Consider the following 57671-nt stretch of genomic DNA (forward strand, 5'->3'; position numbering starts at 1 on the left):
AGGTCGCCTTCGAGGCGTTTGTCGGCCCAGCGGATGATCGCCCGTTCCAGGGTCGATTGCACCAGGTCGTCAGCGCTGCTGGTGTTACGGGTCAGGGACACGGCAAAACGCCGCAACCTGGGGATGAGTTCACGTAACTGTTCGTCGAGTTCATGCATGGTCGGCTGGCTGATCACTACGCTGGGACTGGAGAGACGTCCGGCGTTGAAGGTTATTCCCCGCTCCTAAAAATAAATCCGGGGCCAGGGAATAGAGCAGATCGGCGTTCGTCTTAATGCTCCGACCTTATGTTCCACCCCTAAGGCCTTTGGCCCTGGAGTTTCTTCATGGTAGATCACTCATCACCGCCTCGTCCTCCGTTGAGCACGGCGAGCCTGATCGCACGGCTCATCGGTATCGGCGCCGTGGTTGCGGTTGTTGCCGGGGCATTTGCCTACGTCAACGGCACACTTGACCCACAGCGCCTGCGGCCCAAGACCCTGGTCAATGCCCTGGAAACCAATAACGGTATCCACCCGGGCTTCCGGCGCAACCATGCCAAGGGTGTGTGTGTGGCAGGTTACTTCGAGAGCAGCCCAGAGGCGCGTGCGTACTCCAGCGCCCAGGTGTTCAGCGAGGCCAAGACCCCGGTGATCGGTCGGTTTGCCTTGCCCAGCGGTAACCCTTATGCACCGGACAGCAGCGTGCCGATCCGCAGCTTTGCGTTGCAATTCAGCCAGGCCAACGGCCAGCAGTGGCGGACCGGGATGAACAGCATGCCGGTGTTCCCGGTGGGCACGCCGCAGACGTTCTACCAGATGCTGCAAGCGGGCGCGCCCGACCCGGCCACCGGCAAGCCGAACCCGGCGAACATGCCGGCGTTCTTTGCCGCGCACCCTGAGACCGCGCCGTTTTTGGCGTGGGTCAAGACGGCCAAGCCGTCCGCCAGCTATGCAACGGAAACCTATAACGGGATCAACGCGTTTTTCCTGGTGGGCGCCGATGGCAAGCGCCAGGCGGTACGTTGGGGCGTCGTGCCCCAGAGCCTGGACGCGCCGGGTGATGTAGCACCGGCGGGCAGCGACTTCCTGGAAAAAGACCTGGTGCAGCGCCTGGCCTCGGGGCCGTTGCGCTGGCAGTTGAACATGACGCTGGCCAACCCTGGCGACCCACTGGACGATGCCAGCAAAGCCTGGAGCGGCGAACACAAGGTGTTGAACGCCGGCACCCTGGTACTGCAGAGCAGCCAACCCCAAGCGGACGGCGATTGCCGTGATATCAACTTTGATCCACTGGTTTTGCCCAGTGGCATCGAAGCCTCCAACGACCCGCTGCTGGCCGCACGCTCGGCGGCGTATGCCAGCTCGTACGTGCGCCGCGCCGGTGAAGTCAGCCCCTTGCACAGTGCCCCTCAGGAGTCGAAACCATGAATGGTCAACCGCGGTTTTTCGCCCCTCTGGCGCGCCTGCTGCATTGGCTGATGGCGTTGATGATCATCGCGATGTTGTTTATCGGCGCGGGCATGGTGGCATCGGTGTCGGAGCGCCATGAGTGGCTGATCCACCTGCACAAACCGCTGGGGATCGCGATCCTGGCTCTGGTGATCGTGCGGTTGGTGGTGCGCTTTTCGACGCGTCAGCCGCCGTTGCCGACGGACTTGCCCCTGTGGCAAGTGCTGGCAGCCAAGGCGTCCCACTTAGTGCTGTATGCGTTGATGCTGGTGTTGCCGGTGCTGGGCTGGGCGATGATCTCGGCGGCGGGCGACCCAGTGATGCTCAGCAGTTCGGTGCAATTGCCTGCGTTGGTGGGGGCCAATGCGCCGTTGTTTGCGGTGTTGCGCAAGGCTCATGGCTTTCTCGCCTACCTGTTGTTCCTGACGGTGTTGTTGCACCTGGCGGCGGCGTTGTTCCACGGGCTGATTCGACGCGACGGTGTGTTGCAAAGCATGACCGGCAGCAAACGCTGACCGTGTAGGCGCCGGCTTGCCGGCGATGGCGTCCTTGAAATTTCTGCCGTTATCAAGGACCGCATCGCCGGCAAGCCGGCTCCTACAAGGGGTTAGCGCAGGGTGGTCACGATGTCGGCGACGGTGCTCAATACGTCCTTGCCCAACTGCTTGGATCGTTCACCGGACCAGCCGGTTTTCGGGTTGGGAGCGTCGTCGTTGTCCTTGAAGGGCATTTCCAGGGTCAGGGACAAGCAGTCGTACTTCTCGCCAACGGCGTTGCAGGCCAGGGTCATGTTGGCTTCACCCGGCAGGTCGCGGGTGTAGCCGTGGGTGGTCTGGAAGTCGCGGGTGAGGGCGCTCAAGTGGCTGCGAAAGTGTTTTTCCAGCGCCTCGATGCGCGGGGTGTAGCCGGGGTTGCCTTCGCAGCCTGCGGTGAAGACGTAGGGGATTTCTTCGTCACCGTGGATATCGAGGAAAAGGTCCACGCCGTACTTGTCCATTTGCTCCTGGGCGAACAGCACTTCCGGGCTGATTGCCTGGCTGGCGCTCTGCCAGGCGCGGTTGAGGTCCTGGCCCATGGCGTTGGTGCGCAAGTGGCCGTGGAAGGCGCCGTCCGGGTTCATGTTGGGAATCAGGTACAGGTCGGCCACGGACAGGAGTTTTTTCAGCTCGGCGTCACCGTCCTGTTGCAGGCGCTCGATGATGCCTTCCATGAACCACTCGGCCATGTGCTCGCCGGGGTGTTGCTGGGCGATGATCCACACGTTACGGCGGCCTTCGCCGCCTTTGCCTCGGCGCAGCAGTGGGATGTCACGGCCTTCGGCACTTTTGCCGGTGGCCAGCAACTGGGTGCCGGCACGGTTCAGGGCCTGCTCGATCAGCCAGTCATGACGCTCGCGGCTGTAGGGCTCGAAGTAGGCGAACCAGGCACGCTTTTCACGGGTTTCCAGGCTGATGTGCAGGGTCTCGCCATCAAAGCGCGTGGGCACACGGAACCAATTGATGTGGTCGTAGGACGCCACTGCGTTGTAGCCACTCCACGCGTGCTTATAGGAAGACTGGCCCGCATTGCTCAAGCGGAAGGTGTGGGTGTGGCCCACGTGCATGCCTTCGGCCTTGAAGTGGAACCATTGGAAATGCGGGCTGCGGGTGTCAGGTTTGATCGCCAGCAGCAATTGATAGGCGTCGCTGGCATCCAGGACCTGGATGTTGCCGCTGTCAAAGTCGGTGCTGATCTTGATGGAGGTCAAGGCCACGGTCATGGTCGGTTCGCCTGGGTAGCTGTGTTGTGGCAGATATCTTACACAGGAGTCAGGCGAAATCTTGATGCAAAATTGTTGCACGGGGGAGGGGGGCGTCGTCCTTGACGCGACAGCAGCTTAGAATCTATGAGATTGATTCTCAAGCGCTATTTCTTAAAGATCCGGGCTAGAGCGCTCGTTCGGCTTTCTTTTGGCGATGGTCTTTTGCTACCATGCGCGCCATCAAGCAACACACAGTCTTCATTAGCCTGAAGCCACGCCAGGGAAACTGGCAAAAAAAAGACCCGGCCAAAGAGCCGGGTCAAAAACCGTGATTAGCCTGATGAGGAGATATTCCAAGAGTCCGACCTAAGGTCCCTTGGTCTATCGACTGATCTCGCGATCAGCTGCGTCCAATAATAATCATTATCATTTGCAAGTCAAATGTTTTTATCCGTGGGATAGAAATATTTTTCTTTCGCGCCCGTTACACGTTTGCCGGTGCCTGCTGCGCCTGCAACGACCGCTCCACCATCGCCTTCGCCATATCGATCAAATACACCACTGAAAATGCCAGGTCGCGTTGATTGCCGTGATGGTTGCTCGCGGACTCATAGGCCGTGGCCGCTGCACTGCGCAGCAGGTCGGAGGCATGCACCAAGGCTTCCTCCTGACTGATGCCGGGCTTGATGGCAAACAAGGTGTCGTCTGGTATGGGCGCCGACATGTCTTCTTTCAGGTAATAGTTCAGTGCGCGTTGGGCGGCACCGCTGTTGCGCATGTCGTGCAACTCATCGTTTCCAGCGGTTTCAGGCAATAGGTACGGGCTTGTCGTCATAAGGATCGGTACTCCGGTGGGGTGTCGAAAACCATATGACCGATGATAGTACGTATCGTATTTATGTCGTTTTGTGGATTACTACAAACTGTTTATTGCCCTGAAAAATACGCGACGTATTGTCAGGCCCCATGGATAACTGGATAGCGTTGGTCAAGGCCAACATGAAAGACCGCAAGGTCACGCAGGATCAACTGGCTGAACGCCTGGGCATGTCCCAGGGCGGTGTCGGCCACTGGTTGAACAAGCGCCGCGTGCCGAGCCTGGAAGACATGAACCGGCTGTTGCAGGCCTTGGGGCTTGGTGACCTGGAAGTGGCGCTGGAGATCCGCGAACGAAGCGCCCCGCACGAGCCGTCACCGGCGAAACACTACAACCCGTATTTCCGTTACCCGGTCAGCGACTGGAAAAGCCTGTGCGAAACCCGTGAAGAGCGCGCCACCTATGACACCCGGCGCTTCGAACTGACGGATCAGCGCTGCGCCGGCGCGGCGTTCTGGCTGCCCGTCACCGGCGACGCCATGGCTGCCCCCAGCGGCTTGAGCATCGGCGCCGGCATGATGATCCTGGTGGACCCGGCCGTCGAAGCCGAGCCCGGTAAGCTGGTGGTTGCGCAATGGGCCAACAGCACCCGCGCTACTTTCCGCCAGTTGAGGGAAGAGAGCGGCCAGCTTTACCTGATGCCACTCAATCCAACGTATCCCAAGCAGCTGTTCACCGACGACTGCCGTATCCTCGGCGTCGTCGTGCAAGCCATGGCCAAGTTCTAGCCCGCCGTTTCCAGCTCCACCAGTGCGCTGCCTTCGGCGACCATTTCGCCTTCCTGGCAAAACAGTGCCTTGACCACCCCGGCCTCGGGCGCGCGAATGCTGTGCTCCATCTTCATCGCCTCCAGCACCACCAGTTGCGCGCCGGCTTCCACGGTTTGCCCCACTTCAACCAACACGCGCACGATGCTGCCGTTCATGGGCGCTGTGAGGCCGCCCTGGTGAGACTGGTTGGCCTCGACCGCGGCAATCGGGTCGAACAGGCTGATGGCGTGCATCTCGCCGTCCCAGCGCAGGAACACGCTGCCCTCGCTGCGCACGGCCAGAAGGTCGCGACGCACGCCTTGGCGCTCGAACGACAATTGCTCGCCGCTCAAGGCGAAGGCATCCCCCTGCAACGTCACCAACCGATCCTGCCCATTGCAGCTCAGGTGCAGGGAAACCTCCGTGAGTAGCCCCGCCCGGAACCCTCGGGTATCCGCCCAAGGCCCATCACCGGCCGGTAGGCTCTGCATAAACGCGGCGCCCGCCGCCTGCCAGAACTCATCGCTCAAGGCACCAACGGCCGGCAGCAATTGGTCCTGGTAACGCGGAATAAACCCGGTATCCAGCTCGGCGCTCGCAAAGGCCGGATGGCCGATGATCCGACGTAGAAAGCCCAGGTTGGTCTTGAGCCCGCCCACGGCAAATTCATCAAGCATGCTCAGTAACCGCAGGCGCGCCTGTTCACGGTCCTGGCCCCAGGCGATCAACTTGCCGAGCATTGGGTCGTAGAACGGCGACACGTCGTCCCCCTGCGCCACACCGCTGTCCACACGCCGCCCGGGGCCTGGGGCAGATTCGCGGTACAGCGCCAGGTGGCCGGTGGCTGGCAGGAAATCATTCGTCGGGTCTTCAGCGTACAAGCGCACTTCAATCGCATGGCCGATCAGCGGCACCTGCTCCTGGGTGATCGGCAGCGCCTCGCCCTGTGCGACACGGATTTGCCAGGCCACCAGGTCCAACCCGGTAATCGCCTCGGTCACCGGGTGTTCCACTTGCAAGCGTGTATTCATCTCCATGAAGAAGAATTCGCCACGGGCATCCAGCAAGAACTCCACGGTGCCGGCGCCCACATAGCCGATGGCCTGGGCGGCGCGCACGGCGGCCTCACCCATGGCTTTGCGCTGCTCGACGCTCAGGCCCGGCGCCGGGGCTTCTTCCACCACTTTTTGGTGGCGACGCTGAATCGAACAGTCGCGCTCGTTGAGGTACAGGCAGTGTCCGTGCTGATCGGCAAACACCTGGATCTCCACGTGGCGCGGCTTGAGCAGGTATTTCTCCACCAGCATTTGCCCGTTGCCGAAGGACGACAGCGCCTCACGCTGGGCGGAGGCCAGGGCTTCGGCCAGTTGGCTGACCTCCTCGACCACCTTCATGCCCTTGCCACCGCCACCGGCCGTGGCCTTGAGCAATACCGGGTAGCCAATGCGTTCGCAGGCGGCACGGAAGGTGTCCAGGTCCTGGGCTTGCCCGTGATAACCCGGCACCAGCGGCACACCCGCGGTTTCCATCAGCGCCTTGGCGGCCGATTTGCTGCCCATGGCATCGATGGCCGAGGCGGGCGGGCCGAGAAAGATCAGGCCCGCCGCTTCAATGGCGCGGGCGAAGCCGGCGTTTTCCGACAAGAAACCGTAGCCCGGGTGGATCGCCTGGGCGCCACTGGCGTGTGCGGCAGCGATCAGTTTGTCGATTTGCAGGTAGCTTTCAGTGGCTTTGCTGCCGCCCAGGTCCACGTGAATATCCGCTTCGCGGCTATGGCGCGCGTCGCGGTCGATGGCGCTGTGCACGGCCACGGTGGTCAGGCCCATGGCTTTGGCGGTGCGCATCACGCGGCAGGCAATCTCGCCACGGTTGGCCACCAGCAGGGTGGTCAGTGTGCTCATGAGCGTGGCTCCTGTGCTTGCCAGCTGGGCGGGCGTTTTTGCAGGAACGCGCGCAAGCCTTCCTGGCCCTCGGCGCTGACGCGAATCCGCGCAATGGCGTTTTCGCAATAGCGGCGCAGGGCGGGTGTGAGCGCGCCGTTCCCGACTTCACGCAACAGGTCCTTGCTGGCACGCATGGCGGCCGGGCTGTTCTGCAACAGGTTGGCGACCCACAGCTGCACCTGCAGGTCCAGCTCGCTGGCGGGGTAGCTGTCGGCCAACAAGCCGATTTCCCGCGCGCGTTGGCCGTCGAAACGTTCGGCGGTCAGGGCATAACGCCGCGCCGCGCGTTCGCCGATGGCCTGCACCACGAACGGGCTGATCACCGCCGGTGCCAGGCCGATGCGTACCTCTGACAAACAGAACTGCGCGTCATCGGCGCCAATCGCCATGTCGCAGCAACTGATCAGGCCCAGCGCACCGCCGTAGGCCGCGCCTTGTACCACCGCCAGCGTAGGGATCTTCAACTTGGCCAGGTTGTACATCAGCTCCGCCAGTTCGCGGGCGTCATCCAGGTTGGTGTGGTAATCCAGCTCGGCCGATTGCTGCATCCAGGCCAGGTCGGCCCCGGCGCTGAAATGCTTGCCGCGCCCGCGCAGCACCAGAAAGCGCAGGGACGGATCGCCCTGCACCTGGTCGAGGGCGATGATCAGTTCGCGGATCATCTCGGCATTGAACGCGTTGTTCTTGGCTTCGCGACTGAGCCACAGGGTGGCAAAGCCACGGCTGTCGGTGATCAGTTCGAGGGTGTTGAAATCGCTCATGGGGTACAGCTCCATTTACATGCGGAACACGCCGAAGCGGCTCGGCTCGATGGGGGCATTCAGCGAAGCGGACAGGGCCAGGGCCAGCACGTCACGGGTCTGCAGCGGGTCGATCACGCCGTCATCCCACAGGCGGGCACTGGAGTAGTAGGGGTGACCCTGGGTTTCGTACTGGTCGAGGATCGGCTGCTTGATCGCCGCTTCTTCCTCGGCACTGAACCCGTTGCCGGCCCGTTCAGCCTGTTCACGCTTGACCTGCACCAGCACGCCGGCGGCCTGTTCGGCGCCCATCACGCCAATGCGTGCATTCGGCCACATCCACAAGAAACGCGGGTCATAGGCGCGGCCGCACATGCCGTAGTTGCCGGCCCCGAAGCTGCCACCGATGATCACGGTGAACTTCGGCACTTTGGCGCAGGCCACGGCGGTGACCAGCTTGGCGCCATGTTTGGCAATGCCTCCGGCCTCGTACTTCTGGCCAACCATGAAGCCGGTGATGTTCTGCAGGAACAGCAGGGGAATCCCGCGCTGGCAGGCCAGTTCGATAAAGTGCGCGCCTTTCTGCGCAGCTTCGGCAAACAGGATCCCGTTGTTGGCAAGGATCGCAATCGGGTAGCCGTGCAGGTGCGCAAAACCACACACCAACGTGGTGCCGAACAACGCTTTGAATTCATCGAACACCGAACCGTCCACCAGCCGCGCGATCACTTCGCGCACGTCGAACGGCTGCTTGGCATCGGCCGGGATTACCCCGTACAACTCGTCGCTGCTGTACAGCGGCGCCACCGGCGTGCGTTGCAGCAGTTCGCCCTGTTTGCGCCAGTTGAGGTTGGCCACACTGCGTCGCGCCAGGGCCAGGGCGTGTTCGTCGCTGTCGGCATAGTGGTCGGCCACGCCGGAGATCTTGCAGTGCACATCGGCACCGCCGAGGTCTTCGGCGCTGACCACTTCACCCGTGGCTGCCTTCACCAAAGGTGGGCCGGCGAGGAAGATGGTGGCTTGCTGGCGCACCATGATCGCTTCATCTGCCATGGCCGGCACGTAGGCACCACCGGCCGTGCAGGAGCCCATGACCACCGCGATCTGCGGGATGCCCTGGGCGCTCATGTTGGCCTGGTTGAAGAAGATCCGCCCGAAGTGCTCACGGTCCGGGAACACTTCGTCCTGGCGTGGCAGGTTGGCGCCGCCGGAGTCCACCAGGTAGATGCACGGCAAGCGGTTCTGCTCGGCGATGGTCTGGGCGCGCAGGTGTTTTTTCACGGTGAGCGGGTAATAGGAGCCGCCTTTGACCGTGGCGTCGTTGGCAACGATCATGCATTCGACGCCTTCCACACGGCCGATCCCGGCGATCACCCCGGCTGCCGGTACGTCTTCGCCATACACCTGATGGGCGGCCAGTTGGCTCAGTTCCAGGAACGGCGAGCCCGGGTCCAGCAGGCGGTTGATACGTTCGCGCGGCAGCAGTTTGCCCCGCGAGGTGTGCCGCTCCTGGGCCTTGGCGCCGCCCCCTTGCTGCACGTGGGCGAGCAGGGTGTGCAGGGCATCGACCTGCTGGCGCATGGCGGCGCTGTTGGTGGCGAACTCCGCCGAGCGTGGGTTGAGCTGGGTGTGCAGGGTGGCCATGGCGCGCTCCTTCAGCGGGTTTCGTTGAAGAGTTCGCGGCCGATCAGCATCCGGCGAATCTCACTGGTGCCGGCGCCGATTTCGTACAACTTGGCGTCGCGCAGCAGGCGGCCGGCGGGAAACTCGTTGATGTAACCGTTGCCGCCGAGAATCTGGATGGCGTCTAGGGCCATTTGCGTGGCGCGTTCGGCGCTGTACAGGATCACCCCGGCGGCGTCCTTGCGTGTGGTTTCACCGCGCTCGCACGCCTGGGCCACGGCGTAGAGGTAGGCACGGCTGGCGTTAAGCTGGGTGTACATGTCGGCGACCTTGCCCTGGATCAGCTGGAATTCGCCGATGCTCTGGCCGAACTGCTTGCGGTCGTGGATGTAGGGCACGATCAGGTCCATGCACGCCTGCATGATCCCGGTGGGGCCACCGGAGAGCACCACGCGTTCGTAGTCCAGGCCGCTCATCAACACTTTCACGCCGCCGTTGAGGGTGCCGAGGATGTTTTCTTCGGGCACTTCCACGTCATCGAAGAACAGCTCACAGGTGTTGGAACCGCGCATGCCCAGCTTGTCGAACTTGTTGCTGCGGCTGAAGCCCTTCCAGTCGCGCTCGACGATGAACGCCGTGATGCCGTGGGCGCCTTTCTCCAGGTCGGTCTTGGCGTAGATCACATAGGTGTTGGCGTCGGGGCCGTTGGTGATCCAGGTCTTGCTGCCGTTGAGCACGAAGCGGTCGCCGCGTTTGTCGGCGCGCAGTTTCATCGACACCACATCGGAGCCGGCATTCGGCTCGCTCATGGCCAGGGCGCCGACGTGTTCGCCGCTGATCAGTTTGGGCAGGTACTTGAGTTTCTGTGCGTGATTGCCGTTGCGGTTGATCTGGTTCACGCACAGGTTGGAGTGGGCACCGTAGGACAACGCCACCGAGGCCGATCCCCGGCTGATCTCTTCCATGGCCACCACGTGGGCCAGGTAACCCAGGCCCGCGCCGCCGTATTCTTCCGGCACGGTGATGCCCAACAGGCCCATGTCACCGAACTTGCGCCACAGGTCGGCGGGGAACAGGTTGTCGCTGTCGATCTGTGCCGCGCGAGGTGCGATTTCCTTGGCTACGAAGTGCTGCACCTGTTCGCGCAGCATGTCGATGGTTTCACCGAGGGCGAAGTTCAGGGACGGGTAACTCATGGACAGGCACCTTAATGTGGGCGTTGTTTTTGTGTGGGTGGCGCGCCAGGGGAGGGCGCTCACCTTTACGTTAACGTAAGCTTGCGTTACGGCGCTGTCAATCGTAGTTTACGTTTACGTCAACCTACAAAAAAGACAACAGGGGTCGTTATGGATCAACCGAATCAGAGCTACAGCCGTGGCTCTCAGGACAAGACCTTGCTGGCCATGACGATTGGCCAGGCGTTCGATCGCACCGTTGCGCAATTTCCCGAGGGCGAGGCCCTGGTAGTGCGCCATCAACAATGTCGCTACACCTGGCGGCAACTGGCCGACGCCGTTGACCTGCACGCCCGTGCCTTCCTGGCCCTGGGTATGCAGACCGGTGATCGGCTGGGCATCTGGGCGCCCAACTGCGCCGAGTGGTGCATCAGCCAGATCGCCAGCGCCAAGCTCGGGGTGATTCTGGTCAACATCAACCCGGCGTACCGTAGCACTGAACTGGACTACGTGCTCAAGCAGTCGGGCTGCCGGTGGCTGGTGTGCGCCGGTTCGTTCAAGACCTCCGACTACCACGCCATGCTGCAGGCACTGAAACCGGACCTGCTTGGCATCATCAGCCTGGACCCCAACCCGCCCGAAGGCTTCATGCCCTGGTCGCAGTTGGCGGCGCTCGGGGCAGGCGTCCCGCCCCAGCAACTGCACACGCGCCAGGCCAGCCTGCACTTCGATCAGCCCGTCAACATCCAGTACACCTCCGGCACCACCGGCTTTCCCAAGGGTGCCACCCTCAGCCATCACAACATCCTCAACAACGGCTACATGGTCGGTGAAAGCCTGGGCCTGACCGCCCAGGATCGCCTGGTGATCCCGGTGCCGCTGTATCACTGCTTCGGCATGGTGATGGGTAACCTGGGCTGCATCACCCACGGCACTACCATGATCTACCCCAATGACGGCTTCGACCCATTGCTCACGCTCACCGCCGTCGCCGAAGAGCGCGCCACCGGCCTGTACGGCGTGCCCACCATGTTCATCGCGATGCTCGACCACCCGCGCCGGGGCGAGCTGGACCTGGCCACCCTGCGTACCGGCATCATGGCCGGCGCCACCTGCCCCATCGAGGTGATGCGCCGGGTCATCAGCGAGTTGCACATGGCTGAGGTGCAGATCGCCTACGGCATGACCGAAACCAGCCCGGTGTCCCTGCAGACCGGTGCCAACGACGACGTGGAGCGACGCGTCACCACCGTCGGCCGCACACAGCCCCAACTGGAAAACAAAATCATCGACGCACAGGGCAACACGGTTGCGCGCGGTGAAATCGGCGAATTGTGCACCCGTGGCTACAGCGTAATGCTCGGCTACTGGAACAACCCCGACGGCACGCGTGAGGCCATCGACGCGGCCGGCTGGATGCACACCGGCGACCTGGCGACCATGGACGAGCACGGCTACGTGTGCATCGCCGGGCGCAACAAGGACATGATCATCCGGGGCGGCGAGAACGTGTACCCGCGTGAGCTAGAGGAGTTTTTCTTCACTCACCCTGCGGTGGCGGATGTGCAGGTCATCGGCATTCCGGATGAGCGTTATGGCGAAGAGATCGTCGCCTGGATCAAGTTCCACCCTGGCCATGTGGCCAACGAACTGGAATTGCAGACCTGGTGCAAGGGCCGCATCGCGCACTTCAAGACGCCCAGGCATTTCAAGTTCGTGGATGAGTTCCCCATGACGGTCACGGGCAAGATCCAGAAATTCCGCATGCGCGAGATTTCGATTGAGGAGCTGCGTGACGACTGCTGAATCGCGGTACATGTCTACTGCTGCGTGATGAAGGGCAGTGCCTAAAGTGGCGCATTCTTTCGCCACTTGAAGGCCATGGCTATGACCAGTACCCCTATTGACCCTCCCACGCGTCCGGTTGCAAGCGAGACCAGCCCTCACGGCCGCGTGATACAGGACAACACCCCCGCCTGGTACACGGACGCGCTGGATGAGCGCAAAACCGAATTGGCCTCATTGCAGTTGAGCATCCCGGACTGGTACACAAATGCCTCAACGGATGCGAAAGACCGTATGAGGGTGATCCATCAGCGCAGCCGGTACTCCTTGAATCAACTCGACCAGATGTTCAGGCCATTGAAAGGGCCGGCCGAGTATGCCGAACCGTTGTTGGTGGCTGCGATTGAAAAGAAATTCGGGGAGCGCCTGGACGTCAGACAAGTATTTTTCGCCCGCAAGATGGAGCAGAAAGTATGCGAAACCGATCCCCGAGAGGTCTCGACCCGCCGGGTCAGCGAGTTGGCACCGCAATTCTATTTCTACCGGGGGATCAGCTTGCTGGGGGCTGCGCTGAACAATTTCACCCAAGAGGAAGCGAGTGAGCCGGTCTGTGCAGATTGTCACCTGGTCACCCTTTACGACTTTTCCAGCGCTTCACGCATCCGGCTTCCTGCTCCAGGCAACGTCCAATCGGTCAGGCTGAGTATCAAGGCGTATGAATTCGCCACACTGTGCAGGGAACTGGATCTGGGCAGCTCGTACAGCGAGTATGTACGAAGCTTCATCAATAGCCGGATACGTATCACCAGCACGGAAGCGGGCATCGGCAAGCTGTACAGCACGTTGATCCTCAGCCACCGGCATCAGTTGGAGTTGGCGGCAGAGATTGCCTTGATGAAAGGTGATATCCAGCCCGATGGCCACCAATTGATCATCGATCTTCTGCGAAGCCAGTCACAGGTGAAATGGGCGGGTGAGGAGGTCAAGTTTTCACCGTTTCGGTTATTCGCGTTCGACATCGAAAACATCCTGATCATCGGTCCGGTTGCATGGCGGGCGAACCTGAGGAATGCCGAATTGGTCTCCCGGCCGTGTATTGTCTACATCCCGGGGGACCCCCAGCATCCCCTCAAGTCATATGACAATATTGCCGCGTTTACCGACCACCTGACGACGCGTCTGTGTCGGGTCCAATACCGCACTTTCTTCAGCCAGTTCGTGCCGCTTTCCAGCCAGGATGCATTCTTCACTCGGCTCAAGGCCTTTCTGGATCCGGAGGCCCGTCACGCCGACGATGGGGACTTTGCGCCCGCCCAAAAGGGGCGGGTCAACCGGCATGGTAGCTACGCCTCTTCATGGCGTGATGTGTGGGCAGATTGCGCGGTAAGGCGCATGCAACTGACCGTGGAAAATGCTCGCGCCAGTGTGGTGCCTACCCGGGATGTGGATGAGCGTGTCTACAACGCCTGGTTGTGGTCGTTCGGCAGTCGTGCGCTGGACATTCTCAATCTTGCCTCGTTCGTGGTGCCTTTCCTGGGGGAGGCGATGCTGATCGTCGCCGCCGTGCAGATGACCTACGAGCTAGGCGAAGGCATTGAAGCCTGGTCACAAGACGAAACCAAAACCGCCTGGGCACACTTTTCGGCGGTGGCGCTCAACCTGGCGGGGCTGGCCGTGCCACACGGGCTGATGGCAGCCAAAGATGCCCCTTTCATCAAGCGCCTGGTGCATGTGGAATTCGGTGGACGCAAGCGCTTGTATGCATTCGACCCCGCACACTACCTGCACCGGATAACGCTGCCTGAGGGGCAACGACCCGATACCCAGGGCCTGTATCGTCATGAAGGCGAGCTGTATTTGTCAGCAGGCGGGGGCAATCATTACAAGATCCGGCCCAGCGGCGAGCCCAATGAATTCAGACTTCTGCACCCCGATGGCGATTCACGTTATGCACCACGCGCTCGACACAACGGGGAAGGGGCCTGGGTGCACGAGTTCGAGCAGCCTTTGACATGGGATCGCAAGACTCTGTTACGGCGCATTGGCCATTCGGTCGATCACTTGAGCGATAACCAATTGGAACTCGCCAGGGCGTTCAGTGGTGTGTCGGATGATGAGTTGCGAAGTGTGTTCATCGATCATCACGCGCCCGCGCCTCTGTTCAAAGACATGCTTCGACGATTTGAGTGCGACAACAAATACCAAAGGGTTATCGACCAGCTAAAGCACCCGGACCCTGTGGTTTTTGGTCGGATCGACTGGCGGATGCAAGTGCAGTTCTTGATGGAAGGCGGCCTGTGGCCCGAGTCGCGGGTATTGGTAGCGTTGGACGCAGAGGGGCATCAGGTATGGCGCTCAGCCGTCCCGAAGGACTCCACTCAAGTTGTTGAGCTGACGCACGAACAACTCGACAGTGGTCTGCTGTTCCGGTCCTTTGTCCAGCAATTGACGGAGCCTGAAATGCGTCAGTTGTTGGGTGAGGATCTGATGACAGAGCGAGAAGTTAGCGAACTTTACCTGCGTACCCGAGACGTTTCAGATGATGATTCGGTTGCGCGTTCCCAGACGCGGGAAGATGAAAGCGCCGACCCGTTGAGGCAGCACTTACGCAGGCCGCATGCAAGGTTCGTGAGGTATCGAGACCGTTTGCTGAGCGCGGCCAATAGCAACAGAAGCCGGCTGGTCAAGCGCGAGTTATCAGGGGGTGATGTGTCTAACGACGCCAACATTCAACTGATACAGCGCGACTTTCCTGGCTTGCCTAAATGGGTAGCCGAAGAAATTGTGGCCCACGCCAACGTTCGGGAGCTGGCTCGCATGAAGTCTGCGTCGCGCTTGCCGCAGCGGTTGGCCGAGGAGGCGCGCGTGTACCTGCAGAAGGCGCGGGTCATGCGGGCGCAGGCTGATCTTCTATTCGACAATCAACTCACATTGGACGGTGTGCACTTGGCATTGCACAAGATGGCCTCTATTCCCGGGCTGCTCAAAGAGACGTGCATCGAGCTTCGCGCGGGCACCTACGATGGCGCTTTGCTGGACAAAGTGGGTGATGTCGGCGGCGCTCGACAGCTTCGTCTTATTCATACCGATTTGACGGAATGGAAGCTCTGCAGCAGCCCGGAAAAAGTCGAGTACTGGCGCCGCGATAAGGACGCCTTCTTCAACGCCCTGTGGATGGCGAGCAGTGGCGAGTTCACCGGTTGGTCGGTCTTCAACGCGGCTGCTCAACGGTTGAAGAGGCAACTGGCGGAACAGCCTCTGAGTGAGTTGCAAAGCCGGCAAGCGCTTGGCATGCAAGTGATCAAGCCCGGTTTCAAATCACCCATGCGCCTGGCTGACGGACGCCTGGGCTATCCGCTCAGCCCATTGGGCGGCGCTACTGAGCGTCCCCGGGTGTGCTGGATGAAAGCGATGTCGCTCTATCCGTCAAGGTCCATGCAAGAGATCGAGACGATGCTCGGCCTTGAGGGGGTTGATGACAGTATGCTCCTGGCGAAGCTGACCCAACTTGAAGAAGAGTTTGCCGCATTGGATCAAGCGCTGGTCAGTTGGCAGCAAGAAGGAGGGGCGGGCTACGCAAGCGCCAGGCGCAGAGTGACGGGGACCATCAAGGCAGCCTGGCGCAGAACGGGTGCACAGGCATTGGCAGGGGACCAGACACCGATCGGCTATGTGCTGGATCTTTCGGATGAAAGCGTGGGCGAGTTGCCGGCGCTCAACGCCAACATGGATCACGTGGGGCACCTGGTTCTGCGTCGAATGGCGCTATCGGATGCCTCACAGCCGTTCCTGCGTGCCTTCGGCGGTTTGCGCTGGCTGAACATGAGTGATAACAACCTGACGCAACTGCCGGAGTTCGCCAATGCAGGTGCCGGGCTGACAAAGCTCAATCTGAGCAGCAATGACATTCAGCTGACCGAACACAGCCGCCTGCGCCTGGAAGGGATGCAGAGCCTGAAGATTCTCAAGCTTGGCGGCAATCGCCGCTTGGGCTGGCGGGCGGATTTGCGCAGGCTGCGAAACCTCAACCAGCTTTATCTGCCAGACACCGGCACCACTGCATTTCCTGCAGGCGCCGAACAATTGCCTAACCTGGCCCGCATTGATCTGCATTCAAACCAGATCACCACGTTGCCTGAATACGCGTACCAGCATCTGGAACGTATCAATGTGCATGACAATCCCTTGTCGGCGGCCACGCTCGCCCGGCTGGATCAGCGTTTTAACCCGGTGCAGTGGGATGAGCACATCTCCGTGGACGAAGCACGGGGCTTATGGCTGGAGGGGGTGTCTGCGGACCAACGGGCACGGCGCGGTGAAGTGTGGGATGAACTGCGGGGTAGCCCCGAATCGGCCGCTTTTTTTGCAGTGGTGGCTGACATCACCCGCAGCGCCGAGTACGTCAGCGAAGTGACTCGCCCAGTACTGGCTGAGCGGGTGTGGGACATGCTGACGGCGACCAGTGAAAATCAGGCTATTCGCGAAGCGTTATTTACCGCCGCCGATGATCGGGTGACCTGTGGTGATGGCAGTTCGGTCGAGTTCATGAACCTTGAAAGTGAGCTGATGGGGGCGAGGGCCGTTGAACTGGCAGAAACGGACAATGCCGAAGGCGCGCTGATCGCCACCGCCAGGCAGCTGTTTCGTTTAGCGCTGGTCGACGCCATTGCCCTACGCGATGTTGCGGCAAGAGGGCCGGGGTTTACCGAGCAGGTTGAAGTCGTATTGGCTTATCGAACGCGGCTTGCCGCCCCTCTGGAACTGCCGGTCAAATCCCAGGGTATGTTGTTTCCCCAACAGGCCAACGTGGCCCAGGCGACGCTCGATGCGGCGTGTGAGCAGGTACTCCGGGATGAGCGCAACCCTGAGCTTGAGGAAGAATTTTTTGTCGGGCGCACGTTCTGGGAGAAGCACCTGCGTACCCGTTACTCGCAAGCGCTGAGCGCGCTGATGGCACCTGAACTTGGTGTGATTGATGAGAAAAGTGCGGCTTTGTTCGAACTCTCGGACTTGCAAGGTCAGCCGGACGCAGGAGAGGGGAAGGAATGGCAGGCTAGGCACGGTGCGGCCGCGGACCACCTGGCGGGACTGTTGGGTAAACGCAGGGATGAAATCCTGGTGAACGGCTCGATGCAAAGCGCATTTTATGAGCGAGAGCTCAACAGCTTGGGCGCTGAGCGCCACCTGTTGGAGCAGCGAGCCTTGAAAACCTTGACGCGCAGGGTACTGAACAACTCCGCAGCCACGACCGGGACATCCCTCTGAATCAAAGGGCCAGACAGCACAAAGGGGACCCGAAGGTCCCCTTTAATTTGTCGTTGCGTGCTCTTTTTTTATTATTGAGGGGCGGCCTATTGTTGTTTTTGGCAGCCGTGACCCTTTACCACTGTTTTGGGCGACCCCCATCCGGGGTCAAGAGCAAACGTATTTTTTTGAGCGCTGATCTGCTTCTTCGCACGCGATCCAACCAGTGGGTAGCTACCTTGAGGTAGTTTTGTTCTTCTCTAACCGGTTGCGGGTTTCGGCACGCCGTACCCTGCGAAGCACATCTTCTCCAAAAAAATCTGTTAGCTGCGTCTCTGCCGTGTTGTTCTTGTTATGTCAGAGTCGTTTCGTCTTATTTTTATTAGGTTTGGCGCTTTTTATTCTTGTTATGCCATAGAGATAGCAGAAGCCGTGCCAACTTTTAAAAGTCCTTTAAAATCAATGGTTTGATTTTTGTGTAAGGTTTGGCCTACGGCAAATACGACAAAATATGTTCCCGTGTTACTCGTTATGTAAGCCGGCGGTAACACATTGTCACGGCTAAGGGACTCAACTGGCGTTACGCGCCTTGGCCACGCGTGACCCCGTCGGCCGGCCCAGCACAGTGCTGATCTGTTGGCCCGCGTCAATCAAGGCCTGCAGGTCGATACCCGTCTCGATACCCAGGCCGTCGAGCAGGTACACCACGTCTTCGGTGGCGACGTTACCGCTGGCGCCCTTGGCGTAGGGGCAGCCGCCGAGGCCTGCAATAGAGCTGTCGAACACGCTGATGCCTTCCAGCAGGCTGGCGTAGATATTGGCGATGGCCTGGCCATAGGTGTCATGGAAGTGACCGGCCAGCTTGTCCCTGGGCACCTGTGCACCCACCGCCTCGAACAGGCTGCGCGTGGCGCCCGCCGTGCCGGTGCCGATGGTGTCGCCCAGTGAAACCTCATAGCAGCCCATGGCGTACAGCTCACGGGCGACCGCCGCCACTTGCTGCGGCGCGACCTGGCCTTCGTAAGGGCAACCCAACACACAGGACACATACCCACGCACGCTGATGCCGTGCTGTTTGGCGGCCGCCATGATTGGCGCAAAGCGCTCCAGGCTTTCACTGATGGAACAGTTGATGTTGCGCTGGGAAAACGCCTCGGAGGCTGCCGCAAACACGGCCACTTCCTTGACTCCAGCCGCCAGCGCATCTTCAAAGCCGCGCAGGTTCGGTGCGAGGGCGCCGTAGGTCACCCCGGGCTTGCGCTGGATCCGTGCAAACACCTCGGCGGAGCCGGCCATCTGCGGCACCCACTTGGGCGATACAAAGCTGCCGACTTCGATGTAACCCAGGCCCGCCGCGCTGAGGGCGTCCACCAGCCGGACCTTGTCGGCCACGCTGATGGGCTGGGATTCGTTCTGCAAACCGTCGCGCGGGCCGACTTCAATCAGGCGCACATGGGAGGGGAGGGACATGGCAGTTACCTTTTGATCAATGGCCAACCTGGCTCATGGTGTGGGCCAGGGCCTGGGTGCAGCGCTCTTCGGCGGTGTCCAGTTCCAGCTTCATCTGTTCGATGTCCAGCAGCTGTTGCTCCAGTTGTTCACGGCGCTCGGCGATCTTGGCCAGCATGCTGTTGAGCTGGATGTGGTTGCCGCTGGTGGGGTCGTAGAGTTCGATCAGCTCGCGGCACTCGGCCAGCGAGAACCCGATGCGCTTGCCGCGCAGGATCAGCTTGAGGGTGACCTTGTCCCGCGCCGAGTAGATGCGCTCCTGGCCCCGGCGCTCGGGGCTCAGCAGGCCTTGTTCTTCATAGAAGCGGATGGCGCGGGTGGTGATGTCGAGCTCGCGGGCGAGGTCGGAGATGCTGTAGGTGGTGCTCATGGCGGCGCTCAAGAAGGTCTTGAGCGCTAGGCTAGTGTCTGCTTGACGTTAACGTCAAGCAAATCACTTTTGGATCAATTCACCTGTGGCGAGGGAGCTTGCTCCCGCTGGCCTGCGCAGCAGGCCTGTCTTTTGGGGTCGCTTCGCGCCCCAGCGTGAGCAAGCGCCCTCGCCACGAAAACGGTCAGGGTTGTTTGCCATCGAGTTTCTTTTCATGGGCCGTCACCTGCTGGCACAGCTCGATCATTTGCTCGCGCATCCAGCGGTTTGCCGGGTCCTGGTCGGTGCTTTCGTGCCAGTACAGGTGGGTTTCCACCGGTGGCACGTCATTGACCGGCAAGTTGAACCAGTGCAATTCATGGCGGCGGGCGAAGCGCTCGGGCACGGTCATCACCATGTCGGTCTGCTGCAGCACCTGCGAGGCCATCAGGTAATGCTGGGAGCGCAGGGCAATCTTGCGTTGCAGGCCCATCTTGCCCAGCGCCAGGTCGACATGGCCCAGGCCGTTGCGGCGGCTGGAAATATGGATGTGGGTCAGCCCTAAATAATCATCGAGGGACAGTTTGTCCTTGCTCGCCAGCGGATGGCCCTTGCGCATGGCGCACACGTAGCGGTCCTCCATCAGCTTGACGTGACGCACCTGCGGGTCGGTGTTGAGCGGCGCATCCACGGCAAAGTCCAGGCGCCCGGCCGCCAGTTCCTTGGTGGTTTCGCGGCGTTTGGACAAAAAGCTCTCGATCACCACCGTCGGCGCCAGGCGGCGCAGGCGCTGAAACAGCAACGGCAGGATCACCGCCTCGGTCAGGTCGGTCATGCTGATGCGGTAGGTCTTGGCCGCCTGCTGCGGGTTGAAGATGCGGCTTTCCTGCACCGACACTCGCAGCAACGACAACGCGTTGCGCACCGGGCCGATGATGTTCTGCGCCATGGGCGTGGGCACCATGCCTTGGGCGGTGCGCACGAACAGCGGGTCGTTGAAGGTCTCGCGCAGGCGGGCCAGAGCGTTGGACACCGCCGGCTGGGTGATGCCGACGATCTGCCCGGCGCGGGTCAGGTTGGCTTCGGTGTAGATCGCGTCAAAGACGATGAAGAGGTTCAGGTCGACCTTGCTCAGATTCATTTCGTTGCGCTCTTATTGTTAGGTGTCCATACGCCGATCATATATCGGTGATGAATGTTAATACACGCCGAGAATAGGCTAGGTAAATTATGAGCGCTGTTCTAGCATCGATTGCATGACCTAAACAACCTCTCAGAGAAGGGAGCTGCTCATGGATTTCGCCTATTCGCCCAAGGTTCAGGAACTGCGTGAACGCGTCACCGCGTTCATGGATGCTTACGTTTACCCGGCCGAGCCGGTGTTTGAACGCCAGGTCAGCGAAGGTGACCGCTGGCAGCCCACCGCAATCATGGAAGAGCTGAAAGCCAAGGCCAAAGCCGAAGGCCTGTGGAACCTGTTCCTGCCCGAATCCGAACTGGGCGCTGGCCTGACCAACCTTGAATACGCACCGCTGGCCGAGATCATGGGCCGTTCGCTGCTGGGCCCGGAGCCGTTCAACTGCTCCGCCCCCGACACCGGCAATATGGAAGTGCTGGTGCGCTACGCCAATGAAGAACAGAAACAACGCTGGCTGGAGCCACTGCTGCGCGGCGAGATTCGCTCGGCCTTCGCCATGACCGAGCCGGACGTGGCTTCCTCAGACGCCACCAACATGGCCGCCCGCGCCGAACGCCAGGGCGACGAGTGGGTGATCAACGGCAAAAAGTGGTGGACCTCCGGCGCCTGCGACCCGCGCTGCAAGATCCTGATCTTCATGGGCCTGAGCAACCCGGATGCGCCGCGCCACCAGCAGCACTCGATGATCCTGGTGCCGGTGGACACCCCCGGCGTGAAGATCGTGCGCCCGCTGCCGGTATTCGGTTACGACGACGCGCCCCACGGCCACGCCGAAGTGCTGTTCGACAATGTGCGCGTGCCTTACGAAAACGTGCTGCTGGGCGAAGGTCGGGGCTTTGAAATCGCCCAGGGCCGCCTTGGCCCGGGCCGCATCCACCACTGCATGCGCTCCATCGGCATGGCCGAGCGTGCGCTGGAACTGATGTGCAAACGCTCCGTCAGCCGTACCGCGTTCGGCAAGCCCTTGGCACGCCTGGGCGGCAATATCGACAAGATCGCCGACTCGCGCATGGAAATCGACATGGCCCGCCTGCTCACCCTGAAAGCGGCATACATGATGGACACCGTGGGCAACAAAGTGGCGAAAAGCGAAATCGCCCAGATCAAGGTGGTCGCCCCGAACGTGGCCTTGAAGGTGATCGACCGTGCGATCCAGATCCATGGCGGCGCCGGGGTGTCCAACGACTTCCCGCTGGCCTATATGTACGCCATGCAACGCACCTTGCGCCTGGCCGACGGTCCGGACGAAGTGCACCGTGCGGCGATCGGCAAGTTCGAGATTGGCAAATATGTACCTAAAGAGCTGATGCGCAGCGGCCAGTAAGTTAGACCGAGCCGCCTGCATTCGCGAGCAAGCCCGCTCCCACAGTTGACCGCATTCCAATGTGGAAACACGGTCAGAATGTGGGAGCGGGCTTGCTCGCGAAGAGGCCAGTCTGAACAACCTATAAGCCCTGGGTTCAGTAAACCCACACCTCCACCCGCCGATTCTTGATCCGCCCCTCATCCGCCGTATTCGCCGCCACCGGCATCTGCGCGCCAAACCCCTGGATATCGCGCAGCACCACACCGTTCTTCACCAGCTCACGGCGCACGGCCATCCCACGCAATTTCGAAAGCAACGCCGCGCGCTGCGGGTCATTCTTGGCATCGCCAAACCCCACCAGCGTGACCTGCTTGTCGAGCTTGCCGTGGGTTTTCAGGTAGGCCACCACCCGCTGCAGGTCCTGGCGCGCCTTGTTGTCCAGGCTCGCGCTGCCTTCTTCGAAACGGAAATTCACGCTCAGGCGCTGGGCCTCACGGGCGATCGCCTGGTATTCCACCGGCATCGAGGCGCGCGGTTCCACGCCCATGGCTTGTACCTGCTGCGCGATAAACCCATTGGCGGCCACGATCGCCTGGCCCTTGCTGCTCTGGGCGAAGTTCACCAGCGCCTTGGCCCACGGGTTATGGCTCGACGGTGGCAGGTAAAAGAACAAACGGCGCGACAGCGGGTAGTCTTCGGTGGCGATCAGGCTGTTGAGCGGCAGCATCGGTTGTGAATCACCGTCGACAATGGCCACCGCCTTGGCCTGGCGCACGTAGGGCAGGCCGATAAAACCGATGCCCTGAGGGTCCTGGCTGACCGCGTCGGACAACTGCTCGCTGGATTCAAAGCGCTTTGCCGACGGCGCAAGGGGTTTGCCACGCAGGCGCAAGACCAGGTCCTTGAAGGTGTCGTAGGTGCCGGACTGATCATCCCGCGCATACAGATGAATGGCCCCGCCGACGCCGCCGAGGGCTTCCCAGGTGCTGATTTCACCGTTGAAGATTTGCGCCAGTTGCTCGGTGTTCAGGGTGTTCAAGGGGTTTTGCGGGTTCAGAATGATCGCCAGGCCGTCGATCGCGATCACTTGCTCGGCCTCGGGGCTTTTCAGGTCGCCCAGGGGTTCAAGATCGACCAGTTCGCTGTCCTTGATCGGGCGGGACGAGGCCGCGAGGTCCGCCGCGGCTTTTTTCAGCGAGCTGAAACCAGTGCTGGAACCGTGGGCGGCCACCTCGATGGTCACCGTCTTGCCCGCGCGGGTCTTGCCGACTACCCGTTGTTCATTGGCGCCTTCGGCCGGTTCGCTGTGTACGCCTTGCAGGCCCTGATGCTCCATCAACCCCTTGACCAGGGCCGGCCCCAGCGCTGCGCCAATGGTATTGGAGCCCTGCACACGTAGCGCGGGGCCTTGATCGGGAACGGGAAGGGGGGCAGACACGGCAAACAGGGGATACAGCACCAGCAGGAACAGAACGCGCAGCCTCATGCCGGCACCTTCTCAAGCCAAAGGGAGTGCCGCGAGAATAAGTCAGGCAGGTTGCAAAGATATGACGGCTGCACTGGGGAACACATTGTGGGAGCGGGCTTGCTCGCGAATGCACTGGATCAGTCAATAAACCCTTGACTGACACACCGCTTTCGCGAGCAAACCCGCTCCCACATTTAAACCAAGGACAGCCAGAAATCAGCTCAGTTCAAGCCAGATCGGCGCATGGTCCGACGGTTTTTCCAGCCCGCGTAGTTCGTAGTCCACCCCCGCATCCTTGACCCGCGACACCAGGCCGTTGGACGCCAGGATCACGTCAATGCGCAGCCCACGCTTGGGCTCGTCCTCGAAACCACGGCTGCGGTAGTCGAACCAGCTGAAGCGGTCGGCCACTTCCGGGTTGAGGTGACGGAAGCTGTCCACCAGGCCCCAATTTTTCAGGCGGGCCATCCACTCGCGCTCTTCGGGCAGGAAGCTGCACTTGCCGGTCTTGAGCCACCGCTTGGCATTGTCGGCGCCGATGCCGATGTCGATGTCTTCGGGGGAGATGTTGATGTCGCCCATCACCACCAGTGCCTGCTCATTGCTGAACTGGCTTTCCAGCAATTGCTGCAGGTCTTCGTAGAAGCGCTGCTTGGCCGGGAACTTGGTGGGGTGGTCGCGGCTTTCACCCTGGGGGAAGTAGCCGTTCATGATGGTGATCGGGTGGCCGTTTTCATCGGCGAACGTGCCCCAGATAAACCGACGCTGGGCGTCTTCTTCATCGCTGGCAAAGCCTTTGTGCAGGCTCAATGCAGGCTGACGCGACAGCAACGCCACGCCGTAGTGGCCTTTCTGGCCGTGGTAATACACGTGATAGCCCAGCGCCTGTACTTCGGCCAGGGGGAACTGGTCGTCATGCACCTTGGTTTCCTGCAGGCCGATGACGTCCGGTTGGTGTTTTTCGATCAGCGCCGCCAGCTGATGAGGGCGGGCACGCAGCCCGTTGATATTGAAAGAGACGATTTTCATGGTCGGCAGTCCAGTCTGGCAAAAGGGCGATGCTAGCCGACAAGTCGGACGGGAGCCAGCGTGGCGGTAGGGCAGATGCGCTGCTAATGTCTGGGAACGACTCGTACCGTGCAGGTTCGTACCCATAAGAACGCCATCTTTTTCAGTGGCGCCCAGGGAGATTGACCGTATGCCTGAAACCTCGACTGCCGTTGCCGAAATCCGCCTGCTCAACAGCGATTATTCCCGTGAAGCGCGCTCCTTGCTGTATCAGGCTTACCGGCATGAACCGACCTTTGCTTATATCTTCGAAGCCGAGCGGCGCGGCTATGAACAACGGGTGCGTGCCACGGTGCGCGAGTTGGTCAAACAACACTTTTTCCAGAAGCTGCCCGCCATTGGCCTGTTCGTCAATGATCGCCTGATCGGCATCGCCCTGATCGCGCCACCGCAACGACGCCTGGGCATCACCGAAAGCTGGGCCTGGCAGATTCGCATGTGGCTGAGCACCGGCGTGCGTGGCACGCGGCGTTACCTCGACTACCATCACGCGGTGCTGGCCTGCCTGCCCGGCGAGTCGGTGCATGTGCTGCCGTTGCTGGGCATTCACCCGCAATTCCAGGGCAAGCATTACGGCGAGCAGTTGTTGGAGGCGGTGCACAACTGGTGTGCCGAAGACCCGCATTCCTCAGGCGTGGTGCTCGATACCGGCAACTCGCGCTACCTGGAGTTCTACAAACGCCAGGGCTACCAGGAAATTGGAGAAGTGGCTGTAGGGCCGGTGCTTGAGCACGTGTTTTTTCATCCCAATCCCCAGTCGTTACATGCTGCAACGGCTTAGGACAGAATTATTCAGACAATTCCCAATTCAAAGAAACTCCCTAGCTCGTGTAGCATCCGTGCCTATGAAGTTTCCAGGAAGATATACCAGCGGCTTGATTCTGCTGTTCACAAGCTGCAGCGTTTTTGCGCAAAGCGAGTTGGACGTGCGCATCAAACCCTCAAACGACGCGTTGAAAGCCAACATCGAAGGCTACATCGGCGGGGTTGGCGATCGTGATGAAGAAGCCTTGCTGCGGTTCAGCCGTGGCGCAGAGGAGCAGGCGCGCAAGGCGGCCCAGGCCCTGGGCTTCTATCAACCGCAGATCGAGAGTGACGTGAAGGGCGGCAAGAACCCGCGCCTGATCCTCACCATCGACCCCGGCGAACCGGTGCATTTGCGCAACGTGACCATTCGGGTCGATGGCCAGGCCGCGAACCTCAAGGGGTTTCGCGTGCCCGCCAGCGACGACCTCAAATCCGGCGCCGTGCTCAACCACGGCCACTATGAAGACGCCAAGCGTCTGATCCAGAACCAGGCCTCGCGCTACGGCTTTTTCAGCGGGCGCTTCACCAGCCAGAAGTTATCCGTCGACCCCCAGGCGGGCGTGGCTGACATCGAACTCATTTACGACAGCGGCCCGCGCTACACCATGGGCAACGTCAGCTTTACCGGCGACACCCCTTTTGATGAGGACCTGCTGCAACGCATGGTGCCGTTCAAAAGCGGCACTCCCTATGACTCTGAACTGATCGCCGAACTCAACCAGAACCTGCAAGGCAGTGGCTTTTTCGAAGGCGTGCGCGTGGACGCCGCGCCTGCTGCTGCGTCCAACGATGTGATCCCGGTGACCGTGCAACTGGAAACCCGCAAGCCGCGCACCATGGGCCTGGGCCTGGGGTTCTCGACTGACGTGGGCCCGCGCGGCAAGGCAAACTGGACGCGCCACTGGGTCAACCCCCAGGGCCACAGTTACGGCTGGGAGGCCGAGCTGTCGGCGCCGCGCCAGAACGTTGGCCTGTGGTACGACGTTCCCCTGGACCCGCCGCTCACCGACAAATTGCGTTTCGCCGGTGGCTACCAGAACGAAGAACTGGCGGGCACCGACACCTTGAGCAAACTGCTCACCGTCGGCCCCGAATGGCACAGCAAGTTGCCCAGTGGCTGGACCCGGGTGATCTCCCTCAAGTACCAGCGCGAAGAATATCGCCTGGGCAATGACTCGGGTCTCAGCAACCTGGTGATGCCCGGTGTCAGCTATTCCTACCTGCGCAGTGACAACCGCATCGACCCGCACAATGGCTATCGCCTGATGTTCGACACCAAGGTGGCCAAGGAAGGGCTGGGCTCCGACACCAACTTGCTTTACGGCACCGCCACCCTCAAGGGCTTGACCACCTTGTGGGACAACCATCGCTTCCTCGCCCGGGCACAGGTGGGCGGCAGCGCCACCAACGGCTACAAGTCGGTGCCGCCGTCGCTGCGTTTCTTTGCCGGTGGTGACCAGAGCGTGCGCGGCTACGAGTACCAGACGCTGTCCCCGGAGAACGATCGCGGTGACCGTATCGGCGGCCGCTACATGATGGCCCTGAGTGCCGAGTATCAATATTCCATCGCCGATAAATGGCGGATCGCCACGTTCATCGACCAGGGCAACTCCTTCAACACCCTGGAGATGCCCAGCCTGAAAACCGGCGTCGGCGTCGGCATACGCTGGGTTTCGCCCGTCGGCCCGATTCGCCTTGACCTGGCCCATGCCCTCGAAGATCCGGGCGGCATTCGTTTGCACTTTTCCATGGGGCCTGAGCTGTGATGCGTGGTTTGAAAATAGCGGGGCTGGCCGTGTTGGCGGTCCTGGCGTTGGTGCTGTTGGCGTTGTGGAGCGTGCTCGGTACCCAGGCAGGCAGTCGCTGGGCTCTGGGCCAGGTGCCGGGTATGACCGTGGAGAATTTCCAGGGTCGCCTGGGCGGCCAATGGCGTGCTGACCACCTGGTGTGGCAGCAGGACGGCAGTCGTGTGGAACTCACCACGCCGACGTTCGATTGGTCGCCCGCGTGCCTGTTGCGCATGACCCTGTGCATCAACACGCTCGACGTTGAGCAGGTCAGCCTGCAATTTCCGCCAGGCACCGAGGAGAGCAGTGGGCCGATTCAGCTGCCTGAATTGAAACTGCCGGTTGCGATCCAGTTGGGCGACGTTCGCGTCGGTAGCCTGCTGTTTAACGGCAGCGAAGAACTCAAGGGCTTGCAACTGGTGGCGCACTGGACGGTCGCCGGCCTGCAGATCGACTCGGTGCACCTGCAACGTGACGGCCTGGTGCTGGACCTGGCCGGGCTGCTGCAACCCACCGGCAACTGGCCGCTCACTGCCAGCGGTAACCTGAGCCTGCCCTATGCACCGGGCGGCGCACCTTGGACAGTGGCCCTCAAGGTCGAGGGCGACCTACTCAAGACCCTCACGCTCGACGCCGACAGCAGCGGCTACTTGCCCGCCAAGCTCAGCGGCGAGCTGCAACCCCTGGTGGAAAACCTGCCCGCCCAGGTGCACATCACCGCCGATGGCTTCAAGGCCAGCGCGGACCTGCCCGACACCCTGCAACTCAATGGGCTGGACCTCACCGCCAAAGGCGACCTGAACAGCGGCTACCAACTGCTCGGCAAAGCCGTGCTGCCCGCCGAAAAAGGCCCGGTGGATCTGCTGCTGCAAGGCAAGGTCGACGCCAAGGGCGCGCAGATCGCCGGCCTGGACCTGACGGCCGGTGACAAGCAAAGCCTCAAGCTCTCGGCCCAGCTGGATTGGCAGCAAGGTTTCAGCGCCGACGCCAAGATCGACTGGCTGGATTTCCCCTGGCACCGCCTCTACCCGTTGATCGACGAACCGCAGGTTGCATTGCGCACCTTCAATGGTGAGATCTCCTACAAGGATGGCAACTACCTGGGCAACCTCAAGGCCGATCTCGACGGCCCGGCGGGCAAATTCAATGTAGTCACACCGTTCAGTGGCGACCTCAAGCAAATCTTCCTGCCCGAGCTGAAACTCACCGCGGGCCAAGGCAAGGCCGAAGGTCACCTCAACGTGCAGTTCGCCGATGGTATCGCCTGGGACACCGCGCTGGACCTGTCGGCCCTCAACCCGGCGTACTGGGTCGCGGAATTGCCGGGCACCCTGGCCGGCCCGCTGCGCAGCAAAGGCGAGTTCAAGAACGAGCAACTCAAGCTGAACGCCGACCTCGACCTCAAGGGTCGCCTGCGCGGGCAAACGGCCGTGCTGGCCGCCAAGGCCGAAGGCGCGGGTGAGCAATGGACCCTGGCCAACCTGGATATCCGCCTGGGTGACAACCGCATCAATGGCAGCGGCAGCCTGCAACAGCGCCTGGCCGGGCAGATCGATATCAAGCTGGCGCGCCTGGCCCAGTTGTGGCCGCAGTTGCGTGGGCAAATCAACGGCCGACTCGACGTGGCCGGCAGCCTGAAAGCCCCGCAAGGCAAGCTCGACCTCAAGGGCCAGCAGCTGGCGTTTGCCGACAACCGCCTGCAAACCCTCACGCTCGACGCCAGCCTCGACAACGCTCAGCGCGCCAAGCTCGACCTGAAGGGCAGCGGTATCCAGTCCGGTGACACGCAGGTCGGCACCCTTACCGCCAGCGCCCAAGGCGACATCAAGCGCCAAGAGGTCCAACTGGGCCTGACTGGACCGCTGGTCAAGCTGGCCCTGGCGCTGGACGGCAACCTCGACAAGGGCAACTGGCGCGGGCGCCTGGCCAGTGGCGATGTGCAAGCCGGTGGCCAGGACTGGAAGCTGCAAGCCCCGGCGAAGATCGAACGCCTGGCCGACGGTAAGCTGACCTTCGCCGCGCATTGCTGGGTGTCCGGCCCGGCCAGCCTGTGCGGTGAAGACCAGCGCCTGATGCCGGAGCCCAAGCTGCGTTATCACCTCAAGCAGTTCCCCATCGACAGCCTCGCGGCGTTCTTGCCCAAGGACTTCGCCTGGCAGGGCAAGCTCAACGCCGACGTGCAGCTCGACTTGCCCAACAGCGGCCCCAAAGGTGTGGTGTCGGTGGACGCCAGCGGTGGCACCTTGCGAGTCAAAGACAAGGACCAGTGGCTGGATTTCCCGTATGACACGCTGAAGCTGGAAACCACCCTGAACCCCAAGCGCATCGACACCCAGTTGAATTTCCAGGGTGGCAAGCTCGGCGAGCTGCTGTTGCAGGCGCAGATCAACCCGTTGCCGAAGAACAAGCCGATCACCGGCACCTTCAACCTGACCGGCCTGGACCTGGCCGTGGCGCGGCCGTTTGTGCCAATGGTGGAAAAGCTCAACGGCAAGCTCAACGGCAGCGGGCGCATATCCGGAGGCCTGCTGGCACCGCAGGTCAACGGCAACGTGAACCTGATCGGCGGCGAGATCTCCGGGCCGGAACTGCCGGTCAGCCTCGAAGGCTTGAACGTGCAGGCGCTGATCGCCGGCGAAAGCGTGCAACTCAATGGCGGCTGGCGCAGTGGCAAGGCCGGGCAGGGCAACCTCAATGGTCATATTGGCTGGGGCCAGGCCCTGGTGGTCGATCTGGCGTTAAAAGGCTCGCAACTGCCGGTGACGGTAGAGCCTTACGCCGTATTGGAAGTCGCGCCGGACCTGAAGATCAGCCTCAAGGACGACAAGCTGGCCATCGCCGGCAAGGTGCAGATTCCGCGCGGTGACATCACCGTGCGCGAGTTGCCACCGTCGACGGTCAAGGTGTCGGATGACACGGTGATCGTCGGCAGCCAGACCGAGGAAGGCAAACCACCGATGGCCATGGCGATGGATATCGACGTCGCAGTGGGCGAAGACCAGCTCAACTTTTCAGGCTTCGGCCTCACCGCCAAGGTGCAGGGTCACGTGCATATCGGCGACAACATGGACACCCGTGGCGAGCTGTGGCTCAACGACGGCCGCTACCGCGCCTACGGCCAGAAGCTCGACGTGCGGCGTGCACGCCTGCTGTTTGCCGGGCCGCTGGACCAGCCGTACCTGGACATCGAAGCGATCCGCAAGACCGACGACGTGATTGCCGGTATCCGCCTCAGTGGCAGCGCCGAACAGCCCACCACGCAGATCTTCTCGGAACCGGCCATGAGCCAGGAACAGGCACTGTCCTACCTGGTGCTGGGGCGTCCGTTGAGTACCACTGGTGAGGACAACAACATGCTCGCCCAAGCCGCGTTGGGCCTGGGCCTGATGGGCAGCGCTGGGGTCACTTCGGATATCGCCAAGAACCTGGGCATCCAGGACTTCGAACTCGATACCCAGGGCAGCGGCACCACCACGGCGGTGGTCGCCAGCGGCAAGATCACCGAAAAGCTCAGCCTGCGTTACGGGGTGGGGGTGTTCGAGCCGGCCAACACCATCGCGCTGCGCTACCTGTTGAGCAAGAAGGTGTACCTGGAAGTGGCCAGTGGCGTGGCCAGTTCACTGGATATTTTCTACAAGCGCGATTTCTGACGCCGCCGCGTCACCAGCCAGCAGCTTGTCCAGGTACTGCGCCGGTGTGCTGCCCAGCAAGCTGCGGAACATATAGATGAACGCGCTGGCACTGCGATAACCCAGGTCCAGCGCGATTTCATTGATCGACACACCTTGTGCCAGCCGGCAGATCGCCTCATCGACCCGCACCTGCAAACGCCACTGGTGGAAGGTCACGCCGGTTTCCTCTTTCATGCGCCGCGCCAGCGTGCGGGCACTGGCACCGATGCGTTCACCCCAGGCTTCCAGGGTGTCGTTGTTGTCCGGGCTCTGCAATATGGCATCGCACACCCGGCGCAAGCGACGGTCCATGGGCATCGGCAGGTTGTGCGCCTGGGGCTTGGCGCGCGCCAGCAGCTGCACGAGCAGGGCGGAGGCCAACGCCCGTGGCTGTTCGTCGGCCATGGCGCCATCGAACAGCATCAGGATCAATTCGCGCATCAACGGTGTGACTGTCAGCACGCAGCAATCTTCCCAGTGCCAGGGCACGGCGCTGGGGTCGAGGTACACTGAGCGCATGGAAATTTCACCGACCATGCGCACTTCATGGGTGATGCCCGGCGGAATCCACAAGGCGCGCATCGGTGCCAGTGTCCAGGCGCCGGTCTCGGTGGACACGCGCATCAACCCCTGGGGTGAATACATCAACTGGATCCGCTGGTGGGAGTGGGGCTGCTGCCGGGCCCCCGACGCGTACTCGAACGCGCGCACCACCAGCGCGGGGTCGTCGTCAGCAAATTCCTTGTAGCTGTTGGCCGCTTTTTGGGGGAGATGATCGTGGCCGGCAGAAAAGCGCCAATTCTGTCCTTTCATCGATATTTGTTGTCCTGAAGCCAAGTAAATGGACTGGCAAAATTAATGCAAATTAATCGCATTTACAACCTGTCAGGTCCCTTGAACGCCATGAGCAGAAGCCTCGTTGAACGCTTGTCCTACGCGCCGCTGTGCCAGTTCCGCTTCAACCGATTGATCCTCAAGCATGTTCTGCTCGCACCCCTGGCTCTGGGGGTGGCGACGGTGCATGCACAATCGGCGCCGATGATCCTGCCCCAGACCCAGATCGTGGCCGACCCGGTCCAGGACACGGCGAGCACCGAAGGCAGCGACAGCTACAAGCCGGCACTGGTAACCGTCGGCAAAGTGGCCGCGCAGCCTAAGGACATCCCGGCCTCGGTGACCACCATCACCCGCCAGCGCATGGACGACCAGCACATGACGTCCGTGGACGAGGCCCTGCGCAATACCCCGGGGATCACCGCCGTGACTTACGGCGACGGCACCAGTTATTTCCAGTCGCGGGGTTACCCGGCCGAGGTGCAGTTTGACGGACTGCCGGCCAACAATGGCCTGCAATACCTGCCGCAATTCGACCTGGCGCTGTACGACCGCGTCGAAGTGCTGCGCGGCCCCGCCGGCTTGCTGCAAGGGTTCGGCAACCCGGGCGGCACGGTCAACCTGGTGCGCAAGCGCCCGCAGGATGAATTTGCCTTGACCGGCTCGGTATCTGCCGGCTCCTGGGACCGTTACCGCACGGCCTGGGATGTCACCGGCCCGTTGAACGACAGCGGCACCGTCAAGGGCCGCTTCGGGTTCGCCGGCGAAGATGAAAACGCCTTCGTCGACAAGACCGGCTCGGACCAGGGCCTGCTCTACGGTTCCCTGGCCTTCGACCTCGACCCGGACACCCAACTGACGGTCGGCGCCGCCCACCAGAAAATCAGACTCGACGGCTTTGACTATGGTCTCTCGACCTACACCAACGGCAGCTTCGTCAATGCCAAGCGCTCGGGGTTCTACGGCACCGACTGGAGCCATGCCGACACCGACATGACCGAGCTTTACGCCGACCTGGTGCATCAGTTCGGCAACGGTTGGCAGAACCGCACGGCGATCAACTACCGCACCTCCGACGTCGCCTCCAAGTACGGCTATGTGGACGGCCCGGTCAACCTCGACAACACTGCCGATTACTGGCTGCAGCGCCAGCATGACCGTTACCGCTGGCTGGGAGTCGACTCCTACGTCAGTGGCCCGTTCGAGCTGTTTGGGCGAACCCACGAGCTGATGGTCGGCATCAACTATGCCAGCACCCACCAGCGCAGCGTGTCCGGAGGCACCAGTGGCGGGGTGGTGGATGTGTTCAACATCAACCAGCCGAACGTGGATATTCCCTACACCTTCGGCACCACCTCGGACACCTCCCAGGTCGGTGTCTACGGCCAGGTCACCTTCAAGCCTACCGACGATCTTTCGCTGATCATCGGCGGGCGCCAGAACCACTACGAGAGCTCGCGCCAAACCCGGCTGCCCAGCGTGCAACCCACCGTGGACGACCCGACCCAGAATAAATTCACCCCGTATGCCGGCATCGTCCAGAACCTGGGGTATGGCCTGTCCGCCTACGCCAGCTATTCGGATATCTTTACCCCGTCCCAGGCCTTCCAGAGCACCTTCAACGGCAGCGTGCTCAAGCCGCGCACCGGCAAGCAGGCCGAGGTCGGCCTCAAGGGTGACTGGTTGGACGGCCGCCTGGGGGCATCCGTGGCGGTGTTCCAGATCGACGACAAGAACCGTCCGATTGCCGACGACGCCCACCCGACGTACTGGGTCGCCCAGGGCCAGGCCCGCACCCGGGGTGTCGAGACCGAGCTGACCGGCAAGCTCCTGCCGAACTGGGACGTGCAGGCCGGCTACACCTACCTGCAAAGTGAACTGCGTGGCCAGGCTGCCGTCGCTGGCACGGCCCAGGACGCCGAGGAACCCAAGCACCTGCTCAAACTGTGGAACACCTATCGCTTCCAGGCCGAGCCACTGAACAACTGGCGTGTCGGCGGCGGGGTGCGCGCGCAAAGCCGCACCACGCGCAACAACACCAGTTACCAGGGTGGCTACGCGGTGATCGACGGCCTGATCGGCTATCAAATCAACCCGCACTACGACCTGGCGCTGAACGTCAACAACCTGCTCGACCGCACCTACTACGCCCGCGTGCCCTCCAGCTACTACGGCCTGTACGGTGACCCACGCAATGCCACCCTGACGCTGAACGTGAAATTCTGACCGCTTATGCCTTCACTCAAACCTGCTGCCGGGTTGCCCGGCACTCCGTTCGCCCTGTTGCTGTCACTGCTGCAGGGCGCCCGCGGGCTGTTGCTCCTGGCCACATTGGCCAGCCTGGTCGGTGGCCTTGGCGCCACCGCCATGGTCGCGCTGATCAACCAGGCCCTGGGCGCCGGGGATGACCAGCTCAGTCACCTCGGCCTGCAATTTGCCGGGGTGGTGGGCGGTGTGCTGCTGTTGCGTCTGCTCTCCCAGGCGCTGTTCATGTACCTGGGTCAACGCGCCAAGGCGCAGGTGCGCTTGCGTGCCATCGGGCACATGGCGCAGGCGTCCTACGCGCACCTTGAGCGCTACGGAGCGGCCCGGCCCCTAGCGATCCTGACCGGCGACCTGGACACCCTGGTGGTGTTTTTCCTCAACCTGCCGACGCTGCTGACCCAAGGCACCGTGATCCTCGGCTGCCTGGCGTACCTGGGCTGGCTGTCGTGGCAGCTGCTGGTGTTCGCGCTGCTGGCGGTGGCCCTGGGGGCGCTGGGTTTCCTATTGGTCAATGGCCGCGCCCTCGACCTGCTGCGGCGCTCGCGCCAGCGAGAGGACGACTTGATCCAGCAGTTCCGTGCCTTGTTCGACGGTGCCAAGGAACTCAAGCTGCACCGGCGACGGCGACAAGTCTTTGTCGAGGAAACCCTCGCGCGCCCGATCGAATCGGTGCGCCGCCAGCGAACCCTCGGCTATGTGCTGTTCAGCGCCGCATCCAGCTGGGGCAGTCTGGTGCTGTTCGGGTTTATCGGGCTGACCCTGTTCGTGCTGGCCCGGGTGTTTGCCGTCGACGGGCATGTGGTTTCCGGTTATGCGATCACCTTCCTTTACATCATCCTGCCCATTGAAAGCCTGCTGGGAGCGATCCCGGTGATCGGCTCGGCGCGTGTCGCGCTGGAGCGCATCGCCCGGCTCGACAGCGACCTGCCGCTGGAACCGATCGGCACGGCCGAGCCTGATCAGGGGTTTGAGCGCATTGAATTGCGGGGCATGACCCACCAGTACTTTCGTGAAAAGGAAAACAGCCTGTTCCAGCTCGGTCCGGTTGACCTGGTGTTCACCCCCGGCGAAATCACCTACCTGATCGGCGGCAACGGCAGTGGCAAGACCACCCTGGCCAAATTGCTGGTGGGGTTGTACGAAAGCGAGGCGGGTACGCTGCTGCTGGATGGTTCGCCCGTCGATGCCAAGGGCCGCGATGCCTACCGCCAGTGCTTCTCCACGGTGTTCAGTGATTTCTACCTGTTCGACAGCCTGCTCGGCGTGCTGGCGCCGCACCTTGAATCGCAGGCGCGCCTGCTCTTGCGCGAGCTGCAACTGGAGCACAAGGTCAGCATCGAAGACGGTGGCTTCACCACCCTCGACCTGTCCCAGGGCCAGCGCAAGCGCCTGGCGTTGTTGGTGGCCTTGCTGGAAGACCGGCCCTTCTACGTGTTCGACGAGTGGGCGGCCGACCAGGATCCGGAATTCAAGGAAGTGTTTTATAAACGCCTGCTACCCGACCTCAAGGCGCGTGGCAAGGCGGTGCTGGTGATCACCCACGATGACCGCTATTTCAACTTGGCCGACCGCCATATCAAGCTGGACATGGGCAAGATCGTTGCGCACAGCCACAGGAGCGACTCGATTGATGAGCCGGTTTGAACCGCCGCTGGCCCAGGCTGAGGTCCTGTTTCGCCTGGAGGGTGTCAGCGTGCGCATGGGCGCGCGAACCTTGCTGCACCCCCTCGATTTGCAGTTGCACAGCGGGCGAGTGTACGGCCTGGTCGGGCACAACGGCTCGGGCAAGTCGACCTTGCTCAAGCTGCTGGCGCGCCAGTCGATCCCCACGGCGGGTAGGCTGACGCTGGCTGGCCAGCCATTGCCGCAGTGGTCTTCACGGGCCTTTGCACGGCAGATCGCCTACCTGGCGCAACAACCGCCAGAGGTCGACGGCATGCGGGTGCGTGAGCTGGTGGCGCTGGGGCGTCACCCCTGGCACGGCGCGCTCGGTCGCTTCAGTGCCCAGGATCGCCAGTGGGTGGAGGAGGCGATGTGCGCCACGGAGGTCGCGCAGTACGCCGAGCGTGCCGTGGACAGCCTGTCGGGTGGCGAGCGCCAGCGTGTCTGGATCGCCATGCTGGTGGCGCAGAACTGCCGCTGCATGCTGCTCGACGAACCCACCTCGGCGCTGGACATCGGCCACCAGGTCGCCGTCCTGCAACAGGTGCGCAACCTGTGCACCCAGCGTGGCATGGGCGCGGTGATCATCCTGCACGACATCAACATGGCGGCGCGCTTCTGCGATGAAGTCATTGCCCTGGGCGAGGGTCGGTTGCTGATGCAGGTGCCGGCCGCCGAAGTGTTGCAGGATGATCATTTGCAACGGATCTATGGCACGCCGATGGGGGTGTTGCGCGACCCCGTGAGTGGCCGCCTGGTCAGTTTCCCACGATGAACCGTCGTCAACTGCTGCAAGCCTTGGTGTGCGCCGGACCTGCCGTGTGGCTGGCCCGTGCGTCGGCGGCCGACGGGCCGAGGCGAATCGTCTCGCTCAGCTGGGAGCTGACCGAAACCCTGTTGGCCCTGGGCCACACACCGATTGCCATGGCGCTGCCCGACTGGTACCGGCGCACGATTGTTGAACCGCCGCTGGCCCAAGGGGTGGTCAATGTCGGCCTGCTGTACCAGCCCAACTTCGATGTGCTGCGCGACCTGAAGCCAGACCTGTTGATCCTCACGCCGGGGCATTCCAACTTGAAACCGGCCCTGGAACGCCTGTGCCCCACGCTGACCCTGGGCGGCTATATGGACAGCCCGCAACCCTACCCGGCATTGCTTGATGACACCCGCACCCTGGCCCGTGCGTTGGGTGAGTCGGCCCGCGCCGAAGCGTTGATCGACGAGGCCCGGCGCCGTTTCGAGGTGCCCATCGCGCCACGGCTGACGGCGCTGCCGACGATCGTGGCCGACGCCGTCGATGGGCATTTTCTGCGGGTGTACGGCCAGGGCAGCCTGTTCGATGCGGTGATGCAGTCGCTCGGCGTGAGCAATGGTGCGCAGGCTGCCGGTTGGTCGAGCAACCGCGCGGGCAATGCCCTGGTGCCGTTGCAACGCCTGGCGTCGGCACCGCTGGCCAACCTGTTGCTGGTGGGGCCGGTGACCGCTGATGTGCGTGCGGCCTTGCAGGCCAGCCCGGTCTGGCAGGCGTTGCCCTGTGTGCGCCAGCACCGTGTAGCGGAACTGCCGGTGATCGCGCCCTACGGTGGGCTGGTGTCGTTGCAACGCTTTGCCCGTGCGTTGCACGTGGCCTTGGCACAGATCGAGAACCCGGAGGCCGCCCATGGTTAACCCCTTACGCCAGGCGATCCCGCGTGGATGCCTGGGGCTGCTGTTGGTCTTGCTTTCGGTGGCGAGCGCGTTGGCCTTGATCCAGGTGCAGGACCTGCTGGGCAGCAGTGGCGGGTGGCAGGCCTGGTTTGCCCCGGACCCTGACGTGCTGCCCCAGGTGCTGCTGCATGCCTCACTGCTGCCACGGGTGGCAATGGCGCTGTTGTGCGGGGCCGCGCTGGGGCTGGCGGGCGCGCTGGTGCAACAGGTGCTCCGCAACCCGTTGGCAGAGCCCATGACGCTGGGGATTTTTCCGGGGGCCTACCTGGCGCTGTCGCTGTCTGCGTTGTATTGGCCGGGCGAGGTGGCCCTGAGTCGCGAGGCCGTCGCCTTGGCCGGTGGCGCCGCGGCCGTGCTGGTGGTGTTGCTGTTGGCGTCGCCGCAGCGGTTGTCGCCCATGGCGGTGATTCTGTCGGGCATGGTGGTCAACCTCTATTGCGGGGCGATCAGCCTGGCGATTGCCCTGGGCAACTTCGATTTACTGCGCGGTTTGCAGATCTGGGGCGGTGGTGCGCTGGAGCAGTCCGGCTGGACGCCCAGTGCCCACCTCGCCCTGGGCCTGTTGGGGTGTAGCGTCGTCGTGTGGTTCAGCCGGCGCCCCTTGGCCCTGCTCGACAGCGGCGAAAGTACGGCCCGCAGCCTGGGCGCGAAGGTCGGCACGACACGCCTGCTGGCGGTGTTGCTGGCCGTGGTGCTGACGGCCCTGGTGGTGGCCCAGGTAGGGGTGATCGGCTTTGTCGGGTTGGCGGCGCCAGCGCTGGCCCGGCTGTTGGGCGCGCGCACGCTGTACCAGCGCCTGGTGTGGGCGGCGTGCATTGGCGCGGGACTGTTGTGGGCCACTGACCAGATTGTGTTGCAGGTGTCGAGTGCCAGCCCGTTTGCGGCCCACTTGATTCCTACGGGCACGGTCACGTCGTTGTTGGGCGTGCCGTTGCTGGTGTTCCTGCTGCCGCGCTTGCGCCAGGGGCTGTCGAATGGCTGGCGCTTGAGCACGCACGGCGAGGCGCGATTTGCTCTCGGGCGCACGCTGGGGTTGCTGCTGCTCAGCCTATTCCTGTCGTTGGCAGTGTCGCGCAGCCTGCACGGCTGGCAGGTCGCCAGCCTGTCACAACTCAGCGCGCTGCTGTTCTGGCAGGTGCCTCACACCGTCGCTGCCGCGGCGGCGGGAGGTTTACTGGCATTGGCCGGGACCTTGCTGCAACGGCTCACGGCCAACCCCATGGCCAGCCCGGACCTGCTGGGGGTGAGTTCCGGCGGTGCGCTGGGGGTGATTGCGGTGGTGTTGCTGGTGGCACAGCCTTCGGCTGCGTTGCTGTTCGTTGCCTGCCTGGCCGGCGCGTTGACGGCGCTGGGCGCGCTGCTCTGGTTTGGCCGGGGAGCGTTCACCGCGCAGCGCCTGTTGCTGGTGGGGGTGTCGGTGAGCGCCTGGGCCCAGGCGATGGTCAGCGCCAGCCTGGCCAGTGGTGACCCGCGCGCCGGGTTGATGCTGCAGATGATGATGGGCTCGCTGTATTACTTGCCGGCGTCGATGGCCTGGGCCAGTGCGGCGGTGTTTGCCTTCGGGCTGTGCCTGGTGCCGCTATTCAGCCGCTGGTTGTTGGCGTTTTCGCTGGGGGAGGGCACGGCGGCCAGTGTCGGCGTGCCGGTCAGCCGAGCACGCTTGTTGATCCTGTTGTTCGCCGGCGTCTTGACCACCACGGCGACCCTGCTGGTGGGCCCGTTGTCGTTCGTCGGTCTGCTGGCCCCCCCTATCGCCCGCCTGGCCGGCGCCCGTCGCCCGATGCAGCAACTGTGGCTGTCGGCGTTGTTCGGCGCCACGTTGATGGTGCTGGCCGAATGGCTGGGCCGGCAACTGGTGTTCCCCGAGCAAATGCCCGCAGGGCTGGTCGCCACCCTGTTGGGCGGGCCGTGGCTGGTGCTGTTGATGGTGCGCCGTGGCGCACGCTGATTGCGCCGTGAGCCACCGCTTATCGGTCAATTAGCAAGCAAGCTAATTATTCCATTTGACATTCGCTGCCTAAGCAGTAACATCTTGTCATACATTCACTGCCTAGGCAGTAATAAGGTGACTTCCGATGCCCCACTTCACCCCTGACAGCTTCCGCAACTGCCACCTCGGCCTGCTACTGGGTCGGGCGGCGCTGCTCAAGGACCGCATTATCGACACCCACATGGAACCCCACGGCGTCACGGCCGCGCAGTTCAAGGTGTTGATCATCATTGCCCAGTTCGACGTCGATACCCCGGCCGAACTGTGCCGCAACCTGTCCCTGGACAGCGGTTCCATGACCCGCATGCTCGACCGCCTGGAACAAAAGGGCTTGCTGGCCCGCCAGCGTTCCGACCAGGACCGGCGCCAGGTCCGGCTGGTGCTGACCGAAGACGGCCAGCGCTTGGCAGACATGCTGCCGCACATTGGCGCGCAGTCGATGAACGAACTGGCCGGCGCCCTGGAGCCCGGCGAGTTGCAGATCCTGGAAAGGATCCTCACGAAAATTCTAGTAGCTGCCGGTGACGCCATCGTCATCCAGCGGGTAGGTAACCAATGAAAACGCGTGCACTGAGCCTGGTGCTGGTGGCGATGAGCATGGCCGGTTGTGCCAACTTCAGCGGCCTCGACACCCAGGGCCAACGCCTCGACGCCAACACCCTGCAAACCGGTAAATCCCTGAGCGGCGTGACGCTGTCGCCAGCCGCCTGGCCCACCGCCGACTGGTGGAAGAGCCTGGGCGACCCTCAGCTCGACGGCCTGATCCAGGAAGCCCTGCAAAACAGCCCCGACATGCAAGTGGCCAGCGCCCGTGCCCACCAGGCCGAAGCCGCCGCCTTTGCTGCCGATGCCGCACGTATGCCGACCCTGGACGCCAGCGCCGGCGTCAGCCGTTCGCGCCTGGCCAAGGACCAGGACCCGCGCGGTGAAGGCGATGCCTACGCCACCGTGCGTAATATCGGCGCCAGCTTCAATTACAACTTCGACCTGTGGGGTGGCCAGCGTGCCGCCTGGGAAGCCGCATTGGGCCAGGCCCGCGCCGCCGAAGTCGACCAACAGGCCGCACGGCTGACCCTGGCTGCCAACGTGGCCAAGGCCTACAGCGACCTGGGCCAGGCGCACATCGTGCGTGACCTGGCGAACGACGACCTCAAGCGCACCCGCCAGATGCTCGACCTGGGCAAGCGCCGCCTGAATTCAGGCATCGACAGCCAGTACCAGTACCAGCAGACCGAGAGCCTGGAAGCCAGCTCCGAGTCGCAACTGATCGATGCGGAAAAACAACTGCAGAGCGCCAAGATCGCCCTGGCAGTGTTGCTCGGCAAAGGCCCGGACCGGGGCGGCGAACTGGCCCGGCCCAACGTGCTCAAGCCCAGCGCCGTGGCCGTGCCCTCGGTGTTGCCGGCCGAGCTGCTGGGCCGTCGCCCTGACCTGATCGCCGCCCGCTGGCGCGTAGAGGCCGCGAGCAAGAACGTGGCCGCGAGCAAGACCCGCTTCTACCCCAACCTCAACCTGAGTGCGAGCGCCGGGGCCGAGTCGTTGCTGGGCGACGCGATGTTCGGTTCGGCCAGCCGCTTCTTCAGCATTGCGCCGACCCTCTCGCTGCCAATCTTCGACGGCGGCCGCCTGCGCGCCGACCTCGATGCCCGCGACGCCGACTACGACCTGGCGGTGGCGCAGTACAACAAGACCCTGGTGCAGGCCCTGGGCGATATCGGCAACAGCCTGGTGCAATTGCGCGAAACCGGTCGGCAGATCCAGGCCCAGCAACACGCCGCGGACATCGCCCAGCAGTCCTACGACACCGGTGTGCAGCGCTACAGCTCCGGCATCGGTAACTACCTGGATGTGCTCAGTATCGAGCAGCAATTGCTGCAGGCCCAGCGTCAGCTGGCGACTCTGAATGCTGCGCAGATCGATCTGTCGATTCAATTGATGCAGGCCCTGGGTGGCGGATACAACGCCGCAAACGTGGCAGCGGCCACCCCAGCAACGCGTACGGAATAATGTGAGGTATTAGTCATGGCCACTGCCGACAGCAACGCCGCAACAGAAAAAGACACCAACCCACGCAAGCGCAAGGTGATGCTGATCGGCCTGGCGCTGATCGTCATCCTCGGCATCGTTGGCGTGTGGGGTTGGTATGAACTCTACGGCCGCTTCAATGAAAGCACCGATGACGCCTATGTGAACGGCAACGTGGTGGAGATCACCCCGCTGGTCACCGGCACCGTGGTCAGCATCGGCGCCGACGATGGCGACCTGGTCCACGAAGGCCAAGTGCTGATCAACTTCGACCCCAACGACGCCGCCGTCGCCCTGCAAAGTGCCCAGGCCAACCTGGCCCGCACCGTGCGCCAGGTGCGCGGCTTGTACAGCAATGTCGACGGCATGAAGGCCCAGGTGCTGGCGCAACAAGCCAACGTGCAAAAGGCCCAGGACAACTACAACCGTCGTAAGAACCTCGCTGCCGGTGGCGCGATTTCCCAGGAAGAACTGTCCCACGCCCGCGACGACCTGACCTCGGCGCAAAACGCCTTGGCCAACGTGCAGCAACAGTTCAAGACCAGCAGCGCGCTGGTGGATGACACGGTGATTTCGTCGCACCCGGATGTGCAGGCTGCGGCCGCCCAACTGCGCCAGGCCTACCTGACCAATGCGCGCAGCACCCTGATCGCGCCGGTCACCGGCTATGTGGCCAAACGCACCGTGCAACTGGGCCAACGCGTACAGCCAGGCACTGCCTTGATGGCCGTGATCCCGCTGGACCAGCTGTGGATCGACGCCAACTTCAAGGAAACCCAGCTGCGCAACATGCGCATCGGCCAGCCGGTGGACATCGAGTCGGACATCTACGGCAGCGACGTGAAGTTCAGCGGCACCGTCGACAGCCTCGGCGCCGGCACCGGCAGCGCGTTTGCCCTGCTGCCTGCGCAGAACGCTACCGGTAACTGGATCAAGATCGTGCAACGGGTACCGGTGCGCATCCACGTCAACGCCGACGAACTGGCCAAGCACCCGCTGCGGGTAGGCTTGTCGACAGTGGTCAATGTTGACCTGCACGACCAGAGCGGCCCGGTACTGGCGCAACAAGCGCCGCAAAAAGCCTCGTTCACCACCAACGTGTACGACCGCCAACTGGCCGAAGCCGACGCCATGATCACCCAACTGATCCATGACAACAGCCTCGCCGCACCCAAGGCTGTGCAACGCTGATGAGCAATAACGCCTCCTTCACGCCACCCAGCCTGTTGATGGCCACTATTGGCCTGTCGCTGGCGACCTTTATGCAGGTGCTCGACACCACCATCGCCAACGTGGCGTTGCCGACCATTTCCGGCAACCTGGGCGTGAGTTCGGAGCAGGGCACCTGGGTGATCACCTCGTTTGCGGTGAGCAACGCCATTGCCTTGCCGCTCACCGGATGGCTGAGCCGCCGCTTTGGTGAGGTGAAGCTGTTTTTGTGGGCGACCATGCTGTTCGTGCTGGCCTCGTTCCTGTGCGGCATTTCCACCTCCATGCCCGAGCTGATCGCCTTTCGCGTCATTCAAGGCCTGGTGGCCGGGCCGTTGTACCCCATGACCCAGACGCTGCTGATTGCGGTCTACCCGCCGGCCAGGCGCGGCATGGCCCTGGCACTGCTGGCGATGGTCACGGTGGTGGCGCCGATTGCCGGGCCGATCCTCGGTGGCTGGATCACCGACAGCTACAGCTGGCCGTGGATCTTCTTCATCAACGTGCCCATCGGCGTCTTTGCGGTGATGGTGGTGCGTTCGCAGTTGAAGAAACGTCCAGTGGAAACCAGCTACCAGCCGATGGACTACGTCGGCCTGCTGAGCTTGATCGTCGGGGTGGGGGCTTTGCAGATCATCCTCGACAAGGGCAATGACCTGGACTGGTTCGAGTCCAACTTCATCATCATCGGCGCGGCCATTTCGGTGATCGCCCTGGCGGTGTTCGTCATCTGGGAACTGACCGACAAGCACCCGGTGGTCAACCTGCGGCTGTTCGCCTACCGCAACTTCCGCATCGGCACCATCGTGTTGATCCTGGGTTACGCGGGCTTTTTCGGCATCAACCTGATCCTGCCGCAATGGCTGCAAACCCAGATGGGCTACACCGCCACCTGGGCGGGCCTGGCGGTGGCGCCGATCGGTATCTTGCCGGTGCTGATGTCGCCGTTCGTGGGCAAGTACGCGCACAAGTTCGACCTGCGCCTGCTGGCGGGCCTGGCGTTCCTGGCGATTGGCTTGAGCTGCTTTATGCGGGCGGGCTTCACCAATGAGGTGGACTTCCAGCACATCGCCCTGGTGCAGCTGTTCATGGGCATTGGCGTGGCGCTGTTCTTCATGCCGACCCTGAGCATCCTGATGTCCGACCTGCCGCCGCACCAGATCGCCGACGGCGCGGGCCTGGCAACGTTCCTGCGGACCTTGGGCGGCAGCTTCGCGGCGTCGCTGACCACCTGGATCTGGATTCGCCGGGCGGACCAGCACCATGCCTACATGAGCGAGAACATGACCACCTACGACTCGGCGACTCGCGATGCGTTGCAAGCGCTGGGTGGGGCAGGGCACAAGGCCTATGCGCAGCTGGACCAGATCCTCACCAGCCAGGCGTACATGATGTCCACCGTGGACTACTTCACGTTGCTGGGGTGGATGTTCATGGCCTTGATGTTACTGGTGTGGCTGGCCAAGCCGCCGTTTGGTGCGAAGGCGGGGCCGGAAGCTTCCGGCCACTGATCTACAAAGAGTGGAATGCAATCCCCTGTGGGAGCTGGCTTGCCTGCGATGCAGACACCTCGGTACATCTGATACACCGAGGTGATGCTATCGCAGGCAAGCCAGCTCCCACATTTTGATCGGTGTTGGGCTTTGGGTTCAGGCCCCAGGCAACGCCAACTGCGGGTTCACAAAATCAAACGCCGCCAGTTGAAACCCTTGCTCATCCACCTGCAACGCCCACCCTTGCTTGTCCCAATCCCCCAGCACGATGCGCTTGGCCGCCTGGTCGCCAATCTGCAACTTATGAATGGCGGGGCGGTGGGTGTGGCCGTGGACCAGGGTGCGCACGCCAAACTGCTGCATCACCCGTGGCACTTCCTCGGGGGTCACATCGACGATGTCGTTGGCCTTCATGCGCGTCTGCGCACGGCTTTCACTGCGCAGCTTGCGCGCCAGCTTGTGGCGGGTGCTTAGCGGCAGGTGGCGCAGGATGAACAGCACGATGGGGTTGCGCAGGATGCGTCGCAGCTTCATGTAGCCGACGTCGCGGGTGCAGAGGCTGTCGCCGTGCATCAACAGCACGGGCTCGCCATGGAGCTGCACGACACTCGGGTCCTTGAGCAAGGTGGCACCTGCGGCTTTGCAGAACACCTTGCCGATCAGGAAATCGCGATTGCCGTGCATGATGAAAATCGGGGTGCCGCTGTCGCTCAGCTCACGCAGAGCCTCGCCAATCGAACGCTGGAAGGGGGTCATGCCGTCGTCGCCAATCCAGGCTTCAAAGAAGTCCCCCAGAATGTACAACGCCTGGGCGCCACGGGCGCGGCCGTGGAGCAGATCCAGAAACGCCCGGGTAATGTCCGGGCGCTCCTCTTCCAGATGCAAATCTGAAATAAGCAGGATCACGCTTAGATGATCTCGGCTTTCTCGACGATAACGTCTTCTACCGGAACGTCCTGGTGGCCGGCTTTACCGGTGGTCTGCACGCCTTTGATCTTGTCGACGACGTCCTGGCCTTCGGTGACTTTACCGAATACCGCGTAGCCCCAACCCTGCACGTTCTTGCCGCTGTGGTTCAGGAAGGCGTTGTCGGCGACGTTGATGAAGAACTGCGCGGAGGCCGAATGCGGCTCCATGGTACGGGCCATGGCGACGGTGTACTTGTCGTTGGAAAGGCCGTTGTCCGCTTCGTTCTGGATGCTTGGGCGCTTGTCTTTCTTTTCTTTCATGCCTGGCTCGAAACCGCCGCCCTGGATCATGAAGTTACCGATGACACGGTGGAAAACGGTGTTTTCGTAGTGGCCGGCGTTCACGTACTCGATGAAGTTGGCGACGGTGATCGGCGCTTTCTCGGCGTTCAGCTCGATGACGATGTCACCGTGGTTGGTGGTCAGTTTGACTTGAGTCATGTTCACTACTCTATTTCAGGGAATTCGTGGGTTTGGGTGCCCGGGGCACCACGACCGGTATGGCTAAACGACGGCCAAGGCGCGCAGTTTAGCGTGACCTGCAGGAATTTCGAGGTGGTTTTTTACCGCCCATGCAATAAATGCAGCAGTTTTCGGCCTCGCTCTGTCAGGTGCTTGACAGCATCGGCTATGATATCGCCTTTGTTTTGTCGGCCTAGCCCGGCCACGTACTTGTCTGTTCAAGGATCCTATGAGCAAGCCCACTGTCGACCCTACCTCGAATGCCAAGGCCGGACCTGCCGTCCCGGTCAATTTCCTGCGCCCGATCATCCAGGCGGACCTGGATTCGGGCAAGCACACGCAGATCGTCACCCGCTTCCCGCCAGAGCCCAACGGTTACCTGCACATCGGCCACGCCAAGTCGATCTGTGTGAACTTCGGCCTGGCCCAGGAGTTCGGTGGCGTCACGCACCTGCGTTTCGACGACACCAACCCGGCCAAGGAAGACCAGGAATACATCGACGCCATCGAAAGCGACGTGAAGTGGCTGGGCTTCGAATGGTCCGGTGAAGTGCGCTATGCCTCGCAATACTTCGACCAGTTGCACGACTGGGCCATCGAACTGATCAAGGCCGGCAAGGCCTATGTCGACGACCTGAGCCCGGAACAGGCCAAGGAATACCGTGGCACCTTGACCGAGCCGGGCAAGAACAGCCCGTTCCGCGACCGTTCGGTGGAAGAGAACCTGGACTGGTTCGCCCGCATGCGCGCCGGTGAGTTCCCGGACGGCGCCCGCGTATTGCGTGCCAAGATCGACATGGCCTCGCCGAACATGAACCTGCGCGACCCGATCATGTACCGCATCCGCCACGCCCATCACCACCAGACGGGCGACAAGTGGTGCATCTACCCCAACTACGACTTCACCCACGGCCAGTCGGACGCCATCGAAGGCATCACCCACTCCATCTGCACCCTGGAGTTCGAAAGCCATCGTCCGCTGTATGAATGGTTCCTGGAGCACCTGCCGGTTCCCGCGCAGCCGCGTCAGTACGAGTTCAGCCGCCTGAACCTGAACTACACCATCACCAGCAAGCGCAAGCTCAAGCAGCTGGTTGACGAGAAGCACGTGCACGGCTGGGACGACCCGCGCATGTCCACGCTGTCGGGCTTCCGCCGCCGTGGCTACACCCCTGCCTCGATCCGCAACTTCTGCGAAATGGTCGGCACCAACCGTTCCGACGGCGTGGTCGACTACGGCATGCTCGAATTCAGCATCCGCCAGGACCTCGACGCCAACGCCCCGCGCGCCATGTGCGTGCTGCGTCCGTTGAAAGTCGTGATCACCAACTACCCAGAAGGCCAGGTCGACAACCTCGAGTTGCCGCGCCATCCGCAGAAAGAAGAACTCGGCGTGCGCAAGCTGCCGTTTGCCCGCGAAATCTACATCGACCGCGATGACTTCATGGAAGAGCCGCCAAAAGGCTACAAGCGCCTGGAACCGGCCGGCGAAGTGCGCCTGCGTGGCAGCTACGTGATCCGTGCTGACGAAGCGATCAAGGACGCCGACGGCAACATCGTCGAACTGCGTTGCTCGTACGACCCGGACACCCTGGGCAAGAACCCGGAAGGCCGCAAAGTCAAAGGCGTGATCCACTGGGTACCGGCTGCGGCCAGCATCGAGTGCGAAGTGCGTCTGTACGATCGCCTGTTCCGTTCGCCGAACCCTGAGAAGGCCGAAGACAGCGCCAGCTTCCTCGACAACATCAACCCTGACTCCCTGCAAGTACTCACTGGTTGTCGTGCCGAACCCTCGTTGGGCGAAGCACAGCCGGAAGACCGTTTCCAGTTCGAGCGCGAAGGTTACTTCTGCGCAGATATCAAGGACTCGAAACCCGGTCGCCCGGTATTCAACCGTACCGTGACCTTGCGTGATTCGTGGGGCCAGTGATTCTCTAAGGAAGCCGTTGTGCTAACGATCTACAACACACTCAGCAAGACCAAAGAAGTCTTCAAGCCGCTGGATGGCAACAAGGTGCGCATGTACGTGTGCGGCATGACCGTGTACGACTACTGCCACATCGGCCACGGCCGCAGCATGGTTGCCTTCGACCTGGTGACCCGCTGGTTGCGTTTCAGCGGCTATGACTTGACGTACGTGCGCAACATCACCGACATCGACGACAAGATCATCAACCGCGCCAACGAAAACGGCGAGTCGTTCGACGCGCTGACCGAGCGCATGATCGCCGCGATGCACGAGGACGAGGCGCGCCTCAACATCCTCAAGCCGGACATGGAACCGCGTGCCACGGACCACATCCCGGGCATGCACGCGATGATCCAGACCCTGATCGACAAGGGTTACGCCTACGCCCCGGGCAATGGCGACGTGTACTACCGCGTCGCCAAGTTCATGGGCTACGGCAAGCTGTCGCGCAAGAAGATCGAAGACCTGCGCATCGGCGCACGTATCGAAGTGGACGAAGCCAAGCAGGACCCCCTGGACTTCGTGCTGTGGAAAGGCACCAAGCCCGGCGAGCCGAGCTGGGAGTCGCCATGGGGCGCCGGGCGTCCGGGCTGGCACATCGAATGCTCGGTGATGTCCACCTGCTGCCTGGGCGAGACCTTCGATATTCATGGCGGCGGCAGCGACCTGGAGTTCCCGCACCACGAAAACGAAATCGCCCAGAGCGAAGCGGCCACCGGCAAGACCTACGCCAACGCCTGGATGCACTGCGGCATGATCCGCATCAATGGCGAGAAGATGTCCAAGTCCTTGAACAACTTCTTCACCATTCGCGACGTGCTGGAAAAGTACCATCCGGAGGTTGTGCGTTACCTGCTGGTGTCCAGCCACTACCGCAGCGCCATCAACTACTCGGAAGACAACCTCAAGGACGCCAAGGGCGCCCTGGAGCGTTTCTACCACGCGTTGAAAGGCCTGCCGACCGTAGCGCCGGCCGGCGGCGAAGCCTTCGTGGCCCGCTTCACCGAAGTCATGAACGACGACTTCGGCACCCCGGAAGCCTGCGCGGTGCTGTTCGAGATGGTGCGCGAGATCAACCGCCTGCGCGAGAGCGATCTCGACGCCGCGGCGGGCCTGGCGGCTCGCCTGAAAGAATTGGCCAGCGTGCTCGGGGTTCTGCAAATGAAGCCTGAGGACTTCCTGCAAGCCGGCGCTGAAGGGCGTGTGGATGCGGCTGAAGTGGATGCGCTGATCCAGGCGCGTCTGACTGCACGCGCCAACAAGGACTGGGCGGAATCCGACCGTATCCGCGACCAACTCACCGCCATGGGGGTGGTGTTGGAAGACGGGAAGGGTGGTACCACCTGGCGCTTGGCTGATCAGGCTTGATCGGTAAACGCTGAACAAAAAAACGCCCCGACTGGTTCGGGGCGTTTTTTTTGCACATCATTTTAACGGCTTGCTAGATCCACTGTAGGAGCCGGCTTGCCGGCGATGGCATCTGCTCGGTGTACCTGATCCACAGACCGAGGTGTCTGCATCGCCGGCAAGCCGGCTCCTACAGGGAATGCGGTCGGCAAACTTCACCGGTCGGCTCTAAGGCCGCCGCGTCTGCTTTTGATTTTGATCTGAGGCGCCCCGTTAACCACGCTGGCCGAACGCAGGCTTGAATCCGTGGGTAACCCGGCAGGACGCCGGGTTAGCCGTCTTGGGCCAAGGATGGCCCATGACGGCGGCCCACGGATTCAAGCCTGCGTTCGGGCACACCGAGCCCAGGCAAGGTGCCGAGTGGTGGGGCAAGAGCCTTTTGCTTACTTTTGGGCTGTTCAAAAGTGAGCCGCCGTAAGGGCGGAACCCATAGCAGCCGTTACCGCAGAAATGGATATGTACTCAGCATCTTAGTCGGCCCAGAGTACGCCATCGCCGGCAAGCCAGCTCCTACAGGTGTGTGGTTTCAGGTCTTTGCGATGGCATAGCGGCTCTGCACAAAGCCGTTTGCCGATACGTCCGTGCCGAGATGGCGAAGCGCGTGCTCGCTGCCGATCACGCCGAACAACGCAATGCCTTGCCCCAGCAACACCGGGATTCGCGTGATGATCAACTCGTCGATCAGGCCCGCCTCAAGAAACGCCTGGATCGTCTGCCCGCCGTCGATATACAGATGCTTCAAGCCACGCTCGGCCAACTGCTTGACCAGTGTGCCCACATCCGCCGCCAGCACTTCCACCTTGTCCTGTAGATGCGCGGGAATCTCCAGCGCCTGGCGAGATAGCGCGATGACCGGCAACCCCTCATAAGGCCACTCGGGAAAGGACAGGACTTTCTCTAAAGTCTTGCGGCCCATGACCAAGGCATCGACGCGGGTGATGAAGTGTTCATACGTCACGCCATTCAAGGTGGCGATTTCATATTCCGGGCGGTGAAGCCACTCGATGTCGCCGTCAGGCCGTGCAATGAAACCGTCAACGCTGGCTGCGATAAATACCGAACACTTGATTTCCATGTGGGATGTTTCTCCTTTTTCCTATTTGTTTTGACGTGTGCCGAATCGTGGCTTTAGATAAGTCTACGATCAAATCCACGACGAAAAGGGCAGTGATTAAAATGGATTGTATTTTCTGCAGCATTGTTAAAAAGACCTCCCCAGCTCACATCCTGTGGGAAGACGACCAGCACATGGCCTTCCTCTCAATTTTCCCCAACACCCCGGGTTTCAGCGTGGTAATCCCCAAGCAGCATTACGGTAGCTATGCGTTTGCGCAGTCGGATGAAGTGTTGGCCGCGCTGGCAGTCGCGGCGAAGAGGACGGCATTGCAGATCGACCGCGCGTTTCCCGATGTGGCACGCACCGGGATGATGCTTGAAGGCTACGGTGTGGATCACCTGCATGCGAAGTTATTTCCCATGCATGGAACGGGCTCGGACAGTGCGTTCAAGCCGTTGAGTTCGAAGGTGGAGAAGTTCTTTGAGGCGTATGAAGGCTATATCTCATCCCATGATCATGTGCGGGCGGACGATACCGAGTTGGCAGAGTTGGCGGCCAGAATCCGATCCTTCGCCTAGCGCCAAACCCAATGTGAGAGCAAGCCAGCTCCCACGGTTTTTACCGAGCCTATGTCACGCAGGTGCGAAGCCCTTTAAATCCCAATCCTAACTTTTCGGTAAGCCCATTACCTTTCTGTGCGTTCTTGTGGCGTGTCTGGCGCGCTCCTATCCTGCGGTCTTTATCTACCCAGGAGTACACCCCATGAGTTTTGATCTCGGCTTGAAAGGCCTTCGTGCCTTGGTTACCGGTGGAACGAAAGGCATCGGTGCGGCAGTAGTCGCGGCATTGCGCGAGCAAGGCGTCGAGGTCATTTCGATTGCACGCTCGGCCAACGATTCACCGCCTGAAGGCGTGCATTTCATTGCAGCCGACCTCGGCACGGCTGCCGGGTGTGCCCGCGCTACTGATGCGGTGAAAACGCAGTTTGGTGGCGTCGATATCATCGTCAATGTGCTCGGCGGTTCCAGTGCGCCGGGCGGCGGCTTTGCCGTGTTGGACGATGAGCAGTGGTCGAATGCACTGAACCAGAACCTGATGGCAGCGGTGCGGGTGGATCGGGCCTTGTTGCCGGGGATGGTCGAGCGAGGGGCCGGGGTGATTATTCATGTCACGTCGATTCAGCGGGAATTGCCGTTGCCGGAATCGACCACGGCGTATGCCGCTGCCAAGGCGGCATTGGCGACGTACAGCAAGAGCCTGTCGAAAGAGGTCACGCCCAAGGGGGTGCGGGTGGTGCGTGTGTCGCCGGGTTGGGTGGAGACGGACGCGGCAGTCGCCTTGGCAGAACGCCTGGCGGATCAGGCGGGTACAGATTACGAAGGTGGCAAGCAGATCATTATGCAGGCGCTGGGTGGCATTCCCTTGGGGCGACCGGCCAAACCACAAGAAGTCGCCGACTTGATCGCCTTCCTGGTGTCACCGCGCGCCGCTTCGATCAGTGGCACCGAGTATGTGATTGACGGCGGTACGGTGCCCACCGTTTAAACGATAGGTTTTGCGTCCTGCCACTTGAGCAGGCCATCCAGCACCGGGCATAGGCGCTGGCCCCACTCGGTCATGCGGTATTCGACTTTCGGCGGCACCACCGGGTAGACCGTGCGGTGCACCAGGCCATCGGCTTCGAGCTGGCGCAGTTGTTGGGCGAGCATCTTTTGCGAGATATCCGGGATCAGGCGTTCAAGGTCGGAATAGCGCTGTACCTGGCCGCCGAACAGGTGGAACAAATGATCAGCTTCCAACGGCCACCGAGCCAGTTGAGGGTGGTCTCGACGTCGGCGGCAGCGGTGGCGGGTGTGTAGATTTTGCTCATCGCAGTACGTCCTCGCTGTATCTCCAATTCAAATGTGGGCGCGGACGTGCTCGCGAAAGCGAAAGCGGAGTGTCAGTCACTGTATGTGTTTCTGATACACCGTATTCGCGAGGAAGCCCGCTCCCACATTTTTTACAGTGTTTGCCTGAGGGATTAGCGACGGCTGCTGACCTCAGCCGGCACATCATCACCCGCCATACGCTTACGAAACAACGCTGTACGCGCCAACAACAACGTGGTCACCGGCACCGTGATCGACAACAAGATCGGGATCAACCACCCGTGCAACACCGGCCCGGACTTGAGCACCGAAAAATAGATAATCGACGCCAACGCCACACACCAGGCGCCCAGCGTCGAGGCCAGTGCCGGCGGGTGCATGCGCTGAAAAAAGTCTTTCATGCGCAGCAACCCGACCGCGCCAATCAGCGCAAATACGCTGCTGAGCACCAGCAGCACCGCCACGATCACTTCCACCCATAACGGCATCATTCAATCACCTCGCCACGCAGCAGGAATTTCGCCAGGGCAAACGAGCCGACGAAGCCGAACAGCGCAATCAGCAACGCCGCTTCAAAGTAGGTGTCACTGGCGTAACGAATGCCCAGCACCAGCATCATCAGCATCGCCAGGATGTAAAGGTAGTCCAGTGCCAGTACCCGGTCCTGGGCCGACGGGCCTTTGAACAGGCGGATCAGCGTCAGCACCATCGCCAGCGAGAACAGGAACAGGCTGAACAGGATCGCATTGGAGAGCAGGGCGCTCATTCGAAGATCTCCATCAGGGGCCGCTCGTAAGTGGACTTGAAGTGCTCGATAAAGGGCGCTTCTTCCTCAAGATCAAACACGTGCAAGAGCAGGATGCTGCGGTCCAGCGCCAGTTCCGACCAGATGGTGCCGGGCACCACGGTGGTGATCATCGACAGTGCAGCCAGGCCGTTGGGGTCGCGCAGGTCTAGGGGAATCTTGATAAAGCGCGAGCGCGGCGGGCGGGAGCCGCACATCAGCACGCCCCAGGCCACTTGCAGGTTGGAGACGATCACATCGCGACCCACCAGGAAGAACAGGCGAATGATCACCCCGGGACGGCGAATGCGGATCGGCAACGGCCGCAACGGCGCCATCATCAGCGGTGCCAGGAACCCCAGCACCGCGCCCAGCAACAGGTTGCCGGGGCTCACGGACAGGTTGAGCACCAGCCACAACAACCACAACGCCAACGAGAGCCACGGGGCAGGGAGCAGGCGCTTCATGGTTGCACCTCCAGCGCGGCGGCCTTGGCTTCAGGGCTCGGCACCGGGCGCGTCGCCATCACCGCCATCACGTAGTGTTCCGGGTTGTTCAGGCTGACGGCGGTGTCCTGGGTGTAGCGCATCAGCGGTTCGGCCTTGAAGGTCAGCAGGATGCTCAGGCCGAGCAGGAAGAAAATTGGCACGCACTCGTAGCGCCGCAGCAGTGGCGAAGGGCGCTCTTCCGGGGTCCAGAAACGCTGGATGCCCAGGCGCGCGAAGGCGATCAACGAGGCCAGGCCAGAGAGGATCAGCAGCGCCACCAGGCCCCACGCCGCAGGGCGGATCGGCGCATCGATGCTGACGCCCAAGCCCAGCGGGTTGACCAGTGCACTCAGCAGGCTGAGCTTGCCGATGAACCCGGACAGCGGCGGCATGCCGATGATCAGCAGGGCGCAGGCGATAAAACTCAAGCCCAGGAACGCCATGGTCCAGGGAATCACCTGGCCGACTACCGCTTGCTGTTCATCGTCGAGGTTCACCCCAGGACGCGGGTGCAGGGACTCCATGGCCTTGGGCAGCGCATCGATTTCTTCATCCAGCGGCAGGTCGTTGGCCGAGCGCGAACGCTCGATCAACTCGGCCAGCAGGAACAGCGCGCTCAACGCCAGTGTCGAGCTGACCAGATAAAACAGCGCACCAGCGGTCAAGCTTGGCTGAGCAAAGCCGACGGCCGACAACAAGATCCCCGCCGACACCAGAATGCTCAAGCTGGCCATGCGCTCCAGCCGCTGCGCTGCCACCATCGCCAGGCCGGCGCAGATGATGGTCGCCATGCCGCCGTACACCAGCCAGTCGCCGCCAAACAGTGCCGAGGCACCGGCCTGGCCGGAGAACAGCAGGGTCCACAGGCGCAGCACGGTGTACACGCCGACCTTGGTCATGATCGCGAACATCGCCGCCACGGGCGCACTTGCCGAAGAATAGGCGGGTGCCAGCCAGAAGTTCAGCGGCCACATGCCGGCCTTGGCCAGGAAGGCCGTCGCCAGGATCGCCGCACCGGCGTGAAGCAAACCGCGATCAGCCTCCGGCACCAACGGGATTTTCAATGCCAGGTCGGCGAAATTCAGCGTGCCGGTCACGCCGTAGATCATCGCCGCGCCAATCAAAAACAACGACGACGCCAGCAAGTTGATTGCAATGTAATGCAGCCCCGCCGACACCCGCGCCCGGCCCGAGCCGTGCAGCATCAAGCCGTAGGACGCCGCCAGCAGCACCTCGAAGAACACAAACAGGTTGAACAGGTCGGCGGTGAGGAAGGCGCCGTACAAGCCCATCATCTGCACCTGGAACAGCGCGTGGAAACTGGTGCCCGCGCGGTCCCAGCGGGCCATGGCGAACAGCAGCGCGCTCACGCCGATGATGCCGGTGAGCACCAGCATCAGCGCCGACAGTTGGTCCACCACCAGCACGATGCCGAACGGCACCTGCCAGTTACCCGGCAGGTACACGCCAATCGAGCCGGGGCCGCCTTTTTGCGTCCAGTACAGCAGCAGGATCGCGATGCCCAACCCGATGATGCTGGAGACCAAGTTGATCTGTGCTTTCAGCGGGCGGCGTTTTTCGCCGAGCATCAGCATCAGCGCAGCAGTCATCAGCGGCAGCAGGATCGGCGCGACGATCAGTTGATTCATCCACGTCATTCCTTGGGCTCCCGGCCGTCCACATGGTCCGTGCCGGTCAAGCCCCGGGAGGCAAGTAGCACCACCAGGAACAAGGCGGTCATGGCAAAGCTGATCACGATGGCCGTGAGCACCAGCGCCTGGGGCAGGGGGTCGGTGTAGTTGAGCAGGTCTTGCGGCACGCCGTCCTTGATGATCGGCTCCTTGCCGATGAACAGGCTGCCCATGCTGAAGATGAACAGGTTGACCCCATACGACAACAGGCACAGGCCCATGACCACCTGGAAGGTCCGTGGTCGCAGGATCAACCACACGCCGGAGGCCGCCAGGACCCCAATGGCAATTGCGATGACTTCTTCCATCAGGCGGCTCCTTCTGTGGCGGCCACGGCTTTGGCCTGGTTGCTCGGTTTGTGCGCGCGCACCGACTGGTGGCCGAGGGCGGTGAGCATCAACAGCGTCGAGCCAACCACCATCGCGTACACGCCGACGTCGAAGAACAGCGCGCTGGCGATATGGATATCACCCAGCAGCGGCAGGCTGAAATGCCAGGTGTGGGTGGTGAGGAACGGGTAACCGGCCAACAGCGCGCCGAGCCCGGTGAGGGTTGCAGACAGCAGGCCGAAGCCCATCCAGCGCATCGGCCGCAGGCTCATCTGCGCCTCGACCCACTGCGTGCCGGCCACCATGTATTGCAGGATGAACGCCACCGACATCACCAAACCGGCGACAAACCCGCCGCCCGGCTGGTTGTGGCCGCGCATGAACAGGTAGAACGACACCACCAGCGCAATCGGCAGCAGCAGGCGCACCAGCACCGCCGGCACCATCATGAAGCCCAGGGCGGTGTCGCTGGCCTGGCGCGGGTTAACCAGGTCGGTGGCCACGTCCGGCGCCAGCTGACGCTGTTGTGGCGGCAACTCCATGCTCTCTTTGGATGGACGGAATCGTCGTAGCAGCGCATAGACCGTCAGCGCCACAGCGCCAAGTACGGTGATTTCACCGAGGGTGTCGAAGCCCCGGAAGTCCACCAGCATCACGTTCACCACATTGCTGCCGCCGCCTTCGGGCAGCGCGCGGCTGAGGTAGAACGAGGAGATGTCGTTGGGGGTCTGGCGCGTCAGCATCGCGTAGGACAGCAACGCCATGCCGCCACCGACCACGGTGGACAGCAGGAAGTCGCGCAGACGACGGATGCGCGCCTTGCGCAAGGAACTGGGCAGTGGCGACACTTCTTCGATCCGCCGTGGCAGCCAGCGCAGGCCCAGCAGGATCAGCACGGTGGTGACCACTTCCACCACCAACTGGGTCAGCGCCAGATCCGGCGCCGAGAACCATACGAAGGTGACGCAGGTCATCAGGCCGCACACGCTGACCATGGTCAGGGCTGCCAGCCGGTGGTACTTGGCTTGCCAGGCGGCGCCGAGGGCACAGGCAATTGCCAACAGCCACAAGGTGACGAACACGATGGAACCCGGGATTTTCGGGCGATCGCCCCAGCTGAGGCCGCTGTTAAGCATCGGGATCATGCCGCCGACCACCGCCACCAGCACCAGCAGGAACAGCTGGGTCTGCAGGCGCTTGGTGCTGATGCGTTTCTCGATCTTGCGCACCCCGCGCATCATCACCACCAGGCAACGCTCGAACATGCGCTTGCCGTTGAAGTAGCTGATGATCGGCGGGTATTTGAAGCGGCCGCGCTTGAGTTGCTTGCGCAGCACCAGGTACAGCACCACGCCGCAACTCATGGCCACCAGGCTCATGATCATCGGCGCGTTCCAGCCGTGCCAGATCGCCAGGCTGTACTCCGGCAGCACGCCGCCGACCACCGGCAAGGCGGCCGCCGCGAGGATCGATCCCACCACCTGGGCCGGGAAGATCCCCACCAGCAGGCAGGTGAACACCAGCAGTTCAACCGGCGCACGCATCCAGCGTGGCGGTTCGTGAGGCGTGTGGGGCAGGTTGGTGGCAGTAGGGCCGAAGAACACATCGACGGTAAAGCGCAGGGCGTAGACGACGCTGAACGTGCCCGCGATGGTGGCGATCACCGGCAGGGCGAACTCCACCCAGGCGGTCGAGGAGATAAAGACGGTCTCGGCAAAGAACATTTCCTTGGACAGGAAACCGTTGAGCAACGGCACCCCGGCCATGGACGCACTGGCAACCATCGCCAGCGTGGCGGTGAACGGGATCAGGCGCACCAGGCCGCTGAGCTTGCGAATGTCGCGGGTGCCGCTTTCATGGTCGATGATCCCCGCCGCCATGAACAACGAGGCCTTGAAGGTGGCATGGTTGAGGATGTGGAACACGGCGGCGACGGCGGCCAGCGGGCTGTTGAGGCCCAGCAGCAAGGTAATCAGGCCGAGGTGGCTGATGGTGGAATAGGCCAGCAGGCCCTTGAGGTCGTTCTGGAAGATGGCGCAGTAAGCGCCGAGGAGCAGGGTGAGCGCGCCGGCACCGCCGACGATGTAGAACCATTCTTCGCTGCCGGACAGCGACGGCCACAGGCGGGCCAGCAGGAACACGCCGGCCTTCACCATCGTCGCCGAATGCAGGTACGCCGATACGGGCGTGGGCGCTGCCATCGCGTGGGGCAGCCAGAAGTGGAAGGGGAACTGCGCGCTTTTGCTCAAGGCGCCGATCAACACCAGGGCCAGCATCACCGGGTACAGCGAATGCGCGCGAATCTGATCGCCCGCCGCCAGCACCTGGTCCAGGTCATAGCTGCCGACGATATGCCCCAGCAACATCACGCCCGCCAGCAGGCACAAGCCGCCCGCGCCGGTGACCATCAACGCCATATAGGCGCCACGCCGTGCATCGGCGCGGTGGTGCCAGTAGCCGATCAGCAGGAACGAGAACAGGCTGGTCAGTTCCCAGAAGAACACGATCTGGATCAGGTTGCCGGAGATCACCAGGCCAAGCATGGCGCCCATGAACGCCAGGAAAAACGCAAAGAAACGCGGCACCGGGTCGTCCGGCGACATGTAGTAGCGCGCATACAACGACACCAGCGTGCCGATGCCCAGCACCAGCATCGAGAACAGCCAGGCAAACCCGTCCATGCGCAACACGAAGTTCAGCCCGAGGCTGGGCAACCACATGAATTCTTCGCGGATCACGCCACCGTGGGCGATCTGGGGGTAGAGCAGGGCGACTTGAAGGGTGCCGACCAGGGCCACTAGGCCGGCCAACAGGGATTCGGTGTTACGTGCATTGTGCGGCAGCATGGCCGCCAGACAGCTGCCAATGAATGGCAGAAGCAGTAGAACTATCAGGGACATAGGCTTCTAATCTGCGGGAGTTTGGGATGCATCATACGTGCCGCTTTCACGATCACCAAACGGCAACATGTGGCAGGATCCTACAAGGTA

44 protein-coding genes and 1 pseudogene (1 of these 45 cut by a window edge) are annotated in these 57671 nt (G+C 62.2%); 22 read left to right on the forward strand and 23 right to left on the reverse strand.

All coding sequences use genetic code 11. From position 1 onward, the window contains the following. Positions 1–158: the 5' end (the start) of a sigma-70 family RNA polymerase sigma factor gene (locus tag ACVWVP_RS22280; protein ID WP_178918848.1), read on the reverse strand. Its footprint begins 349 nt before the window's first position; 158 of the gene's 507 nt are visible here — the first part of the coding sequence; its start codon is at positions 156–158; its stop codon lies off the left edge, out of view. 168 nt (positions 159–326) lie between these two features. Here ACVWVP_RS22280 and ACVWVP_RS22285 point away from each other — a divergent pair, with 168 nt between their 5' ends. Beyond that, a complete protein-coding gene (locus ACVWVP_RS22285) occupies positions 327–1409 on the forward strand; it encodes a catalase family peroxidase (RefSeq protein WP_457408056.1) in 1083 nt (360 codons plus the stop codon). Next, positions 1406–1945, forward strand: a complete 540-nt coding sequence (locus ACVWVP_RS22290; protein ID WP_178918850.1) for a cytochrome b — start codon at positions 1406–1408, stop codon at positions 1943–1945. Before ACVWVP_RS22285 ends, ACVWVP_RS22290 begins: the two co-directional genes overlap by 4 nt. A gap of 92 nt (positions 1946–2037) precedes the next feature. Here ACVWVP_RS22290 and ACVWVP_RS22295 read toward each other — a convergent pair whose 3' ends face one another. Beyond that, positions 2038–3189, reverse strand: coding sequence for a M14 family metallopeptidase (locus ACVWVP_RS22295; RefSeq protein ID WP_457408058.1), 1152 nt, complete (start codon positions 3187–3189; stop codon positions 2038–2040). Between the two features lie 466 nt (positions 3190–3655). Then, positions 3656–4006, reverse strand: coding sequence for a DUF6124 family protein (locus ACVWVP_RS22300; RefSeq protein ID WP_457408060.1), 351 nt, complete (start codon positions 4004–4006; stop codon positions 3656–3658). A gap of 131 nt (positions 4007–4137) precedes the next feature. Here ACVWVP_RS22300 and ACVWVP_RS22305 point away from each other — a divergent pair, with 131 nt between their 5' ends. Beyond that, positions 4138–4776 (forward strand): LexA family protein, encoded by a 639-nt coding sequence (locus ACVWVP_RS22305; protein ID WP_178918853.1) that lies wholly within the window; start codon positions 4138–4140, stop codon positions 4774–4776. Here ACVWVP_RS22305 and ACVWVP_RS22310 read toward each other — a convergent pair. The 4 genes from ACVWVP_RS22310 to ACVWVP_RS22325 are packed head-to-tail and all read right to left on the reverse strand — an operon-like array spanning position 4773 to position 10299. Then, complete coding sequence (locus ACVWVP_RS22310) at positions 4773–6698, reverse strand: acetyl/propionyl/methylcrotonyl-CoA carboxylase subunit alpha (RefSeq protein WP_457408062.1); 1926 nt, start codon at positions 6696–6698, stop codon at positions 4773–4775. The genes ACVWVP_RS22305 and ACVWVP_RS22310 overlap by 4 nt on opposite strands. Further along, on the reverse strand, positions 6695–7501 hold the full coding sequence (locus ACVWVP_RS22315) for a gamma-carboxygeranoyl-CoA hydratase (RefSeq protein ID WP_178918855.1): 807 nt from the start codon (positions 7499–7501) through the stop codon (positions 6695–6697). The genes ACVWVP_RS22310 and ACVWVP_RS22315 overlap by 4 nt, the downstream gene beginning before the upstream one ends. Before the next feature lie 15 nt (positions 7502–7516). Further along, positions 7517–9124: a carboxyl transferase domain-containing protein gene (locus ACVWVP_RS22320; RefSeq protein ID WP_457408064.1), complete on the reverse strand. Its 1608-nt coding sequence runs from the start codon at positions 9122–9124 to the stop codon at positions 7517–7519. An 11-nt stretch (positions 9125–9135) separates the two neighbouring features. Beyond that, positions 9136–10299 (reverse strand): isovaleryl-CoA dehydrogenase, encoded by a 1164-nt coding sequence (locus ACVWVP_RS22325; RefSeq protein ID WP_178918859.1) that lies wholly within the window; start codon positions 10297–10299, stop codon positions 9136–9138. Positions 10300–10449: 150 nt separating this feature from the next. On the opposite strand from ACVWVP_RS22325, the gene ACVWVP_RS22330 reads away from it, so the two are divergent. After that, entirely contained in the window at positions 10450–12084 is a 1635-nt protein-coding gene (locus ACVWVP_RS22330) for an AMP-binding protein (RefSeq protein WP_457408066.1), read from the forward strand. An 81-nt stretch (positions 12085–12165) separates the two neighbouring features. Then, on the forward strand, positions 12166–17328 hold the full coding sequence (locus ACVWVP_RS22335) for an NEL-type E3 ubiquitin ligase domain-containing protein (RefSeq protein ID WP_457408068.1): 5163 nt from the start codon (positions 12166–12168) through the stop codon (positions 17326–17328). A gap of 549 nt (positions 17329–17877) precedes the next feature. On the opposite strand, the gene ACVWVP_RS22340 is transcribed toward ACVWVP_RS22335, so the two are convergent. From ACVWVP_RS22340 to ACVWVP_RS22350, 3 genes are all read right to left on the reverse strand, one after another. Beyond that, a complete protein-coding gene (locus ACVWVP_RS22340; protein WP_457408071.1) occupies positions 17878–18777 on the reverse strand; it encodes a hydroxymethylglutaryl-CoA lyase in 900 nt (299 codons plus the stop codon). Positions 18778–18793: 16 nt separating this feature from the next. After that, complete coding sequence (locus ACVWVP_RS22345; RefSeq protein WP_178918866.1) at positions 18794–19186, reverse strand: MerR family transcriptional regulator; 393 nt, start codon at positions 19184–19186, stop codon at positions 18794–18796. 184 nt (positions 19187–19370) lie between these two features. Beyond that, entirely contained in the window at positions 19371–20306 is a 936-nt protein-coding gene (locus tag ACVWVP_RS22350; RefSeq protein ID WP_457408073.1) for a LysR family transcriptional regulator, read from the reverse strand. Between the two features lie 151 nt (positions 20307–20457). Between ACVWVP_RS22350 and ACVWVP_RS22355 the strand changes: the two genes are divergently transcribed. Then, on the forward strand, positions 20458–21687 hold the full coding sequence (locus ACVWVP_RS22355) for an acyl-CoA dehydrogenase (protein WP_028616890.1): 1230 nt from the start codon (positions 20458–20460) through the stop codon (positions 21685–21687). A gap of 136 nt (positions 21688–21823) precedes the next feature. On the opposite strand, the gene ACVWVP_RS22360 is transcribed toward ACVWVP_RS22355, so the two are convergent. Next, entirely contained in the window at positions 21824–23155 is a 1332-nt protein-coding gene (locus ACVWVP_RS22360) for a phosphate ABC transporter substrate-binding/OmpA family protein (protein WP_259175286.1), read from the reverse strand. Between the two features lie 198 nt (positions 23156–23353). Beyond that, on the reverse strand, positions 23354–24166 hold the full coding sequence (gene xthA / locus ACVWVP_RS22365; protein WP_178918872.1) for an exodeoxyribonuclease III: 813 nt from the start codon (positions 24164–24166) through the stop codon (positions 23354–23356). Between the two features lie 169 nt (positions 24167–24335). On the opposite strand from xthA, the gene ACVWVP_RS22370 reads away from it, so the two are divergent. The 3 genes from ACVWVP_RS22370 (at position 24336) to ACVWVP_RS22380 (ending at position 30449) form a co-directional block, all read left to right on the forward strand. Beyond that, positions 24336–24986, forward strand: a complete 651-nt coding sequence (locus ACVWVP_RS22370) for a GNAT family N-acetyltransferase (protein WP_457408076.1) — start codon at positions 24336–24338, stop codon at positions 24984–24986. 64 nt (positions 24987–25050) lie between these two features. After that, the gene (locus ACVWVP_RS22375; protein ID WP_259175283.1) at positions 25051–26778 is read left to right on the forward strand and encodes an autotransporter assembly complex protein TamA; all 1728 of its coding nucleotides are present in this window, start codon (positions 25051–25053) and stop codon (positions 26776–26778) included. Further along, entirely contained in the window at positions 26778–30449 is a 3672-nt protein-coding gene (locus ACVWVP_RS22380; RefSeq protein ID WP_457408078.1) for a translocation/assembly module TamB domain-containing protein, read from the forward strand. Before ACVWVP_RS22375 ends, ACVWVP_RS22380 begins: the two co-directional genes overlap by 1 nt. Here the strand turns inward: ACVWVP_RS22380 and ACVWVP_RS22385 are convergent. Continuing rightward, complete coding sequence (locus ACVWVP_RS22385) at positions 30417–31283, reverse strand: AraC family transcriptional regulator (protein WP_178918881.1); 867 nt, start codon at positions 31281–31283, stop codon at positions 30417–30419. The two genes, ACVWVP_RS22380 and ACVWVP_RS22385, sit on opposite strands and share 33 nt — an antisense overlap. A gap of 90 nt (positions 31284–31373) precedes the next feature. On the opposite strand from ACVWVP_RS22385, the gene ACVWVP_RS22390 reads away from it, so the two are divergent. From ACVWVP_RS22390 to ACVWVP_RS22430, 9 genes are all read left to right on the forward strand, one after another. Beyond that, complete coding sequence (locus ACVWVP_RS22390; RefSeq protein WP_178918883.1) at positions 31374–33530, forward strand: TonB-dependent siderophore receptor; 2157 nt, start codon at positions 31374–31376, stop codon at positions 33528–33530. Between the two features lie 6 nt (positions 33531–33536). After that, complete coding sequence (locus ACVWVP_RS22395) at positions 33537–35213, forward strand: cyclic peptide export ABC transporter (protein WP_457408082.1); 1677 nt, start codon at positions 33537–33539, stop codon at positions 35211–35213. A 25-nt stretch (positions 35214–35238) separates the two neighbouring features. After that, positions 35239–36006: an ATP-binding cassette domain-containing protein gene (locus tag ACVWVP_RS22400; protein WP_259175485.1), complete on the forward strand. Its 768-nt coding sequence runs from the start codon at positions 35239–35241 to the stop codon at positions 36004–36006. Then, a complete protein-coding gene (locus ACVWVP_RS22405; RefSeq protein ID WP_457408084.1) occupies positions 36003–36899 on the forward strand; it encodes an ABC transporter substrate-binding protein in 897 nt (298 codons plus the stop codon). The genes ACVWVP_RS22400 and ACVWVP_RS22405 overlap by 4 nt, the downstream gene beginning before the upstream one ends. Further along, the gene (fhuB, locus tag ACVWVP_RS22410; protein ID WP_457408086.1) at positions 36892–38886 is read left to right on the forward strand and encodes a Fe(3+)-hydroxamate ABC transporter permease FhuB; all 1995 of its coding nucleotides are present in this window, start codon (positions 36892–36894) and stop codon (positions 38884–38886) included. The genes ACVWVP_RS22405 and fhuB overlap by 8 nt, the downstream gene beginning before the upstream one ends. A 127-nt stretch (positions 38887–39013) precedes the next feature. Further along, positions 39014–39487, forward strand: coding sequence for a MarR family winged helix-turn-helix transcriptional regulator (locus ACVWVP_RS22415; protein WP_457408088.1), 474 nt, complete (start codon positions 39014–39016; stop codon positions 39485–39487). Then, positions 39484–40935, forward strand: a complete 1452-nt coding sequence (locus ACVWVP_RS22420; protein WP_178918893.1) for an efflux transporter outer membrane subunit — start codon at positions 39484–39486, stop codon at positions 40933–40935. Before ACVWVP_RS22415 ends, ACVWVP_RS22420 begins: the two co-directional genes overlap by 4 nt. Positions 40936–40950: 15 nt before the next feature. Then, complete coding sequence (locus ACVWVP_RS22425) at positions 40951–42144, forward strand: efflux RND transporter periplasmic adaptor subunit (protein WP_178918894.1); 1194 nt, start codon at positions 40951–40953, stop codon at positions 42142–42144. Then, positions 42144–43673, forward strand: coding sequence for a DHA2 family efflux MFS transporter permease subunit (locus ACVWVP_RS22430; protein WP_178918895.1), 1530 nt, complete (start codon positions 42144–42146; stop codon positions 43671–43673). The genes ACVWVP_RS22425 and ACVWVP_RS22430 overlap by 1 nt, the downstream gene beginning before the upstream one ends. A gap of 138 nt (positions 43674–43811) precedes the next feature. Here ACVWVP_RS22430 and lpxH read toward each other — a convergent pair whose 3' ends face one another. Both lpxH and ACVWVP_RS22440 read right to left on the reverse strand, forming a co-directional pair. Continuing rightward, a complete protein-coding gene (gene lpxH, locus ACVWVP_RS22435; RefSeq protein ID WP_457408092.1) occupies positions 43812–44561 on the reverse strand; it encodes a UDP-2,3-diacylglucosamine diphosphatase in 750 nt (249 codons plus the stop codon). Between the two features lie 2 nt (positions 44562–44563). Continuing rightward, on the reverse strand, positions 44564–45064 hold the full coding sequence (locus tag ACVWVP_RS22440) for a peptidylprolyl isomerase (protein ID WP_123717841.1): 501 nt from the start codon (positions 45062–45064) through the stop codon (positions 44564–44566). 250 nt (positions 45065–45314) lie between these two features. Here ACVWVP_RS22440 and ACVWVP_RS22445 point away from each other — a divergent pair, with 250 nt between their 5' ends. Together ACVWVP_RS22445 and cysS are read left to right on the forward strand one after the other, a co-directional pair. After that, positions 45315–47015: a glutamine--tRNA ligase/YqeY domain fusion protein gene (locus ACVWVP_RS22445; RefSeq protein ID WP_178918899.1), complete on the forward strand. Its 1701-nt coding sequence runs from the start codon at positions 45315–45317 to the stop codon at positions 47013–47015. An 18-nt stretch (positions 47016–47033) separates the two neighbouring features. After that, on the forward strand, positions 47034–48422 hold the full coding sequence (gene cysS / locus ACVWVP_RS22450; protein WP_457408096.1) for a cysteine--tRNA ligase: 1389 nt from the start codon (positions 47034–47036) through the stop codon (positions 48420–48422). Positions 48423–48987: 565 nt separating this feature from the next. Here the strand turns inward: cysS and ACVWVP_RS22455 are convergent. Further along, the gene (locus tag ACVWVP_RS22455; RefSeq protein WP_457408098.1) at positions 48988–49536 is read right to left on the reverse strand and encodes a dihydrofolate reductase family protein; all 549 of its coding nucleotides are present in this window, start codon (positions 49534–49536) and stop codon (positions 48988–48990) included. A 101-nt stretch (positions 49537–49637) separates the two neighbouring features. On the opposite strand from ACVWVP_RS22455, the gene ACVWVP_RS22460 reads away from it, so the two are divergent. After that, on the forward strand, positions 49638–50096 hold the full coding sequence (locus tag ACVWVP_RS22460; protein WP_457408144.1) for an HIT family protein: 459 nt from the start codon (positions 49638–49640) through the stop codon (positions 50094–50096). Between the two features lie 184 nt (positions 50097–50280). Next, on the forward strand, positions 50281–51063 hold the full coding sequence (locus ACVWVP_RS22465; RefSeq protein ID WP_259175269.1) for an SDR family oxidoreductase: 783 nt from the start codon (positions 50281–50283) through the stop codon (positions 51061–51063). Here the strand turns inward: ACVWVP_RS22465 and ACVWVP_RS22470 are convergent. The 7 genes and pseudogenes from ACVWVP_RS22470 to ACVWVP_RS22500 form a co-directional block, all read right to left on the reverse strand. Continuing rightward, a pseudogene (locus tag ACVWVP_RS22470) lies at positions 51060–51388 on the reverse strand (winged helix-turn-helix transcriptional regulator). The gene ACVWVP_RS22465 and the pseudogene ACVWVP_RS22470 sit on opposite strands and share 4 nt — an antisense overlap. Positions 51389–51541: 153 nt before the next feature. Beyond that, positions 51542–51880: a Na+/H+ antiporter subunit G gene (locus tag ACVWVP_RS22475; protein WP_016969635.1), complete on the reverse strand. Its 339-nt coding sequence runs from the start codon at positions 51878–51880 to the stop codon at positions 51542–51544. Beyond that, positions 51877–52155 carry a K+/H+ antiporter subunit F gene (locus ACVWVP_RS22480; RefSeq protein WP_005789171.1) on the reverse strand — a complete coding sequence of 93 codons (279 nt, stop codon included), beginning with the start codon at positions 52153–52155 and terminating at the stop codon, positions 51877–51879. Before ACVWVP_RS22480 ends, ACVWVP_RS22475 begins: the two co-directional genes overlap by 4 nt. Further along, positions 52152–52640 carry a Na+/H+ antiporter subunit E gene (locus ACVWVP_RS22485; protein WP_457408101.1) on the reverse strand — a complete coding sequence of 163 codons (489 nt, stop codon included), beginning with the start codon at positions 52638–52640 and terminating at the stop codon, positions 52152–52154. The genes ACVWVP_RS22480 and ACVWVP_RS22485 overlap by 4 nt, the downstream gene beginning before the upstream one ends. Continuing rightward, positions 52637–54319: a monovalent cation/H+ antiporter subunit D gene (locus tag ACVWVP_RS22490; RefSeq protein WP_178921244.1), complete on the reverse strand. Its 1683-nt coding sequence runs from the start codon at positions 54317–54319 to the stop codon at positions 52637–52639. The genes ACVWVP_RS22485 and ACVWVP_RS22490 overlap by 4 nt, the downstream gene beginning before the upstream one ends. Beyond that, the gene (locus ACVWVP_RS22495; protein WP_003192163.1) at positions 54316–54660 is read right to left on the reverse strand and encodes a Na+/H+ antiporter subunit C; all 345 of its coding nucleotides are present in this window, start codon (positions 54658–54660) and stop codon (positions 54316–54318) included. Before ACVWVP_RS22495 ends, ACVWVP_RS22490 begins: the two co-directional genes overlap by 4 nt. Continuing rightward, positions 54660–57581: a monovalent cation/H+ antiporter subunit A gene (locus tag ACVWVP_RS22500; RefSeq protein ID WP_178921246.1), complete on the reverse strand. Its 2922-nt coding sequence runs from the start codon at positions 57579–57581 to the stop codon at positions 54660–54662. Before ACVWVP_RS22500 ends, ACVWVP_RS22495 begins: the two co-directional genes overlap by 1 nt. Between the last annotated feature and the right edge of the window lie 90 nt (positions 57582–57671).

This window comes from Pseudomonas sp. TE24901 (genome assembly GCF_054058375.1).

What these genes read in the sequence shown, in the direction of transcription:
- ACVWVP_RS22425 (WP_178918894.1), top strand. Translation starts at nt 40,951, where the DNA reads ATGGCCACTGCCGACAGCAACGCCGCAACAGAAAAAGACACCAACCCA.
- ACVWVP_RS22420 (WP_178918893.1), top strand. Translation starts at nt 39,484, where the DNA reads ATGAAAACGCGTGCACTGAGCCTGGTGCTGGTGGCGATGAGCATGGCC.
- fhuB (WP_457408086.1), top strand. Translation starts at nt 36,892, where the DNA reads ATGGTTAACCCCTTACGCCAGGCGATCCCGCGTGGATGCCTGGGGCTG.
- ACVWVP_RS22315 (WP_178918855.1), bottom strand. Translation starts at nt 7,501, where the DNA reads ATGAGCGATTTCAACACCCTCGAACTGATCACCGACAGCCGTGGCTTT.
- ACVWVP_RS22330 (WP_457408066.1), top strand. Translation starts at nt 10,450, where the DNA reads ATGGATCAACCGAATCAGAGCTACAGCCGTGGCTCTCAGGACAAGACC.
- ACVWVP_RS22395 (WP_457408082.1), top strand. Translation starts at nt 33,537, where the DNA reads ATGCCTTCACTCAAACCTGCTGCCGGGTTGCCCGGCACTCCGTTCGCC.
- ACVWVP_RS22285 (WP_457408056.1), top strand. Translation starts at nt 327, where the DNA reads ATGGTAGATCACTCATCACCGCCTCGTCCTCCGTTGAGCACGGCGAGC.
- ACVWVP_RS22440 (WP_123717841.1), bottom strand. Translation starts at nt 45,064, where the DNA reads ATGACTCAAGTCAAACTGACCACCAACCACGGTGACATCGTCATCGAG.
- ACVWVP_RS22360 (WP_259175286.1), bottom strand. Translation starts at nt 23,155, where the DNA reads ATGAGGCTGCGCGTTCTGTTCCTGCTGGTGCTGTATCCCCTGTTTGCC.
- ACVWVP_RS22385 (WP_178918881.1), bottom strand. Translation starts at nt 31,283, where the DNA reads ATGAAAGGACAGAATTGGCGCTTTTCTGCCGGCCACGATCATCTCCCC.
- ACVWVP_RS22405 (WP_457408084.1), top strand. Translation starts at nt 36,003, where the DNA reads ATGAACCGTCGTCAACTGCTGCAAGCCTTGGTGTGCGCCGGACCTGCC.
- ACVWVP_RS22325 (WP_178918859.1), bottom strand. Translation starts at nt 10,299, where the DNA reads ATGAGTTACCCGTCCCTGAACTTCGCCCTCGGTGAAACCATCGACATG.
- ACVWVP_RS22430 (WP_178918895.1), top strand. Translation starts at nt 42,144, where the DNA reads ATGAGCAATAACGCCTCCTTCACGCCACCCAGCCTGTTGATGGCCACT.
- ACVWVP_RS22345 (WP_178918866.1), bottom strand. Translation starts at nt 19,186, where the DNA reads ATGAGCACCACCTACAGCATCTCCGACCTCGCCCGCGAGCTCGACATC.
- ACVWVP_RS22490 (WP_178921244.1), bottom strand. Translation starts at nt 54,319, where the DNA reads ATGACGTGGATGAATCAACTGATCGTCGCGCCGATCCTGCTGCCGCTG.
- ACVWVP_RS22465 (WP_259175269.1), top strand. Translation starts at nt 50,281, where the DNA reads ATGAGTTTTGATCTCGGCTTGAAAGGCCTTCGTGCCTTGGTTACCGGT.
- ACVWVP_RS22495 (WP_003192163.1), bottom strand. Translation starts at nt 54,660, where the DNA reads ATGGAAGAAGTCATCGCAATTGCCATTGGGGTCCTGGCGGCCTCCGGC.
- ACVWVP_RS22350 (WP_457408073.1), bottom strand. Translation starts at nt 20,306, where the DNA reads ATGAATCTGAGCAAGGTCGACCTGAACCTCTTCATCGTCTTTGACGCG.
- ACVWVP_RS22380 (WP_457408078.1), top strand. Translation starts at nt 26,778, where the DNA reads ATGCGTGGTTTGAAAATAGCGGGGCTGGCCGTGTTGGCGGTCCTGGCG.
- ACVWVP_RS22460 (WP_457408144.1), top strand. Translation starts at nt 49,638, where the DNA reads ATGGATTGTATTTTCTGCAGCATTGTTAAAAAGACCTCCCCAGCTCAC.
- ACVWVP_RS22480 (WP_005789171.1), bottom strand. Translation starts at nt 52,155, where the DNA reads ATGAGCGCCCTGCTCTCCAATGCGATCCTGTTCAGCCTGTTCCTGTTC.
- ACVWVP_RS22295 (WP_457408058.1), bottom strand. Translation starts at nt 3,189, where the DNA reads ATGACCGTGGCCTTGACCTCCATCAAGATCAGCACCGACTTTGACAGC.
- ACVWVP_RS22445 (WP_178918899.1), top strand. Translation starts at nt 45,315, where the DNA reads ATGAGCAAGCCCACTGTCGACCCTACCTCGAATGCCAAGGCCGGACCT.
- ACVWVP_RS22485 (WP_457408101.1), bottom strand. Translation starts at nt 52,640, where the DNA reads ATGAAGCGCCTGCTCCCTGCCCCGTGGCTCTCGTTGGCGTTGTGGTTG.
- ACVWVP_RS22475 (WP_016969635.1), bottom strand. Translation starts at nt 51,880, where the DNA reads ATGATGCCGTTATGGGTGGAAGTGATCGTGGCGGTGCTGCTGGTGCTC.
- ACVWVP_RS22300 (WP_457408060.1), bottom strand. Translation starts at nt 4,006, where the DNA reads ATGACGACAAGCCCGTACCTATTGCCTGAAACCGCTGGAAACGATGAG.
- ACVWVP_RS22375 (WP_259175283.1), top strand. Translation starts at nt 25,051, where the DNA reads ATGAAGTTTCCAGGAAGATATACCAGCGGCTTGATTCTGCTGTTCACA.
- ACVWVP_RS22320 (WP_457408064.1), bottom strand. Translation starts at nt 9,124, where the DNA reads ATGGCCACCCTGCACACCCAGCTCAACCCACGCTCGGCGGAGTTCGCC.
- ACVWVP_RS22310 (WP_457408062.1), bottom strand. Translation starts at nt 6,698, where the DNA reads ATGAGCACACTGACCACCCTGCTGGTGGCCAACCGTGGCGAGATTGCC.
- ACVWVP_RS22455 (WP_457408098.1), bottom strand. Translation starts at nt 49,536, where the DNA reads ATGGAAATCAAGTGTTCGGTATTTATCGCAGCCAGCGTTGACGGTTTC.
- ACVWVP_RS22290 (WP_178918850.1), top strand. Translation starts at nt 1,406, where the DNA reads ATGAATGGTCAACCGCGGTTTTTCGCCCCTCTGGCGCGCCTGCTGCAT.
- ACVWVP_RS22500 (WP_178921246.1), bottom strand. Translation starts at nt 57,581, where the DNA reads ATGTCCCTGATAGTTCTACTGCTTCTGCCATTCATTGGCAGCTGTCTG.
- ACVWVP_RS22335 (WP_457408068.1), top strand. Translation starts at nt 12,166, where the DNA reads ATGACCAGTACCCCTATTGACCCTCCCACGCGTCCGGTTGCAAGCGAG.
- ACVWVP_RS22305 (WP_178918853.1), top strand. Translation starts at nt 4,138, where the DNA reads ATGGATAACTGGATAGCGTTGGTCAAGGCCAACATGAAAGACCGCAAG.
- ACVWVP_RS22390 (WP_178918883.1), top strand. Translation starts at nt 31,374, where the DNA reads ATGAGCAGAAGCCTCGTTGAACGCTTGTCCTACGCGCCGCTGTGCCAG.
- ACVWVP_RS22355 (WP_028616890.1), top strand. Translation starts at nt 20,458, where the DNA reads ATGGATTTCGCCTATTCGCCCAAGGTTCAGGAACTGCGTGAACGCGTC.
- xthA (WP_178918872.1), bottom strand. Translation starts at nt 24,166, where the DNA reads ATGAAAATCGTCTCTTTCAATATCAACGGGCTGCGTGCCCGCCCTCAT.
- ACVWVP_RS22340 (WP_457408071.1), bottom strand. Translation starts at nt 18,777, where the DNA reads ATGTCCCTCCCCTCCCATGTGCGCCTGATTGAAGTCGGCCCGCGCGAC.
- ACVWVP_RS22370 (WP_457408076.1), top strand. Translation starts at nt 24,336, where the DNA reads ATGCCTGAAACCTCGACTGCCGTTGCCGAAATCCGCCTGCTCAACAGC.
- ACVWVP_RS22415 (WP_457408088.1), top strand. Translation starts at nt 39,014, where the DNA reads ATGCCCCACTTCACCCCTGACAGCTTCCGCAACTGCCACCTCGGCCTG.